Origin of the sequence: Butyrivibrio hungatei NK4A153 (genome assembly GCF_000424465.1) — a bacterium.
Classification (GTDB): Bacteria; Bacillota; Clostridia; order Lachnospirales; family Lachnospiraceae; genus Butyrivibrio; species Butyrivibrio hungatei_A.
This window is the reverse complement of record NZ_AUJY01000021.1, coordinates 1-45,747: the sequence shown is the minus strand read 5'-3', so window position 1 is coordinate 45,747 and position 45,747 is coordinate 1. Positions and strand designations below refer to the sequence as shown.

The following is a 45,747-nucleotide window of genomic DNA, read 5'->3' as shown; positions in this document are numbered from 1 at the left end:
CTACTTTACGGAAATATTTCTGACAGGGCTTTTTTTTATTACAAATTATGGAAGGAAGGTTATTACTATTGAAAAACGAATGGAACAACTTAGATGAAAATACAAAGAGAGCTCTGCTTGATGTTGCCAAACAATTTGAATTTACAAATGAAACTCCAAGCTGGTATGACAACAAAAATAATAAGATTGATGAAGTAGAATTTTGTACTTGGTTCATCAGCAAACATCCTCTTAAATATGTCGGAGGAATCTTTTATGACATTGACGGAATTATCAGCGAAGAAAAACTCAAAAAAGAAATCGTTGATGCCCTTAAGCCATATGTAAAAACAAATATTGTCAAAAGAGCCAAACAAATATTAGATGCGCTGAGATATGAATCCATGTGTGAGATTATTCCTAAGCATACAGACAGGATTCATTTTAAGAATGGAACATATTTTATTGACGGTGGTTTTGTTCCCGAAAAAGAATTTTGCTCTAACAGATTACCTGTTAATTATAATTCAGACGCTGTCCCTCCAACCAGATGGTTACGTTTTCTTGACGAACTACTCTATCCTGAAGACATATATACTCTACAAGAATTTATGGGATATATCCTTATACCAACGACAAAAGCCCAAGCCATGTTGCTCTTAATCGGAAACGGTGGAGAAGGCAAATCAAGAGTCGGATTCGTATGCAGAAACCTTCTTGGAAACAACATGACTATATGCAGCATTAGCACTCTGGCAAATAACAGATTCAGTTTGGCAGATCAGGAAGGGATGCTCCTTATGATTGATGATGATATGAAAATGGAAGCTCTTACTGACACCGGAGTTATAAAAGCTGTAGTAACCATGGAAGATAAAATGAATCTTGAGCGCAAAGGAAAGCAAAGTTATCAAGGTTATCTAAATGTTAGAATTATGGCTTTCGGAAATGGTTCGCTCAGTTCTCTGTATGATAAATCCGACGGGTTCTATCGCAGACAAATAACCATCAGGGTAAAAGAAAAATCGCAAAACAGAGTTGATGACAGAAATCTTTCTGCAAAATTATCCGAAGAAACTGAAGGAATAGCTTTATGGTGCCTTGAAGGTTTGAAAAGACTTATCAAAAATGAATTTCACTTCACTATAAGCGAACGAACTTTACAAAGCCAAGCCGAGTTGCGCAGAGAGGAAGACAGCATTCTTGATTTTTTTGAATCTGAAGGATATATCACATTTGATAAAAATGCCATTGCGACTACCAAAGAGCTATATGAAGCATATTGCCTATGGGGCAATGACAATCTTATCAAGATTCGTTCCGAAAGCTCTTTTTCGAAAGAACTACGACAACGTGCAGATAAACTTGGGCTTATATATTTAAAAAACGCGTCTGTTGATAATAAAACAGCCCGTGGCTATAAGGGAATATGTGCTATCCACACGTTAAAAGATATTCCCTTCAAAGGCTAAATGGCGGAAAGGCATACGTTTTTGATCAATTTCATTTTACTCATATAAAAATTTTAACTGACTTCATAAATCGTGCCTATGTGCCTAACACTAGATACAGTAGGGTTTTGCGCGATTTTCACCTGTCTTATAAATGCCCAAAATAATGAAGGAGGGACAAGCTCATATGAAAACTAAATATGATTTTGCTGGTACCTCCATCAGTATACCGGCGCTCACATCAGAAAACACCAATGATTCACAGCAAACTATCTTTGAACAAATAAGCATTCTCAATTCCAAGAAGCTCCGATTGGAAACAGATTCTGACTATGCTACTATAAACTCAGTCGGTGCTGTTATCAAAGACTTGGAAAAACAAATTTTACAACTCAAAATTCAAGCTATCGAAAAAGAACTTGGAAAAAAGATAACCACTGTAAAAAAGCCTAATAAAACTTTATATGTAGTGTCTATAACTACGGATGGTAAGAGAAAACAGATATCTGCTACTTCTGTTGAAGCGTTATATCAAAAAGTAATCGGGAGAATGCTTCCCGCATCTAATTCATATAATGCAACTGTATCTGTACAGGATGTGTTTAATCTCTTTTCAGAGCACAACCATACACCAATAGTAGATAATGATGGTTCTGTTACTTACCCTACAAGCACAGCAAAGCGCAAGGATCAATATTGGAATAAATATTGGGCAAATGACATTTTAACAACACTCCCAATACAAACTGTAATTTCCGGCGATATAATTGATGCCTTTAAAAGGCTTACCGCAAGCAGAAAATACAATGCAAGGCAGATCGACCAAGCAAAAAGCGTGCTTAAGCAAACTTTTGACTATGCTATATGGCAAAAGATAATAACCGTCAATCCTGTTATTTCTCTTCCAAACAACATGTGTCCGAAGAAAGCAAGAAACATAAGCAAAAAGAAAGCAACTTCAAAAGATTGGCGTTTAAAACTTGAAAAACACCTAAAAGCTCTTCCTGAGCAAACTGTATATTCGCTTGCAATCAGATTCTGGCTCACATCGATGCAGAGAGTCGGTGAATGGCTTGCAATTACTTGGGACGATGTCGATTTTGAAAAAGAGACACTTACAATAAAGCACTCATTATCAAAGAGAGAAGTTGATGGAAAACTCGTAGTCGTTGATGATGAGCATTTGAAGGCTGATGAAGTGGCTAGAGAAATCCCACTGACAGATAAGGCATTAAGCATATTGAAAGAGCTTTATCTCATCAATGGTCAAAAGAAGTACGTTTTTAACAGTAAAGGAAAACTTCCGATAAGTACAAACCGCGTTAATGGCCATATAAAGGCATATTGTGAAGATATTGGGATAGAGCCCATGTCAACTCATGCGCAAAGACGCGGGGCAATTCAGGAAGCCTATTCTATGCAAATGGTTGAAGACCAGATCAGAGTAACCGCAGGACATGCCGATAGCACAATGACAAGGTATTATAACAAGCAAAATAACAGAACATTGTCAAAATCAAGCCTTGAGGCGCTTCTCGGCTAGTAGGTCAAACATTTGGTCAAACAAATTTTAAAAATGAGCAACAAAAAACCGCTCAACTGAGCGGTTTTTATTAGTCGGAGTGACGTGATTCGAACACGCGGCCCCTACCTCCCTAAGATAGTGCTCTACCAACTGAGCCACACCCCGACGACGTTCTCCATTATATAACGCTGTTTTGAGAAAAGCAATAGGTTTTTTATTCTTTTTTATGTAAAAAGTCAATTCTCTTCCACAAAAGGATGAGTGCAATTATGCCAATCACGCATAAATACTGGGGTTGCTGCACATAACTATTGTCATAATTTACTTTTGCATTTGCTATAATCGGCATCTCTCTGTAAAGGAGCAAACTCGTACCTATTGCGTTTGTGTTTATGGATATTGTTTCAATTTCTTTATCTATATCTTCGAATAATTCGGTACTTCCCATGAAATCCGAGTATATAAAGTATTCACGATTTTCTTTTATGAGAGATAAAGGAATGTCGAGTTGAAAATCTATATTTTCGTAGAACATCTCAAGTTCTGACTGCTCCATATTCCCAAATGTTTTGTATACATCAAGATTCATGTATACACCTTCGGTAAGTCCTTCAAAGATTTTTCTGGGAAGTTCTGCAAAGTCAGATAACGGGCTGTCGGTAAGATCGCTGCTTAGCGGATCTTTCATTATCAGATTAAAAATGAGTTCGGCACTGCCACCTTCTGCTATCTGCTCTAATTCTTTTGGCGTAAAGCAGGAGTACAGTACTTGGTCGTAGTCTGTAAAACGAAAGTTTGGAGCATCCTGACCGATCCTACTTTCAGAATTAAGGATAATATTCACCGTGCCCAACTCATACGATATTTGAGTTGTTTCGTGCATAATACCTCCATTCACATCTTACGAAAAAGGGTATTAATATAATACTATACTCAGACAAAAACAAAGCTAAAAAAACTATTAAGCCTTTTGCTTATAAAGATTAGTTTGATACAATTGAAAAATAAAACTGAATTGGGGAGTCAAGGGGAAAAAACATGAATACAATATTTGACGGAACACAGAAAGAAATAGGCAAAGGTGCACAGGCAAAAGTGGTTCTCTACCACGGATATGCATATAAAATCTATGATAAATCTTATCCGACTGAATGGATTGATTTTGAAAAAAAACAGCAAAAAGAAGTAAACATATCCGGCCTAAGCCCGGTAAGATACTATGATACAGAAGATGATCACATTGTAAAAATGGATTTTGTTGAAGGAGAAACATTAGAAACCAGGGCAAGAAAAAGAGATATTACCTGTATGGAAATCCTTTCCGATGCCTTTAGTTTTGTACACAGCAAAGATATTTCCGGGATAAATATGCCTCGTTTATCAGATACTGCAGGAATGAGCATTCCAGATCACGATAAAGAAATTGTTTTGCCAATTATAGAAAGGCTTTCAGCAAAACATAAATCCTGTGTCTGTCATTTAGATATGCATTTTTTGAACATAATGACCTCTGATGCCGGCAACAGTTTTACAATCATTGACTGGATTAACTCAAGAATCGCTCCTGCTGTGTTTGATTATGCCAGAACATATATAATCTTTGACGAATTCTCAAAAGAAGCCTTGGAGGCATTTAAAGCAACAATTCTTCCAACGATGTTGGAATCCGGCGTATCAGAACAAGATTTTTCTGACGCTGTTAAAGCAAGCAAAATACTTAGAGCTGCTGAAAAATAAACTTCAGCACCCTTAATACTCTTCCTCCGTCTCATCACCCTCTCTGATTATCCCAAGTATAGTCTCAGCGTTCTCTTTCGTGACTTTAACATAATCACTGCCGTAAAAATGAGCTACGTTCTGCTTCTTCATGTATGAAAGTATCGTTCCTGTCGTAAGGCGGGCCTGCTCGACATAGTTGTTGAATACGGTTCCGACGATTTTTCCTTCAAGGATTTTCTCGAGTGCGACTTCAAAAGCATCTGCACCGATAATGTAAACATCATCCCCCGCTACAAGGCCGGATTTGCTTACAGCTTCAAGAGCACCGATAGCCATCATGTCATTGTTGCAGATAATTACTTCCGGAGAAGGATTTTCTTCCAGAGCCTCGGTGACAACATATTCCGCCACATTCTTATCCCAGTTGCCGTTGCCTTCAGCAAGCTTTTCAACATTCCATCCCGCTTTTTTTAGTGCGTCTATTGAATATCTTGTCCTAAAATAGGTATCCGCGTTGTTTTTTTCTCCTTTGACCATGATATATTGCAGAACACCGTCTCCATTCTTATCAATATTTTCAAAGCCGAGATCCATTATGATTTTTCCCTGAAAAGTTCCTGCCTGTCTTGCATCACAACCAATATAAGTAACTGGCATGCTTTCGCTTTCCCACCTTATCTCTTCGGCTGCATCGGGCTCACGATTAACATATACAAGCGGAACTTCGGCTTCCATCGCAAGATCCGTAACTTCAGCCGTCTTAGATGTATTAACCGGATTGACGACAAGAATATCAACACCCGAAGCAATAAGCTTTCTAAGCTGCAACATCTGATATCCCTGGCTCACCGCAGAATTGACTACAGTGATGTTTTCTTCCTTAAAGCCCGCTTTCACAAGGTCTTTTATAAGCTCATCCTTAAATAAAGACATATATGTGTCGGATAACTTGTAAATAAATACTCCAACCCTCATATCGGCGGGAGTCATCTCCTTTTCTTCTGCTGAAGACGCCACGCTCGCAGCCGCATCAGCTTCCGTCTCTTCGATATTTTTTTCAGAACATCCTGCAAGCAACGCAGTAATCAAAACAGAAACTGTCAATACTTCAAACAATTTCCTTCTCATTTCTTTTATTCCTCTCCATAAATATAAAGGTGCTGACTTAATTCAAGATCATGTCAGCACCTATCAAAAACTAAATTATGAATTATGATCATTCAACCGCAGTACTTCCGTCAGAATAGGTAATAACCCAGTAACCCTTTCCGGTTCCGCAATCTTCATGGTAAGCCTTATCTACAATTGTAAGCTCCGCACCGCCACCACACTCTTCATCGCATGATGAACTGCATGCCAAAGCGGAAATATCATATTTCTCCTTAAGTTCCTCAAGTGTCAACTTCTTTTCCGTCGGTTTTTCGTTCTTTTTGGTAACACTTACGGTTGATGCCTTTACAACAGGAGGCGTCGTTTCTTCCGCGACAGCCGTCGTCAAAAAGTCTTTGTATTCCGGTACTGCCACACACAAAATGATGTTGAATACAATGACGCAAGCCATCAATCCCATAAATACCAATGTTGTTGCTGCTACTTTTTTCATTACTTAAAAATCCCCTCAAAAAAATAATAATTTACGGGCTAACCCGCGCCCGCGCGGTATAAAAAAGCACTTAGCCTTTTTTTACTGATAAAATACAGTCCAGGACGATGATTTCTCAATAGGCCCCGCAGGATATTTGTCATAAGTCTGCTTGTAATATCCGCTTCCCTTTGCATCCTGCATCTCTGTGTCAAAAATATACCAGTTGTCGCCGATTTTTACTTCCGTCCATGCATGTGGCGTTCTTCCTCCACTTGCAGCCGCTACCGTTCCGCTGCACACCTTTGCCTCATACCCCAGCCCCCTGGCTATATAAGCAAACGCCGCCGCATATTTATAGCAGTTTCCCTTTCCGGTAAAAAGAATCCGGCACGCGTAATCACTCGTCCAATCTCCTACCGGAACTTTCATTTCCCTTTCATAGGAAACCTCGTTTATGAAGTAATTAAAACATCTTTCAAGCTGCCTGCTCTGCGTCATCGTGCCATCTGTACACGCTTCGACAACAGAAGCCGTAAGTCTCATTATCTCACTTTTGGGCTCGGTCAGATTTCCTTTTTTATCCTTCCACCTGATACCGTACTGCGTATGAACAAAATGTTCTCCCGGCACCTTGTCCTCAGTAAGGTTCTCGCCTTCCTGTCCGTTAACAGCATCTATTATCTGATTCTTCAGCTCCGTCCCCACTCCAAGAAGCGCATTTTCGCCTATCGAAGTAACGCTTGCCGGAATCCTTGCACTTGTAAGCGCCGGCGGAAAGCACAACAGAACCGTTTTATTCTTATTGTAAAGACAGTCACTAAATGACGAATAATAAGGGTTCTTCTCGCTGACAGTAACTGATTTTAGTTTAAAAAGCCCCTTAAACGCGTCCGATGTAATGGACTGTACATCACTTCCTATATGAACCGTTGTAATTTCCGGATTCTTGCTAAAAGTAAGCGCATTAATCTCAGTAGTTCCCGAAGCTCCCGAATTAATTGTCGCTGCGACCGCTACCGCAAAAGAAACTATAAATGCCGCGACTCTCTTAGCTCTCCGCATCGTGTTCTCATTCATTACTTTTCCTTCTTTGGCTTCTCTGTTGCCACTTCAAATTTATATCTTATCTTAGAATACGAAACAACATCTTTTTCATCGCCGCCCTCATTGGGATGCTTCCCGTAACCTGCTGTTGCTGCAATTCCGTCTCCGTAACCCTCTTTACCGTCGACAATAACCTGGCACCACTGATCTTCCCATGAATTTATATTCTTATGAACCCATGATATTCCAAGATAATCAAGGATAAGTCCAAGCGCTCTTGTCGCTCCCGCGCATGAATACTCGCCTCCGATAAAGACTCCGTATGCCGTGCGGTACATCTTACCCTTTGTGGTATATGTACCAAGGTCGCAGTATGCTTTGACTATTCCTGCAGCATATGCAACCTTCTCAACGTCTTTAATAGCCTTTTTCTTGGATGACTTAGACTTTGACGATCCCGAAGAACCGGATGATGACGATGTATTTCCTGCATCTGCGGCATTTTCAATAGCTTCGGCGATCTGCTTTGCAATATTTCTGGCCTGTATTTCCTGATCGTATGTCATTCCTCCGTTATCATGCTTTGTCTTTGGAATGACGATAACATCCTTTTCTCCCGTGGGAACAACAAACTCCGTGCTGTCTCCTATAAGTTTGTTGGCAACCCTGCCCTCTTTTTTACCAAAGATAACCCAGTGCTCAACAAGTTTATCCGGATTTGCGCCAAAAGCATTTCTCAGATCCGCATAGTTCAGATAATAATACAACGGATTATATTCCGCCTTATAATCAACTCCGTTATATACGGTAGTTGCCTTTGAAAATGCCGTATACGGATCATCAACGGCGAAAGTCTCTACAGTTGCCACTCCCGAAAAAGAAACTCCCATAAAAACAGCCGCCGAAAGAAGCGCTGAAACAGCCTTTATTCCTAAGTTTTTCATAATCTATCATCATCCTCCGGATAGTATATGTATTCAGTATATAAATTTTATCGACTTATTTTACAAAAAGTTTAGGATTATGTTATTATAATTCGTAATATTAAAATTTGGAATATTTATATTTGAAATACAGGAGTAATCATATATGCGCAAGAGAGGTATCTCTGCGGTAGTTCCCGCTGTGTTGATCGCAGTTATGACTATTGCGGAATGTTTCTGTTCCTCTGTTCCGACGCACGCAAAAGAAGACAATAACGACCTTCAGAGCAACATTGCAAGCACCGGAAGTACTTCTTTAGACAATACACAGAAAAAAGAAGTAATACTTGAACAGGATGACAAAAATAATGATGAACCGACCTACGTTGCTGAGACATCCATTGATAATTCATCAATAAATCCCCAAAAAGAACCATATAATAAACCGGCAGACCAGCCGATTAAAGAATCCAATCAAATAGATTTAGTTGAAGTGGATCCATTTCCGGTCGAAGAATATAAAGAAGTTGAAGAAGCTACTAAAGAACCGCCGAAATGCAGGGTAACCTTCCGTATTCTCGATAGTTCAGAAGGCGAAATTGACAGTTCAACCGCATATTCTACTATAGGCAACAGCTATATAGCCGAGATACAATTGGACGATGCCATCGAAGAGGGCACAAACACCCAATTTACCTCTTCCATTTCAGATAGCGGCAACAAAATAAATGGTATAACCCTGCAAAATAGTATAGCCGCTTCACTGCTCCGCTATCCTACTGCAGAAGAATTCGGCAAAGGCTTTGCTTTTGATCCCGCCACGCAGTATATTGCCTGGTATGTCATTGACGCAACCTACTCCAATGACATCTATGTAGACGGCGTAATAAGGAAACGAAGCATTCCAATAGATAAAGTGGATGAAAAAGTTGAAGAAAAAGATCAGCCTGTAAAAGCAGATCCTGAGATAATTCCAAACGGTCCCGTTCCGGATGTTACCATCAATATCGAGACCGCATGTAACACCCCGGCATTTGAATATGACGGCAAAGACCACTACATCGGCGGTTTCAACATAACGGTAAAAGACAACAATTCAGCCACAAATTATGTAACATCTTTTTTCGATGCACTCGGTAATTTATTAAAACAAGAAGTCCATGCAGGAGAAAACGGTTCAGGTACTTATTTCGAACACAACGGCATCCGTTATTGGGTAAATATTGATGCCGCTTATGTAGTTGCCAAGCAGATCGCGACTTATAAGATTCCTTTTATATTTGACAATAAGGAAATCGCACCTGAAGATATTGTTGTAAAAGTTGTTGATGACGCAGGAAATGTGATATCATCCATTCCATCATCCCGGATTACAAAAAAAGCTCCTTCATCAGATCAGTTAAAAGTCACATCCAGAAAGATCACCATCGAAGCGGGAACAACCGTGCAGAACTATTCAGGACAGACTATAACAAACAAAAATGTTGAGATCACATCAGGTTCACTTCTTAAAGGCCACAGTCTCGTAGATGTTGTCATCAACGGAAGTCAGAGCGGCATAGGCTCATCTGTAAACGAGATCACAAGCTACAGGATTGTCGACGAATACGGCAATGATGTGACCAAATACTACAACGTAGAATGTGTAAACGGTCGGCTAGTCCTTGTCGATGGTCATAACAGCAAAAAAAGTGGCAATTCAGGCGATGACAATGCTCCTGTCACAACAGGTATAAAAGAAAAGGATCTTCCTAAAAAAGCGGTTATAATAGGCGGAAAAGCAATGGAAAAGACAAGCTCCGAAAACAATAAGATTCTCGGAGTCAGCAGAATTGCAAGAATGTCAAAAACATTTGATGAATCAAACATAAATCTAAGATTATTGATCATCTTGTTAGCGACAGGAACAGCAATCTACCTGTCACAAATAAAGGTAAAAGAATAAGAGAAAAAACAAGGCTTAGTAGTGGCAGCAAATACCACGGCTAAGCCTTTTCTTTGTTTTTAAATATAGTTCATCGCATCTGCAACAGATGAAACGCCCACAATATTTATACTCTTTGCACTCTTTTTAAGCTTACTTTCAAGAGCCTTTGGAACTATGCATGTCTTAAATCCAAGTTTCTCCGCTTCCTGAACTCTTGAATCAGCCATATTTACCGATCTTACTTCACCCGAAAGTCCAACCTCTCCAAAAGCAATGACATCGTCACCTATAGGCTTGTTCTTAAAACTTGAGATAATCGCCATACAGATTCCAAGGTCAAGTGAAGGCTCCGCAAGCTTCATTCCGCCCGCAAGATTTACATATGCATCATATTCTCCCATCTGAAGCCCAACTCTCTTCTCCAAAACAGCCATAAGAAGATTAACCCTGTTATAATCTGTTCCGTTAGCCTGACGCCTCGGAAATCCAAAATTGCTCCTGCATACGAGCGCCTGAATCTCAATAAGTATAGGTCTCGTTCCTTCTACAGAACATGTAACGATAGAACCACTGGCATTTTCGGGCTTTCCCTCAAGCATAAACTCAGAAGGATTGGTAACTTCAGCAAGGCCTTTCTCCTGCATCTCAAAAACGCCTATCTCATTTGTTGAACCGAAACGGTTTTTGACTGCACGAAGGATCCTGTATGATGCATGCCTGTCACCCTCAAAATAAAGAACGGTATCAACCATATGCTCAAGTACTCTCGGTCCCGCAACCTGTCCTTCCTTGGTCACATGTCCGACTATGAATACGGTAATATTAAGACTCTTGGCAATCCTCAGAAGCACGGCTGTAGATTCTCTTACCTGTGAAACACTTCCGGGTGCCGATGTCACGGAATCGCTGAACATCGTCTGTATCGAATCGATTATCACAACTTCAGGCTTTGCCCTGTTTATTGTTTCTTCAATATTCTCAAGATTGGTCTCGCACATAAACTTCAACGTTTCGGAAAAATCTCCTATTCTGTTGGCGCGAAGCTTTATCTGCCTAAGCGATTCCTCGCCTGAAATATAAAGAACGTCCTTCTTATCTCCCGAAAGATTGCCCGCAACCTGAAGAAGAAGTGTTGACTTGCCTATTCCCGGATCTCCGCCCACAAGAATAAGTGAGCCCCTTACAAGGCCGCCTCCAAGCACTCTGTTAAGTTCGTTTATATGCGTATCAGCCCTCTCCTCATCTTTCATTTCTATCTCAGAAAGAGATTTTGGACTGCTGTATTCTCCTCTTATCTGCCCTGCCGATGTGATTCCCTGCTTTTTGGACGCCGGCTTCACAGTCTCTTCCACAAAGGTATTCCATTCTTTACATCCGGGACACTGTCCCATCCATTTGGACGATTCATAGCCGCAGTTCTGGCAGTAAAAAACAGTCTTTATCTTTGTTGCCATATTCTTTCGCACCTTTCTCCTCAAACAAACTCTACTCAAAAAGGGCTCTTCGAATATCATCGAAAAGCCCTTCTTATACTTTTTTACTTCTCAACTTTTACGCTTATAGCGCCATTTCCCGATAACTCAACACTCAGATTAAGTTTACCTCCGAGGTTAGTGCTCATCTTGCCGATGCTGTTACCGTTTACACAAACACTGTACTCTGTATTTTCAAGAAGTCCGAGTGTGATCTGTGCGTCGTTTTCGCCTTCCACACTAAACTCAACTCCTCCTTCTGTCTCTTTAAAGCCTAAAACTGCAGTGCCCGGAACGGATTCATATACGAAATTATCGTTACACTCAAGCTTTGTAATGTCCTTAAAGGTCTTTACTTTAAATACATCTCCGTTGTGTTCAAAGTTTTCTAGTTTTTTCTTTTCATTAAGCTCATAGTTACCGAAGCTGATGCTTCCATCACTCTCGGCACGTATCAACTGCTCTACGACAGCCATAATAACCCTCCTGAGATTTGGTGCTAATAATAGTTATAATTATTATAATTCATATCCATCTAATTATAAACTTAAAATTCACTTATTTTTTTGACGTCTTTTTGGCACTTTTTATACTTTTCTTGGAAGCAGGCTTCTTTGTAGTCACAGAAGTCTTTGTTTTAAGCGCCTTTCCGGGCTTGGTTGTCTTTACAGCGACCTTCTTTACTGAAGTTTTCTTACCATCTGCGGAAACAAATACGATTTTCTTGTCTTTTAAAGATACCGTAACATCGCTTCCGGCCTTGATATTGCCCTTTAGAAGCTCTTCTGCCATCGCATCCTCAATAGCTGACTGAATAGCCCTCTTAAGAGGTCTTGCACCCATTTTGGCGTCAGAATGCTTCTCAATAAGGAATTTCTTTACCGCAGGTGAAATAGTGAGATTGATATTCAACTGCTCCTTACATCTCTTGCTGAGATTGCGTGAAAGAAGCGAAACAATATCCATCATCTCTTTTTCCGTAAGGGTATGGAATACCTGTATTTCATCAATACGGTTGATAAACTCCGGCTTAAAGAGTCTCTTTACTTCCTCCATAACTCCGGACTTCATATCTTCATAGTCCTTCTTGGCATCATCTCCCGCACCAAATCCAAGCTTCTTGGGATCCACGATCTTCTGGGCTCCCACATTGGATGTCATAATAAGGATGGTATTCTTAAAGCTTACCTTGCGTCCCTTTGAATCAGTGATATGACCATCATCAAGTACCTGTAAAAGTACATTGAAAATATCGGGATGTGCCTTTTCAATCTCATCAAATAAGATTACAGAATACGGATGTCTTCTTACTTTCTCACTGAGCTGTCCACCCTCATCATATCCTACATATCCCGGAGGTGATCCGATCATCTTTGATACTGAATGACCTTCCATATACTCGGACATATCAACTCTGATAAGCGCATTTTCATCGCCAAACATAGCTTCCGCAAGAGCTTTCGAAAGCTCAGTCTTACCTACACCTGTAGGTCCAAGGAACAAGAATGAACCAATCGGTCTGTTGGGATCCTGAAGTCCTACTCTTCCTCTTCTGATTGCCTTTGAAATAGCCTTAACGGCTTCTTCCTGGCCTATAACTCTCTTATGAAGAACAGATTCAAGCTTAAGAAGCTTCTCCGATTCCTTCTCGGCTATCTTTTTAACCGGAATTCTTGTCCACTGGGCAACAACTTCCGCAATATCATTCTCATTTACAACAAGGCCCGTAGAAAGCTCTTTTTTCTTATCTGCATTCTTAGCCCTGTTATACTTGGCAATAAGCTTCTTCTGCTCATTGTTAAGCTGTCCGGCAAGATCGAAATCATCCTTTTTAAGTGCTTCCTCAATCTTAAGATCGTATTCCGCAATACCATTCTCAATCTCTTTGATCTTAGGCGATATTCCAACTGTATGAAGTCTTACCGCAGAAGCAGCCTCATCGATAAGATCGATAGCCTTATCGGGAAGATTTCTGTCATTTATATATCTCTCAGACAATTCAACGGCAGCCTTAAGCGCTTCGGGAGTAATGGTTACCCTGTGATGCTCCTCATACTTGCTTACTACACCTTTCAAGATTTCTTCCGTCTCTTCCTTGGTAGGTTCTTCTACATTGACGGGCTGGAAGCGCCTCTCAAGTGCTGCATCCTTCTCAACATATTTGCGATACTCAGTGATAGTTGTTGCGCCTATCATCTGAATCTCACCTCTTGCAAGAGACGGCTTAAGAATATTGGACGCGTCTATAGCCCCCTCTGCTCCGCCGGCTCCGATAAGTGTATGCATCTCATCAACAAAAAGAATTATGTTTCCGTCATCAATGACTTCTTTGATGACCTTCTTAATTCTTTCCTCAAATTCACCTCTGTACTTAGATCCTGCGATCATACCGGACAGATCCAGAGTCACCAATCTCTTATCCTGCACTGTAAAAGGCACATTTCCGGAAACTATTCGCTGTGCAAGAGCTTCAACTACAGCCGTCTTGCCGACACCGGGTTCACCTATGAGGCAGGGGTTATTCTTGGTCCTACGGCTTAATATCTGAATAACTCTTTGTATTTCCCTTTCTCTTCCGATTACGGGATCAAGTTTTTTCTCGCGTGCCAGCGCAGTCATATCCCTGCTGTACTGAGCAAGGATAGATCCCCTTCTTCCCCCTCTGGGATTAACCTTTCTTCCAAGGTCTTCTTTTACAAGATTTGGATCCTCTCCCATTGCAGCCAAAGTTTCTGCATATATCTTCTGCACAGGCACATTAAGTGTGCTGATAAGTCTTACAGCAACATTTTCTCCCTCTTTGATCAGGGCCAAAAGAATATGCTCTGTTCCGGTCTTATCTGCCTTAAAGCGCTCTGACATGATATGTGAATCCTCAAGAACCTTCTCGGCTCTAGGAGAAAAACCGTCTCTGTCAAGAGTCCTTACGCTGCTTCCGGGAACAATAAGATCCTTTATCATGTCCATCATTCTGGCTTCATCTATGCCGTTATCGATAAGGATTCTGGAAGCAACGCTTCCGTCCTCAAGGATAAGTCCCATAAGAATGTGCTCGGTTCCAACATAGTTAAGTTTAAGATTTCTTGCTGTTTTCTTGGCGAGTCTGAGTGCATCCTCGGCCATGACAGTGAACTGATCATTCATATCCCATCTATCCTTTCGTAATTATCATAAAGCTTATCTACAAGTTCATGTATTTCGTCTCGATCTATTCCCTTACAAATTGCTCTTGCAAGAACAACCGCCAGCTCTGACTGAGCCTCCTGAAGCGCCTGAAGCCTGTTGATATCAATGGCAATTATCGCACCGCGTCTTCTGTCTATCTTCACAAAGCCTTCTCTCTGCAAGATTGAATATGCTTTGTTGACGGTATGCATATTGATACCAATAGTTTCCGCAAGCTGCCTCACACTTGGAAGCTGTTCTCCCTCACGAAATTGAGACGTAGCTATGCCCAAAATGATCTGATTACAAAGCTGAATATAAATAGCTTCATCACTGTTAAAATCAATTTCTATGATCATCTCCGCCTCCTATTGCATACTTGTGATACATTTAGTATAACACGTGATACAGATTCGTCAAATTATTGAATGAAAAAAGCCGAAAAAAAGACGCATTCCTTCGGAAAAACCGCAGGTCTGCGTCTTATATAATCTTATTCTTTTAATACCTATTATCTGTCATCATCATCAAGGTCAAGGAATTCGAACTCGAAGTCATCGTCATCTCCAAGGAAATTCTTTGCTCTTCTTGATGAAGGCTCTTCCTTTTCAACTTCCTCAGATCTCATACGTCTTTCTGAAGGCTGTCTCTCTTCGTATCTTGAATCTCCGTACATCGAATCGTCATCTCTTCTTGAAGGTCTTACTGTTCTTTCTTCAACACTTCTTGAAGGACGCTCTTCAACCTGATCGTCAGCTCTTCTTCTCATAGGTCTCTCACCTCTTGAAGGTCTCGCAACTCTTTCATCGTCATCAGGAGTTACTGTTCTTCTTGAAGGTCTCTCTTGTGTCTCTTCGGCTGCCGCTCTTCTGGGAGATACTCTTCTGCTTTCACGAGGTTCATCCTCATCATCTTCTCTTGAACGTCTTCTCTTAGGTCTTACATCCTCTTCAGAGTCATCTCTCATCTTCTCTCTTGCAGCCCCGCGAGAACGTTTCTTGGAAGGAGCCGAATAACGATCATATTCGTCTTCCTCCTCGTCTACATCTTCGTCTTCTTCGTCCTCTTCTTCATCATAATAAGCTGCGTCTCTGAGTCTGATTCCGAGAATAATAGCTAAAACGAGCAATACAACGGCAAGTGAGCCGACTGCAATTATAACCTTTTTAAATACTGCCAGTTTATCATGGAATTCCTTAGCCTGTTTTGCAAGTTTAACAATCTGAGGAATCTGCATCTTCTGAGGCTTCTCTGCATCTGAGAAATCAGTAAGATACCATGTATCATCTTCATATGAAATAGTATACTGTCCGTCTCCGGCCTCTGTGGGAGCAGTAGGCTCTGAACCACTCTGCATATCAGAATCTTCTGACGAATCATCGCCTGTTTCATCTCCGGCGTCTTCAATACCCATAACATCATCCACAGCGGCAAGATCCGCTATTACATCCGGGCTTCCTTCATCTGACGGAGCATCCGTCTGCTCTGATTTAACAGATTTTGATGCTACAACCGGAGTCTCAGAAACAAGATCGCTTCTTACAAATCCTTTGGAGCCGTTTTCTCCGAAAGATATTTCATACCATTTCTTTCCGTCAGCTCCTTTTGTCTCACCGGTAATTGTTACTATATCACCTTTTTTTACTTTTCCTACGGCATCTTTATCAGTGCCCGCGCCCTGTCTGACAGTTCCGTTTTCAGCCAAAACTTCTACAGATTTCTGATCAACAGCCGTTGTGCCTGAACCGCCTGTGGAATTCCCTGATGATTCAGATCCGCCTGATTTGCTGACAAGATCGTTTCTTATATATCCGGTTTCATCGCCTTTAACTTTGATCTTGTACCATATTGTTCCGGATTCATCTGTCTCCTCACCGAGAATGTCGACCGTAGCACCTTTTTTTACACTTGATACCTGATCTGACGATGTGCTTGCCGACTTCCTCACCTTTACATTATCAGATGTTACAGTTCCGGTTGTCGTCGTAAATGCATGCGCACCAATCCCGAAGCCGATAAAAACTGCTAATGACAATGCTAGAGAAAGTATAGTGTTTCTTATTATCTTTTCCATCGTATTCTTCATACAGCCTCCTTTTCAACTTAGGATTTGTGCCATTATACTGCAGGCACTTTTGCAGATCGTATTACTTCTTTGCTTCATCTATCGCTTTACCTATATCGTGGCGCATATACTTGTTATCAAAGCTTACCCACTCTGTTGCTTCGTAAGCCTTCGCGCGAGCTTCTTCCAAGGTATCTCCCTTTGCAGTGATACCAAGAACTCTTCCTCCGTTGGTAACTATGCCCTCCGGAGTTTCTTTTGTTCCCGCATGGAAACAATAATATCCGTCTTTGCCCTTGAAGTTCTCAAGTCCTGTAATAAGTTTGCCCTTTTCATAGCTTACCGGATATCCTTCACTTGCAAGAACAACGCATACAGCTGCTTTATCCTCAAATTCAAGATCGATCTGATCAAGCTTACCATCGATACATGCATTAAATACGTCTATGATATCTGTCTTAAGTCTGGGGAGAACAACCTGCGCCTCGGGATCTCCAAATCTCGCATTGTACTCAAGAACTTTAGGACCATCCTGTGTGAGCATGAGTCCGAAGAATATTACTCCCTTGAACTCTCTTCCCTCACTTGCCATAGCCTCCACAGTTCTGCTGTATATATTTTCACGGCAGAATTTATCTACTTCTTCCGTGTAGAAAGGACTGGGTGAGAAATTGCCCATTCCTCCCGTATTGAGTCCGGTGTCTCCGTCTCCCGCTCTCTTATGATCCTGAGCTGAAGACATGAGCTTTATTGTCTTTCCGTCTACAAAAGACAATACGGATACTTCTCTACCTGTCATAAATTCTTCGATAACCATGTGATTTCCGGCATCTCCGAATTTCTTATCCTCCATGATCTCTTTTACGCCATCCTTAGCTTCGTCAAGACTGTTGCAGATAAGAACGCCCTTGCCGAGCGCAAGTCCGTCAGCCTTAAGAACAATGGGGAATTTAGCAGTTTCGAGATACTTAAGAGCATCTGCGGCATTATCAAATGTCTCATAAGCAGCTGTGGGAATATTGTATTTCTTCATAAGGTCTTTTGAAAAAGCCTTACTTCCTTCAAGTATTGCCGCATTCTTTCTGGGGCCGAAAACTCTGAGTCCCTCTGCTTCGAATGCATCTACGATTCCGCCAACAAGCGGATCGTCCATTCCGATAACCGTAAGATCTATCTCTTTCTCTTTTGCAAAAGAAACGAGCTTATCAAACTCCATAGGTGTAATCGGCACACACTCAGCAAGCTCGGCAATTCCGCCGTTTCCGGGAGCGCAATATATTTTTGATACCTGAGGGCTTCTGGAAACAGCCTCAGCAATGGCATGTTCTCTTCCGCCTCCGCCAACTATTAAAACCTTCATGAAAAAATCTTCTCCTCTTCGTATCCTTCAACAATAACTTTGTGATCTTCTACTCTGACTTTGCCATTGGCTATAAGGTCTATCGCCATAGGCATAATTTTCCACTCCGCCTGCTCCATAATACGTTTCTGAAGCACTTCCGGAGTATCATCCTGCCTGATCATAACAGGCTTCTGCAATATTATCGGGCCGGTATCCGTTCCCTCGTCAACAAAATGAACCGTTGCACCGGATACTCTTACGCCTCTCTTAAGCACCTGCTCATGTACCTTAAGTCCATAAAACCCGGTACCGCAAAATGCCGGTATAAGCGAAGGATGAATGTTTATTATCTTGTTGGGGAATGCCTTAACAACGCACTCCGGAATAACAACAAGACATCCTGCCAAAACAATAAGATCCGGATTCGCATCCTGTAAGATCTTAAGCAGGGCTTTATTAAACTCATCTCTGCTGTCAAATTCCTTTGGGCTCTTAACCGCATAGGGAATACCCGCTTTCTTGGCTCTCTCGATCGCATAAGCATTTGGATTGTTGCTGTATACAAGCGAGATCTCTGTATTTGTTATAGAGCCGTCAGCTATTCCGTCGATTATTGCCTGAAGATTTGTTCCGCCACCGGAAACCATAACCGCTATCTTCATACGAGTTCTACACCCTTCTCACCTGCAACTGCCTTACCTACTACCCAAGCCTTGTCTCCGGCTGAAGCAATAGCATTCATTGCAGCATCTACATCACTTGGATCAACGGCAAGAACCATTCCAAGTCCCATATTATATGTGTTGTACATCATCTGCTCTTCAATTCCGCCCTTTTCCTGCATAAGCTTGAAGATAGGAGGAATATCATAGCTGTTCTTCTCAATTACAGCCTTGATTCCGTCAGGAAGCATTCTGGGCACATTCTCATAGAATCCGCCGCCTGTGATATGGCTGCATCCCTTAACCTTAACACCGGCATTCTTGATTGCCTTCATCATCTTTACATAGATTCTTGTAGGTGTAAGAAGTGTCTCACCGAGAGTAGCACCGAGCTCATCATAATATGTCTCAAGACTCTCTTTTGTCATATCAAATACTTTTCTTACAAGTGAAAAACCGTTACTGTGAACGCCGCTTGAAGCAACACCGATAAGAACGTCTCCGTCCTTTATTGTGCTTCCGTCGATCATATCTTTTCTGTCAACAACGCCAACCGCAAATCCTGCAACGTCATACTCATCCTCAGGCATAAGTCCGGGATGTTCTGCCGTCTCACCACCGATAAGTGCGGCATCAGACTGCTTACAGCCTTCAGCAACGCCCTTAACTATTGCTGCGATCTTCTCGGGAATATTCTTTCCGCATGCGATGTAATCAAGGAAGAATAAAGGCTCTCCGCCTGCACATGCAACGTCGTTTACACACATTGCAACCGCATCGATACCGATCGTATCATGCTTGTCAAGAAGAAACGCAAGCTTTATCTTTGTTCCGACTCCGTCTGTTCCGGACAAAAGAACCGGATCTTCCATATCTTTTATCTTGCTAAGTGAAAAAGCTCCCGAAAAGCCACCGAGACCACCAAGTACTTCAGGTCTGAATGTATCTTTTACATAACCTTTTATAAGTTCAACAGACTTATAGCCTGCTTCAATGTCAACGCCTGCCTTTTTGTAATCCAATGCCATAATATTTAACTCCTCGCATTTTGCCTGTTTATATTCCAATCAATAGTTCTTGTATCCGACTTCCTGAAGTCTTGCGTCCTTGGCAACAACTCCGTCCTTAAGTGATGCAGTGTACTTCTTAAGTTTTTCAAGAAGCTCCGCATCTCCCGTTGCCAGAATCTTTGCAGCAAGAATACCTGCATTTGCTCCACCGTTGATAGCTACTGTAGCAACAGGAATACCTGTAGGCATCTGAACTATACTGTATAATGAATCACGGCCTCCCAAAGAAGTTGTGTGCATAGGGATTCCTATTACGGGCATGGGAAAGATTGCAGCGCACATTCCGGGAAGATGTGCTGCCATTCCTGCTCCGGCGATAATTACTTTAAATCCCTTTTCCTCTGCAGTCTTCGCATATTCAAAAAATTCATCCGGTTCTCTATGAGCGGATATTATCCTCATATCGTATTCGATTCCGAGCTCCTCCAGAATATCTGCAGCTTTTGCCATAACGGGCATATCTGAATCACTACCCATTACTATTCCAACTTTTGCCATGTTTTCCTCCATTTTTCTGCTTCAACATTTAGCCACTTGTATCATAGCACAACACAATATATTGTGCCACTTTTTTATTCAACCAATGGTTTTTTTTCTTACATCCAATGGTTTATTTTATTCATCCAAAGGCTTATTTAATTCCTCCGTGCCGGGAAGCACGAATCTGCCGTTTTCTATGATAGTTATGCCGGTTCCGTCCTCTCTTACAGCTCTGATCTCACCGAGTTCATCGTACGGAATCGTTATATCTGTATGGCAGCTGAAATATGCCTTATCAGAATCTGTTTTTCTCTTTGAGGAAATCTCATTTTCCTTGGCTATATGCCTCTTTCCGTCAAAGTTAAATGTGTCATTGTCCTCTTCATAGGAATAACACGTATCACCTACCGCAAAATGCGGTCCCGTCTTCTCTGCAATCAATATATCGAGTTTGTCCGCAATATTAAATTTCCTTGCAAACGTGTATGCCGTCGTATTTGTTCCGATGGCAAACTCTCCGATCGGCAGAGTATCGTGATTATACAGGATATTTTGCTTTATATAGTTTTTGTTGTCTTCCTCAGTTATAAAATTTGCACAATTGTAATCTTCGATGCATCCGTCCTTAAATTTAATCTCGAGGTCTTTAAAGTAAAGTCCCATGAGATAAACGCCCGAAACGTGCAGTATTCCTGATGTTCCGGCAAGTACGGGGGATGTAAACACTTCTCCGACAGGAATATTTACATCGGCAACACAGTTCTCAAAATTTGTTTCCTTCTCTTTGTCTTTTATCTCATGAAGCATAACCTTGATATCTGTGCGATTATCGCCCATTCCCTTGACTGTCACGTACTTCGCTTCATCAAGAGCATCTATGATCTTCTTCTGAATATTCTGATAAAGATTGTAATCAAGCGTGTTTATCTTGACCGTCTCGTCAAAGATGGCCTCGTACTGCTCTCCTATATCGGGAACAGGGAAAGAAATGATCGTAAAGCTTCTCTCTTTTCCTATAATATATTCATTCTGGATAAGTGACGCCTGAATCTTATAACCGCTAAGGAGCTTACTCTGCTCGTCGCTAAGATGAATTGCTTCCTTCTTCTGTTCGGGTGAAAAAGGTACTTCGCCGAATCCTTCAAGTACAGCGGGACCTCCGTAAAGTTTTGCTTCCTTCTTGTACTTTTCACCTGCTGCCCTTACAGCCTCAAGTCGTCTGTTTACAAGAGCCGCATCAAGGAACAATCCGTCATCATCCTTGTGGTCATAATCAAACTGCTTGTTTGGAATTGCGCCGTGACAAGCATTTCTTCTGGCACTTCCGCCCATATAGAAATTACTTGGAATAAAACGATAGATTCCGGATTTAAGACCGATCTTCTCAAAATTCAAAACAGCTTTTTTGATAATTCTCTCAAATCCCAAAATATAAATTACAGAAGCGGTGCTTTTAATGCTGATATCCTTGCCTGTTGCAGCAAAGCCAATGCGATATCCTTCCGTAAAAGTGGTTGCTATCTTATCGATCTCTTCCTCGGACATCTCGATAAGATGCTGTGCGGTCTTTATCTCGTTGTCTGAAATATACTCTCCGAATTTATAGAGGTATCTTATATCAGTCAAGTCGCTGTTCATTATGATATCCCTGAAATAGTCTTTTTCGGGGTTAACTATCTGAGCGAATCTGACCATTCTCTCTTCCTCGGCATAATCACTGTAGAACCAGTACATTATCTGTCTGACGTCCTCATACTCAGGAAGTTTGCCATCAGCGGAAGCCTGCACGAATGCTCCGTATACTTCAAGAAAGAGCTCCGTTCTGATCACAATCTCATACTTCTGAAGTTCAAAAGCATTAGCAATCATGGATCTGAGCTCAAAATAAAGAGATGACAAGATCTTTCCGAATGTTTCTCCGAGTCTGTCACATGCATATACCGGATTGCCGTAGCTCTTATCATAGTTTTCGGGAAGAATGTCGCTGTAGAGCTTTTTGTTTCTTGCCTTAAGCTCTTCCAGAGAATCATTGTCTTTTCCGCCGTTTTCAGACCATTTATAGGTCTCGTCTATCATGAGAATAAAGTCTTTTACCGCATGAAAATAATCATCAAATTCTTTATTCTCCAAATGCTCATCGGAAATGCCCGATACCCTCTCCATTGCAAGGGCATATCTCTCATCGGTGACATCATTTCCGACGCTAAATTCAAATACTGCTTCGTTTTCAGTCATTGTCCTATTCCTTTCGTTCCTCGAATCACATAAATCCCAATACCAGAATAAAAATGATAAAGAGAACCGCGATCAGGTTAAGAATAATCCCAAGATTAGGGAACAATTTAAATATATCTTTTTCCATTCGGGACATGATTCCGAGAGCGAGTCCCAAACATGAAAATATCGCCGCAACAAATGCCGCTGCGGCGTATCGCATAAAAGCCTGCCCTCCGTTCCTGTATGAAAAGAGTACCACTGCCACCAATGATACATCTGACAGGAGTCCGAGTATGGTAGACATTATTCCTTTTTCCGGATGCCTGTTATCGGTGAAAACGTATTTTTCCCTGAAATGGCTAAGTTTATTAAGAATCTTTATCTTTTTTAAATTGAGTTTCTTCATATCTACCGGTTGTCTGTTATGTCTTTAAATAATCACATTTTTGCGACTGCCAAGAAGTTTTGCTCCGCATATAATAAGCAATATTCCGGCAGTTATTCCAACTACAAGTGAAACCACTCCCAATGCTATATTCATGGCTCCTGTGCCACCAAGCACTTTGTATGTATGTTCTTCCATAAATGTACCTCCGTAGCGGTTTCACCGCAGTAAACTGTTATCAGTCTTTCTTAGCGCCGTACTCAGCGTAATACTCATCGATTGCCTTCTTGATATCCTTTGTAAGGATTACCTCTCCGTCAATCTGTCTGTTATAAAGATAGCTTACAACGTCTTCCATTGTAACGATCGCGTGCGCACTAAAGCCATATCTTTCCTTGATTTCGTCAAGAGCGCTCATCTCGCTCTCCAAGCCCTTTTCCTGTCTGTTCAAAGATACCATAAGGCCTACGATATCACAATCAGCCTGTGCCTGGATGATAGGAACAGTCTCTTCGATTGACTTTCCAGATGTTGTAACATCTTCAATTATAAGGACTCTGTCTCCGTCACGAAGCTTTGTTCCAAGAAGGATTCCCTTATCTCCGTGATCCTTGACTTCTTTTCTGTTTGAACAATATCTTATTTCTCTTCCGTAGAGCTCACTGATTGCCATACATGTTGCAACAGTAAGCGGAATTCCCTTATATGCAGGTCCGAAGAGAACGTCAAATTCAAGTCCGAATGTATCGTGAATTGCTCTTGCATAGTAGTTACCGAGCTTCTTAAGCTGTGAACCTGTTACATATGCTCCCGCATTCATAAAAAAAGGAGATTTACGACCACTCTTAAGAGTAAACTCTCCAAACTTAAGGACATTGCTGTCTACCATAAATTCAATAAACTCTTCCTTATATCTTTCCATAACTCATAAACTCCTTTTTATTTCGTATTTACTCAGAAAAAATCCAAGCCCAATCCTCTGACAAAGTATTATATCATCATAAATGCATATTCACAATTAATATATTATTGCTCATTTCTCTTCATCCACCTGACAACCGAAACACCTATTATTATGGCATATCCGATGATACTGAGAAGCACCGGTGTTTCAGAGAATGCCACGATTCCGATGAGTGCTGCGAATATAACCTGAGTGTAGTCAAAAACAGATAACTCTTTTGCAGGTGCGTAGCGATATGCCGAAGTAATTGCAAACTGTCCGAGAGATGCGGATACTCCAGCCATGATAAGGCTTAGAAACTGCCTCATGCTCATTGGCGAATAATCAAATATCAGAAACGGCAAAGTTACGAGACACGAAAACGCCGAAAACGCGAATACAATTGTCGGCGTATTTGCACCTTTTTTGCTCGCCCTTCTGACAAACACGTAAGCGGTTCCGGCTCCGAAGCCTCCGTACACCGCAATAATGGCAGGGATTGTCTCAGCGACGACACCTGTCGGTCTTATGATAAAAAGAGCTCCGATAAATGCGATCAAAGTTGATATGGCATCCACCTTTGACGGAACTTCTTTTAACAGCGGTATTGAGAGCACTATGGCAAAAAACGGCGCTAGCTTGTTTAGCATGTTTGCGTCCGCTATCCCAAGTTTTCCTATTGCATAAAAATTTGCGATAACACCTGACGTGCCAAATAGGCACCTAAAGAAAATATCAAGTCTGTAGCTTTTCTCAATTTTAAAGCCAATGCCCGATCTTACCAGAGCGATAGACGCGATGAACATTGCCACCAAATTTCTGAAAAAACTCTTTTGCATTACGGGCACGTCTCCGGCTGCACGTATAAACGCCGTCATAAGTGCGAAGCCGAAAGCCGCTGCCAATATGCAAATTATTCCTTTTGTTCTGTTACTGAGCGAGCGCACCTGCGATGTCCGCCTTCATATCAAGGACTGCCGCCCTTGCAGCTTCTCCGACCTTTCCGTCACCAAACTGCTTGTAATTGTCGCTCTTCCATGCTGCTATGATTCCTCTCGAAGAATTTACGATTGCTCCGAGTCCGTCTTTATTAAAGAAGTTAACAAGGTCTTTTCCCTTACCGCCCTGTGCTCCGTATCCGGGAACAAGGATGTAATTGTGAGGCATGATCTCTCTGAGCACCTTGCCCATCTCGGGATATGTTGCTCCGACTACGGCACCCACATTGCTGTATGAACCGTCTGTCGACTCTTCGCCCCACTCTCTTATCTTAGCGCCTACTATCTCATAGAGAGGCTTTCCGTCGATAAGTCTGTCCTGGAACTCTCCGCTTGAAGGATTTGATGTCTTTGCAAGAACGAAGATTCCCTTGTCTTCCTTATTACAAATATCTATGAAAGGCTTAACTCCGTCAGATCCAAGATAAGGATTTACTGTTACGAAGTCTTCGTCAAAGCCCTTAAATACTTTATCGCCAACCTTAACGCCGCCAAGGTGACCAACTGCATAAGACTGGGCTGTTGAACCTATATCGCCTCTCTTTATATCGCCGATAACGATAAGGCCCTTTTCTTTACAATAATCTACAGTTTTCTTAAATGCGATAAGACCGGGAATTCCAATCTCCTCGTACATTGCTATCTGTGGCTTTACAGCAGGAACAACATCATATACGTTATCAATGATTTCTTTGTTGAACTGCCAGAACGCCTCCGCAACTCCCTCAAGGTTCTCACCCTTTTCCTCAAAGCATCTTTTCTTTATTGCTTCGGGTACAAAATCAAGCTTGGGATCGAGTCCCACAACAATAGGCGCACCTGTGTTTACAATCTTGTCAATAAGTTTTGAAATCATATAACTGTTCCTTCCTCACTTTTTTCTTGATCTTATGATAAAAAACTCATCAATGGCATTGGTAAGTTTTTCTTTCGGCATGGATTTAAGGAGGTACTTCTCGGGCTTTAACCCTACTACTTTCATAACGCTCTCCTTGTCATCCTTAGCGGTAAGGAAGATAACCGGAATATCTTTATACGCAGGAGTACTTCTCATCTCCTTGAGTACGGCCGCACCGTCCATTCCGGGCATTTCGTAATCAAGCAGTACCAGATCGATAGGATTTTTTGCCAAAAAAGATAACGCGATCTTACCCGAGCTTGCCATGTACACGTGATACTTTACCGACAGCCAGGTTCTCATCATTCTGAGCATAGTTCCGTCATCGTCAATTATGAGGATCTTCTTTTTAAGCTCATCGTCAAGCTCACTGTATTCAACTACAGAATTAAGCTGTTCCGTAAGGTGCTTGACATCAAGAGGTCTAAGATACGTCTCCTGAACTTTCTCTTTTGCAATATACTCAAGCGCCAGATCAAGTTCCTCTTTGTTTCCTATGATATAGAGCAAAAATCGCTCGCTGTCTATCGCATCATTCAAATACTCAAACAACTCATAGTCGGATTTTGACAGATCCCCCATATACAGAAGGTAGATCATAGGCCTGTCTTCCATAACCTCGATCTGCTCTTTGTCGGGTTCCATCATTAAAACTCCGTATCCTTCTTTCTCGAGCCCCTTTTCTATAGCGTTAACCATAAAGCTTTTCTCGTGGCCAATTAAGAGTACACGTTTTTCCATATCCTGTCCTTCCGCTTTGCGCTATTACTACAATATATTCAACAGTCCGTCTCTGTCAACTGCTGCCATAAGTCTTTTTACCTTTTCATATTTTTCAACATATTCATCGGGAATCTTATATTCACCAAGCATGTTCATAATGTCATCCGCGCTGTCAAAATACGATCCCGATACAAATTCTTTTATCGCCGAAAAAGCATCTGTAAGCTCCGATTCAGGTATTACAGGCTTATCCGAATCTCCTTCATTTTCTTCGCCCACAACAACAGACAATTTGTTGATATAACTTCTGTAAAGCTCAAGAAGTTCCGGTGTCTTCTCCTCAATTTCCGACTTATTCTTCTCTTCCGCACACTTTTCAAGATGCCCCGCCATTTCTGAAAGTTCCAATGCGCCTATTGCCTTTGCGGAGCTCTTAAGCCCATGCACATAGATCATATAATTCTTAATATCATCTTTTGCATACTTTTCTATAAGATCTGCTCTCTCCTTGATGGAAAGCCAGAAGTCCTGCATGACATCAACCACAACTTTTGAAGATCCGCAACGCTCTATGGCACTCTTAACATCAATACCCTGTACCTTCATAAGTTTAAGCGCTGTCTCGTCTTCTTTTTTCGCATCTCCTTTTTCTGCCTCAACAAAATCATCGTCTCCCGGTATGGAAACTTTATACGAAGGAAGATAACTAAGTATCATCTCTTCAAGCTTTGGCGGCGAAACAGGCTTTGAGAGGTAATTGGTAAAGCCTTCCCTAAAGTACATCTCTCTGGATCCCGAAACCGCATTTGCCGTAAGCGCCACAACAGGCGTCTTCTTATTTAGATTATTTGCCATTCCCTTCATCATATGAAGCGTCTGGATGCCGTCCAGCTCAGGCATCCTGTGATCGAGGAAAATGATATCGTAGTTATTTTCAGTCACAAGTTCAAGAGCTTTCCTTCCGCTAAGCGCCGTATCCACAGTAATAAGCGTCTTTTTCAAAAGACCTTGTATCACCGCAAGATTTGTGCTTATATCATCAACAACAAGAATCTTTGCCTTGGGCGCATGAAAGCTTTCCTTATACTCTTTCTTGTTTACTTTGCTCTGCCTGTAATCCTTGGCAAATTCGCCAAGCGGCTCCCTGTCCACAACAGTCTGTACTATTTCAAAAGAAAACTCGGAGCCCTTTCCGTATTCACTCTTTACGTTAAGCTTTGAACCCATAAGTCCCAAAAGATTTGTAACGATGCTGATTCCAAGCCCCGTTCCCTCAATGGTTTTGTTTCTCTTTTCATCCACTCTCTCAAAAGCAAGTGTGAGCTTATCGATGTCCTCATCCTTTATTCCGATTCCGGTATCGGTTATGCGGACTCCCAGGATAATCTTTTCATCAAACATATCCTCGTAAGCCAGAGAATCGTAATCTTTCTTATAGATCTCCATGGCAACGGAACCGACATCCGTATATTTCACCGCATTCGTAAGCAGATTCATGATACACTGCTTTATCCTTGTCTCGTCGCCGTACAGAACATGCGGTATATCATCGGAAATGTTCGTGATAAACTCAAGTCCTTTTTCATAGATCTTAGCATCTATCATATTTATGAGGTCGTTTATCATCGATCCAAGCTCATACTCACCGGGGATGATCTCCATCTTTCCCGCTTCTATCTTGGAGAAATCAAGAATATCATTGATAAGAGCCAAAAGAGTTTTTCCCGAGCTCTGAATATCCATCGCATAGCTTAAGATATCCTCATCCTTACATTCTCTGAGTATCATTTCATCAAAGCCAAGAACAGCATTTATAGGCGTTCTGATCTCATGTGACATATTGGAAAGAAATCTCGACTTGGCTTCGTTCGAGCTCTTTTCCACCCTGAGCTGGTCTTCTATAAGCTGCCTGCTCTTTACAAGTTCAATGTATTCCATAAATCTGTAAAAAGTAAGATCTATGGCATGATACAGGTCTTCTATCTCATCGTTGGTATCTATCCTAAGTCTGTGAACCTCCTCCACACTGGCATTTATGTCCGTTTCCTGCGAATTGTAAATATCGGTCACGGCATTCGACAAAATCCTTATGGGCTCGGCAATCCTATACTGTGCATAGTTGTTGACAAAAATAGCCATCGGCGTAATTATGATCGATATAAGCATCGCCATCTCAATTCCGCCCCGAAACGTCATATCCGCATACAGCTCTCTCGATGCGATCTCCGCTATAATCCCAAGTAAAATTGCCTCAAAGACAATTACCCTCATTACGACATTTCCGATCCTGGACTTGCCTTCGACCATGTATCTGTCATCTTCATCAAGTCTTGTGGTGTCCACATAGTACATTCCGCTTCCAAACATCAATTTGATATCATCCGGCAATTTTTTAAAAACAAAATATATGAAAAAACATGTAAACAGACATCCCGGTGCTTCTCTTAAGAGCAGCGGAATAAGCCTGCCCGGATCAAAACCTGGCAAACCGGCACCATTAAGCACGAGCTTACAAAAGCCCCACAGGTCACCCAGGATAAACTGTAAGATCATAGAAGAAAGTATTACTTTAAAAAAATTTTTGAAAAAACCGATTCTTGTAAGAACATTAACGGCACAAGCGATCAGCAGATATGCAAAAGCATGATACATGATTGATCCTTGCAAAAAAGAACCAAAGAAAAAAATAAGAACCAGACTCAGCATCCCGGGAATGATGCCACAAAACGCCGTAACAATCATTATCGGAATATACTTAACAGTCCTCAATACAGAATCCGGCTCTACGCGTCTCAATAAATCAGCGAAGATCAGAGTGAGGACAGATGCTACAAGTACAAGCGTCAGATCTACCCGGTTTCTTTTGGTGGAAAAAACAAAATACTTACTTCTTCTCATAAGATCACCTGTAAACTACTGTTACGTGCAAGTACTTCTCATTCATGTATGATTCACATACGTTAATACGTATATATTTTATCATATACTTATAGTCGAAAGACATACTAAAATAGATAATTCCATCAAAAAAGAGTTGCTTATCTTGCAACTCTCTTCCTAAATTGACTCTGAAATCACTCCACAATGTGCAGTGCCCAATAATTGTTTTTATGATTTATGAGGACGGGTGCGGATACAAAGGCCTCATCACCGACGTAGCACCTGTCTTTTTCTATATCAAATGTATATTTTCTTCCCTCGGAGTCGTGCTCGTTGATGTAATCTAGCGCCTGCTCAAGGGTCTCATCATTTTTACAAAGATGTATATTCATTTTGTCACACTTTTCCTCTCAATACGGATTGTCTGTATCAGATCCGCGATCGTCCAACCAGCATATTTGCTGCGAATCTCTCGATAAATGCATTGCACGAAGGATAGTAAAGATGCGGGAATCCTGCAAAAAGATTTCCTTTTATCTGAATTCCTTCCCAAGAGCGGTTCTGCGTACCCTTTGTGATCACGCAGGTATCTCCGTTGTCTGTTGTGTCGTAATAGTGGAACTCATGACCGTTTATACATTCAAACGGCTTTAAATATGTATTTTCTTTTGCGGCAGCTATAGTCACATAGCCAAATCTCGTTAGTTTCCCCGTCATGAAAGACTTACCGGGAATTGCGCCAACCATCTTATAGGTATTGCCATCCTTGTCCTCAAGTTCTTCCTGAAGATACATAAATCCGCCGCACTCCGCAATAATAGGAACATTATTGTCTGCCGCATTTTTAATATCCTCAAGCATCGAAGTGTTCTCGGACAGCTCTTTTGCATGGAGTTCCGGATAACCTCCTCCGAAGATATAACCGTCTGCCTCAGGAAGTCTTTCATCATGAAGCGGTGAAAAGAACTCCAGCTCTATTCCCATATCTCTCATGAGATCAAAGTTATCTTCATAGTAGAAGCAAAATGCTTCATCCTTTGCGATCGCAACCTTCAAAGGTCCGCCCTCTGCAGGCTCTGCGCAAAGCGGAAGTGCAAAACTGTTTTGCAAAGTCCTGAAACTCTCTGCTTTCTCTGCAATATCAAGAAGCTTTTCGAAATCAAGAGTCTCCTCAAGCTTATCGGCTACCGCATCAATTTTTTCCAAAATATCAGGAATTTCATCGGGAAGCACAAGTCCAAGGTGCCTGCTGTCTATACCGGCTTCTTTTATAAAAGGAATATATCCGACGACCGGAATATGCACCTCTTCCTCAATGCGCGATGATATATCTTTTGCGACCATCGGAGAGATATTATTCAATATAATTCCCTTAATTGGATTGTTAATTCTTCCGACATAATCGAAGAATCCCTGTACTACGGGAATTATCGACATGCTCATGCCTTTTGCGTTTACAACAAGTATGGCAGGTGTCTCCGTTTCTTTGCTTATATCATAGCTGGAGCCGTCTGTTCCGGACATACTTATCCCGTCATAAAATCCCATTACACCTTCTATAACGCCAAAATCTTTCCCCTCACTGCCTCTGTCGAGTGTACGACGAATACCGTCTTTTCCTGCCATGAAAATATCAAGATTTCGTGAAGGAACATCTAAAACTGTTTTGTGAAAAATCGGATCGATATAATCGGGTCCGCATTTGAATACAGCGGGATTATAGCCTCTTCTTTTGAGAATCCTAAGAAGCGCACAAGTCACTATAGTCTTGCCACTGCCGCTTCCGGTTCCGCAGATCATTACTCTAGGAAAATTATTAGTCATAGTTACCCCTTGTTGTAATAGTAAAGCATTTTCTCTTAATTCTATAATACAACATATCCTTGCTTTTGTAAGCGTTTTTTAAATTATTTTTTAACTCTGTTCATTAATACACAACAAAACAGTCAATAAATCAGATATTTGTTAATTATCACTAATTTTTATCATGATATAAAAGTATGAATTCTCTGATATAAAATTCAGAAATGCTTTTTATACGAAACTGCATACCTTATCCAAATTATATGTTACTATGGTGTAAGTATGAATCTTACGACAATACCGATGATATCGGCATAAAAAGAGAGGTACATTCAATGAATACACTCACTGACAGAATCAGGCTAAATAACGGAACATCTATACCTTGTCTTGCCTTTGGCACATACAAGATAAAAGATCCCGCAGAAGCTTATAACTCTGTAAAATCCGCACTTGAGATCGGCTACCGTCACATCGATACAGCCGCTTTTTACGAGAATGAAAAGCAGGTCGGACAGGCGATAAACGACTTTATCGCAACAGGTGCCGCAAAAAGAGAAAACATCTTTGTTACCAGCAAAGTCTGGAAGTCAGAACTTGGCTATGAAAAGACTCTTGCTGCTTTTGAAAAGACTATGAGCGAGATCGGTCTTGATTATCTTGACCTCTATCTCATTCACTGGCCCGCATCATATGCATTTGACGATGACTGGGAGAACACAAACCGTGAGACATGGAAGGCGATGATAGAGATATACAAGTCAGGAAGAGTAAAAGCAATCGGCGTTTCAAACTTCCTTACTCATCACCTCAAGGCGCTCATGGAATTTGACATCATCCCCGCAGTCGACCAGATTGAGATAAATCCCGGCTTCCTCCAGAAAGATACAGTAGATTTCTGTCAGGAACATGGCATCCTCGTAGAGGCCTGGAGCCCGCTCGGAAGAGGCAAATCCCTTGAACATCCGCTTCTTAAGGACCTTGCGGAAAAATATGACCGCACCGTTGCTCAGATCATCCTTCGCTGGGAAATGCAGCACGACGTTGTTCCTCTCCCCAAGTCCGTCAATCCCGAAAGAATCCGCTCCAACTCTGAGCTGTTTGACTTCGAACTTTCAGAAGACGACATGGAGATGATCGACGAGATCGAGCCTTACGGCAATTCCGGCCACTCACCGGATCAGGCGTGATTAACGCGGAATCCAGTGCAAGATGCCGCAACTATCCTACTTCTTAACCATCCTATGATTTGACTATTAAGAATTCTTTGTTATAATAGAACTAGGCAAAGAAACGAGATAATTTATCTTAACAAGCTAACACAAAAAAGCTAGGAGCTGCAACTCCTAGCTTTTTCTATGCCATTTCGTGCAAGGCGGCTTATACCTCAGGCTCATTGCCATCGTCCTCTCTATCGAGCCATTTGCAAATATATATTTTTCTTTATCTCTTATAACACATTATCTTGATTATATTGTCACTATATACACCGGATTGATTGCATCGGCCATGTGATATTCGCCAACTTTCCTATATCTGCTTGCGCTGACTTGAACAATGTCAGGCTCTGCAAATTCTCCCTCTTTAATAACGGTAAGAACTTCCGTAAGTGTCTCGAGTGTGACACAGTTTATCACAATTCGAATATTCTCATTCATCTTCTTCAGAATCTCAATGATAACCCGCATATTTCCGCCGCTTCCGCCGATGAACGCATGTGTAGGGACAAGCAGCTCTCCTTCAACCACACTGCCGGAACATTCATATGTAAAAGCTGAAATACAGGTATTCTCTGCCATTTTTTCAAGCACCTCTGAAGCTTCGCCCTTTATCACAGTAATATTATCCGCACAGAACTTCTCTTTGTTCTTCTTGATAAGTTCAACCGCCTCGTCGTTTCGCTCTATCGCACAGACTTTGATATCAGGGTGCAAAAGAGCTGCTTCGACAGATACGGAACCTGTCCCCGCGCCGATATCATAGAGCACGGAATCCGCAGAAAGTCCCAGCTTTCTGATAGATATCGCCCTTATCTCCTCTTTGGTCATCGGAGTCTTGCCTCTGATGAACTCATCGTCTGGTATTCCTCTTATTACAGGCGTTTCGCCCGCGCGCTCATTCTCTATATACAAAAGGCATTTTCCTTTCTCTTCACGTGAAAAAAGATTATCTCCAAGCTCATTTTCCGATACTTCTAAAATCCGCTCCAGAGCTGTTCCCAGTTCATATCCGATCACAATTCTAAGATCTCCGCATCCGCCGAAATCTTCAGCTTTTACGCTATCGTTCCTGCCATAATCATTTATTTTCGCTATCGCAAACGCAGTTCTCGCAATCTCGCCCGCATGCGCACAGCTTGAAGGTAGGATGATAAGTCTCTTATTTTCCGCAATATATCCCGCAGCATTGCACTCTCTTCCATGAGCGCTCACTATACTGCAGTCTTCCAGCCCAAGTCCCAATCTGTTTGCAAAAAGAGCCACCGAAGAAATCCCTGATATCTTATGAACTCCATATCCTGCGCCTTCAAAAACCATCGCCGCATTCTTTGCACCGCTGCAAAGGCTTATATCTCCCGAGAAAAGAGCCAGCGGATTCTTGTAGTTTGGAGATTCATTCAAAAACTCAAGGATATCTTTTCCCATATAAAGAGGAACAAATTCAGCTTTAATCCTGCTCTTATCAACTCTTTCAAGGATGCTCTTCGCTCCAAAAATCACATCCGCGTTCTCAAGTGCAGTTTCAAGCTCTCTCGTGTAATATCTCGCATCACCCGGGCCGATTCCCGCAAGTATGATGTTCTTTCCTATATCATCCTTAACTTCATTTAAGCTGTTACTCTCTTTGACGATCTCGCCGGATTTAACACGCTTCTTGTCAACTCCAAGCTTTTCCAGTACTTCCGGCAGACTGTACCCTTTTACAGATGCACCCACATCGCATCCGGAGCCATCAAGTCTGCTCTCGGGACTCTCTATCATAACAACCTTAATCCCGCACTCACTCGCCGCAAGAAGCTTCTCATCAAGCCCGCCCGTAGCGCCGCTCTCCTTCGTAAGAATTACAGAAGCGCAAATCTCATTTATAAGTGCAACATTCATATCTTTGGAAAAAGGCCCCTGCATAGCGATTATCTGCTTTCCGCGAAGCCCCGCTTCTTCGCACTTTGTGATACTCTCGATATTCGGAAGGACTCTTGCGTACACTCTTGTTTTATCGGAAATCTCAGCCATGATTGTCTTAAGATCTTTACTTCCCGTTAAAAGAAGAATGTTGCCGCTTATCTTTTCAAGTTCCTTTGCCGCACTCATGACCGAATCACAAGTCACAATCTGAATACTCTCATTAACCACATCCGCATTGCATAACATTATGCGCTTTCGACAATTACTCTCAATTTCTTTATCAAAACCACATTCGTTGGAAGCAGTCATAAGCTCAATCTTCGCTCCTGTATCTCTAAGGAGCCTTAAATACATAATCCCGGTCTTTTCACATGCTTTCTTAATCTCAGCAGAAACAAGCGTCGCAAAAGGATGCGTAGCATCAACGCACACAGTAAAGCCCTCGGTAGCCATAAGTTCCGCCATTTCATCCGCGTTCTTTCTTCCGACAATGACATTTTTCTCTCCAAAAGAATCCTCAATTTCCTTGCCATAATCAGTCGCAACACTCACCAAGTGCTGTACACCCGCCGCAGAAAGCGCAGCCGCAAGCTCTCTTCCTTCAGTTGTTCCTCCGAAAATAAGAACCTTATCTCTCACTTCTGTATCCTCTTAAAGTAACCATGTGCTCGGCAATATCCCTTGTTGAAGAATTCCCGATAAAAATCGTCGAGAACATATCCACCTCAGCACCTTTTAATTCACCCAAAGTCATAACCTTACAATATTCGCCGTCTCTTCCGATGTTTCCCGCAATTCCGCAAACCCGCTCGGGTGGCAGATTCTCCATCAGTATCTCGCAGGCATGGGCTAGATATCCCTTCCTTCCCTTACTCTCGGGATTGTAGATGACAACGACCATATCTGCCCACGCCGCAGCACGAAGCCTCTTTTCGATCAGCTCCATCGGTGTAAGCCTGTCGCTCATGCTTATCAGGCAAAAATCATGTATAAGCGGTGCACCAAGAAGCGCCGCACCACTGATTGCAGCCGTAACTCCCGGAACCACTTCCGTATCAACATTATCAAAATTCACCGCCTCTTCATAGCAAAGCCCTGCCATTCCGTAAACTCCGGCATCTCCGCTGCACACAAGCGCAACCTTCTTGCCTTCTGCTGCCTTCTCATAAGCAAGTTTAACTCTCTTTTCCTCACCCATCATTGGCGTTGAGATATATTCTTTATCAGGAAAAAAAGGTCTGACAAGATCGCAGTAAACGGTATATCCGGCGATCACATCGCACGCCTTAAGCGTCTGTACCGCCCTAATCGTCATATTCTCATAATTTCCGGGACCGATACCGACAACCGAGACTTTTCCGCCTCTTCTATCACTTGCAGTCTCTTCGCCACCGCATGCAAAATCCATATCAACACTCTCTGCACTTCTGTCACACTCCGTGCCATGAGACATTACCTTGCTATTTTCCATCACACCTGCCGCAAAAGTCATCCCGGCAAAGCTTTCTTTCGTAACGAGAATCTTCTTGCAACCACAGGCCGCTACTGCTCTCTCACAGACATTATCCGCTCCCGTTATACTCTTTACAAACTCAGAAGCCGTAAACTCGCCCTCCTGCGCCATCAATACATCCGAAGAAAAAACCTTAAACTCAGCCTCAAGTTCTTTAGCCACACGAATCAGTCCTTCTTCCTCTTTCTTGATATCCACGGAAGCAAGCACACCGACAGCTCTCTTATCAATATTGTGCTCCGAAAGCTTATCCTCAACAAAAGCCAGCAACTTCTCATAAGGCGTCCCCTTCTTGCAGCCGACGCCGATCACAATGCACTTAGGAATCAAATTGAGCACACCGCTTTCAGACTTATCCTTGCGAAAAGAAATTGTAAAAAAAGCTTTGTTTCTTACAAAATCATTCTCTTTCTCAAAGCTCTTACCCACTGCATTTTCAGCATCTATGCAATCTTCATTTGCCTCATTATCAGCATATTTAGCACAACTACCACAGCTATATCCATCCGCCAATTGACTGACTACATTCGCATATCCCGAATCAACATCATAAAAAGGCATACCCGCAATTTCAGCATCCACCTCATACACAGCCTCTTTCTCCTCAAGAAGCCTTGCCGTAAACTCTTTAGCCTTCTTCATATCAGAAATGGCAAATCCGTTCTCGGACGCAAAAACATCCACCGCAAATTCTCCGGAAACGTCAGATGCCGTAGTCACAACGAAATTCGCACCAAGAAGCTCCGCAATCCGCTTTGCCTCTCTCACACCGCCTCCAATATGTCCGGACAAAAGAGGTATCACATTCTTTCCCGCTTCATCTATAACAATCACAGCAGGATCCTTCGTTTTATCTTCAATATAAGGCGCTATCGCCCTTACCGCGATTCCGGCAGCGCCTATGAATATGAGAACATTTCCCCGATGAAAGTTTTCTTTGACAAAGCCATCTAATGTAAAGCCATCATCTATGCCTTTTACGACAGCGTTTTCTCTGCCAAAACTTTTCTTATATCGTTCTCCTTTGCCAAGTCCACTGTCATCACAGCCTCGTTCAAACTCTCCACCCGAAACAAGGAAAAGCACTCTTTCCGCAAGCTCTTTTCCCTTTGAAGTAAAACTTATAACCTTATAATTCTTATATTCTGCCTTTGCCATAAATCTTTTCATACATTTCATCCGTAAGTGAAAACAAATCCCTGATAAGCCCCTCTTCCATAACTTCGGAAGGCGTCTTGCACAGCGTCTTTCCATCGTCATAGACAAGAAGAAGCCTGTCCGAAACAGAAACCGCAAGTTCGAGTTCATGAATCGACATAACTATCGTAACGCCCTTTTTCGCAAGCACTTCCAGCACTTCCATAAGTTCCATCCTGTATCTGATGTCCAGATAAGATGTAGGCTCATCCATGACAAGATACTCGGGAGACTGCGCTATCGCCCTTGCAATAAGCGTCCGCTGCTTCTGCCCGTCGCTTAAGTTACTAAACTGCTTGTCCGCAAAACCTTCTATTTTCATAAGAGCTATCGCATCTTCCGCGGCCTGTCTGTCCTCTTTTCCAAGAACGCCGAACCCGTCCGTATAAGGAAGACGCCCCGCCATCACAACTTCTCTGCAAGTCATGTGCTCAGGCTTTATCCTGTCCGTCGTAACTATGGACATTTTCCTTGCAAGCTCTTTAAGCGGCATCTTAGATACATCACCGCCGTCAACAAATACCGCTCCCGCAACAGGCGAAAGATCCCTGTAAAGAGTCTTTAAAAGAGTGGACTTCCCCGCACCGTTCGGTCCTATAAAGGAGATGATCTCTCCTTTTTTTATATCAAGGCTAACCTCGGGAACAACTGCTTTCCCGCGATACCCCGCTGATAAATGCTCTATCTTCACTTGGCTTTACCTCTTTTTATTATCATGAAAATAACGATTGGCGCTCCAAAAAGTGAAGTCACCGCGGAAATATTTATCTCAGTCGGAGCAAAGAGCATCCTCGCAAGAAGGTCGCTTATCATGCAAAAAACCGCTCCCGACAGGAAAGACGCCGGAATCAGAATTATCGGCTTCGACGACTTCAGAACCTCTCTCATAAGGAAAGGCACAGCAATTCCGATAAACGAAACAGGCCCCACAAATGCCGTAACACACGCCGACAGAACACTTGAAAGCACGATAAGGAGCACTCTGCACAGCTTCACATTTATTCCAACGCTCGCAGCGTAAACTTCTCCAAGTCTGAACGCATCAAGCACTTTGCTCATAAGCATGACCGCCACAAGAACAATTGCCACAATCACCGCAGAAAACCAAGCCGCACTCATCGATGCTCCTGAAAAGCTTCCCTGCGACCAGCTGTGAAGATTGACAATATCCGAATCTTCCGCAAAAGTGACAAGAAAATCCGTCACAGCGCTGCATATGTAGCCTATCATTATTCCAGCCGCAAGAAGCGCCGCCATGTTCCGTACTCTCTTGGAAATAAGAATGATAAATCCCGTAGCCGCCATCGCTCCGATAAAAGCAGTCATCACAAGCATCAGATTCGATGTATAACCCGTTCCCGATGTTATGAATATCAGGCTCATCGCAACCGCCATCTTTGCTCCCGACGAAATCCCCAGAATGTACGGGCCTGCGATCGGGTTGGCGAAATATGTCTGCAAAAGAAATCCGGATACCGCAAGAGCACCTCCAAGAACAAGCGTCATTACAGTCCTGGGAAGCCTGATACTTGCTATTATATTCCTGTTCTTAATGCCTCCTCCGCCCGCAAACAATATCCTCATCACTTCATCAAGACTTATCCTGACATTTCCGATAATAATATTTGCAAAAAAAGCTGAGACCAAAAGAACAATCAGCAGCGCAAAAACCACTGCCACTCTTTTATTTCCGTTCTTAGTCATTTATATTTCTGCCTTTTCTAAAGCCCGTAGTAAAATCAGGCGAATACAGCTTTGATTTCTCATAATCCGCCTGTTTAACGCTGTTTCCGACTATGATAAGCGCCGTTTTATTTATACCGTTTTCCGCCGCAACCTTCGGAAGATTCTCAACATCCGTAATGAACTTCTTCTCATCATCCCAGGTTGCCTTATATACAATCGCCGCAGGAGTATCTTTTGCCACTCCCGCCTCCGTAAGTCTCCTGCTCAGAGCCTCGGTATCTCCCGCTGATAAAAAGAAAACCATCGTTGCCCCGTGTTTTGAAAGTTCCTCTACGGACTCTCTCTCCGGCACGGGAGTTCTCTTTTCCATCCTGGTGATGATGACACTCTGCGTTACGCCGGGCAAAGTGTACTCCATATTAAGAGCTGCCGCAGCCCCGCAAAAAGAGCTGACCCCCGGCGTCACATCATACTCAAAACCAAGCTTATCAAGCTCATCCATCTGTTCTCTGATAGCGCCATAGATGCTGGGATCCCCCGTATGAAGTCTCACCGTCATCTTTCCCTCTTCTTCAGCTTTCTTTACTATTTCTATGACCTGTTCAAGATCAAGCTTTGCGCTGTCATGTATCTCACAGCCGTCTTTTGCATACTTAAGAAGCTCAGGATTTACAAGTGATCCCGCATATATTATGACGTCCGCTTTTTCCAAAAGTTCTTTTCCCCTGACCGTTATAAGGTCGACAGCTCCGGGTCCCGCTCCGACAAAATGTACCATTAAGTTGTCCTTTCCAAGTATTCATGGGCATTTACGGTACTTACAAGTTCCGTGTATTCGTTAGAAAAAACTATCACCTCAACTTTAAGCGTTCCCTCTGCCCATTTTTCCATATTTTCTTTTATAAGTTCCGCCATTTTGGGGAATACCTTGTCCGCAAGCCCCGCCTCTGTTATGATCCTGACAGCTTCATCCGTCATAACACATTCTGAGAGCTTTTCTTTTAACCCTTCAAATTCTTTATCCCGTGCAAAAGAACTCACGATATCCGTAAGTATCTCCATCCTGTGGTCACCGTACTTAGAATGGGTATTTTTTATGCCACCTGCAACCTTAACAAGTTTTCCGATATGTCCCGCAAATATCATCTCGGAAAAGCCCTCTTCCTTCGCTATCATTACGGCGTCATGGACAAAGTTTGAAGTCATTACGGCGATGTCTTTATCTATCCCGCACTTCTCGCTAAGGAAAGTTATTCCGTAATTACCGGGCGCAGCCAAAAGAACCTGTCGTCCTTCGGCTTTTCTTACTTTAACTTCGGTTCTTATCGTATCCACTATGGCCTTTTCGCTCATGGGCTCAACTATGCCGGTTGTCCCAAGAATCGATATTCCTCCGACTATCCCAAGCTTTGGATTGAAGGTCTTTTCAGCAATTATCTCGCCGCCGGGGACGCTTACTATAACTTCAAGACCGGTATTCTCTGCATTTCTTTCCTTAAGAACTTCATTAAGATTTTCTGCTATCATCTTCCTCGGAACAGAATTTATCGCAGCTTCGCCGATTGCCCTGTCAAGCCCCGGCTTAGTAACACGCCCGACGCCTTTTCCGCCATCAATCACAATTCCGGGTTCGTCTACAATTCTAACGCTGACTTCAATATAAGCTCCCGTAGTGACATCCGGATCGTCTCCGCCGTCCTTTATCACGGAGCAGGTCACTTTTTTGCCGCTATCATCGCGAATGACATTAACTATCTCCGCATAGAACGGTATACCCTTCGGAGTCATTATGTTCACATATTCGATATCTTTGACTTTGTTGTCTCCAACCTGTCCGACATTCGAATCTGCCTCTACTTCCACCTTCGAAACCTCAACCGAGTCCAGCAGCATCATGAGCGCAGCCTTTGCCGCTGCCGCCGCACAGCTCCCCGTCGTAAAGCCGCTCCTTAGTTCCATATGCCTATTTTCCTCCGATGCTCTGTCACAGTTGTAAATAAACAGAATTTACCCCCGTATACTGCACAATCTGATTATAGATGATCAAAACAACACACTCGTCCATATGACAAAAACAGCGTCAACGATACAATTTATACAAAAGCGAATTGCATATCGCCGCCGCAACACCGCTTCCGCCCTTACGTCCTCTGTTAACTATATAAGGAACGTCTTTGTCATTATTTATTATAAGTTCTTTTGCCTCAACAACGTTTACAAAACCGACCGGAACGCCTATTATAAGTTCCGGCCTGTAGCCCTCATCCATGAGTTCTTTTAGCTTGATAAGTGCCGTCGGAGCATTTCCAATCGCGTAAATTATAGGAACTGCGAGCTTTGCCGCCTTTTCCATGCTGATATAAGCTCTTGTGACATTTCGCTCTTTGGCTTCCTTTGCAACTTCCTCATCAGCCATAAAGCAATGAACTTCTCCGCCGAATCTTGCGAGAGTCTTTTTGCTGATTCCCGAAAGTGCCATATTTGTATCGGTCACAATGTGTGCGCCATTCTTAATGGCCTCAAGCCCCTTTTCCACCGCGCCGTCCGAGAACATCATGGTATCCGCGTACTCAAAATCTGCCGTGGTATGAATCACGCGAACGACCGTCGCTTCAGTATCCTCGGGAAGTGTTTTTCCCATCTCGGCAAGTTCTTTTCTGATTATGCCAAGACTTGTTTTTTCTATATCGGAAGGAAGAATGTGCTTAATTTCCATCTGTTTTCCTCATTTTAATACTGCTGTAATTTCATTTAAGATGTCATGACATCTTGAATCAAAGATTCAAGATGCTTGCAAACAGGCCATTCAAAGCGACTTCGTCGCAGGGCCTATTTGCCACCTGAATCATATTCTCACGAAATCCGCAGCAGGTGCGGATTTCTGTAATTTCATTTAAGATGTCATGACTATTTAAGCTTATGAAAAAATCCCGTATCATCGCTTTTACCTGAGAGCACCCCTCCGAGGTCACTTATTATATCACCGGTTTTATTTGCAAACTGATACAGTGATTTGTCTGTATACCAGACATCGCCGTTATTTACTGCTTTCATATCATTAAAGATCACATCGGTTTGCTTAAGTTCGGCAAGATCTGCGGGCGCATCCTCTATCGCCGCATTATATATGAGAATATCAACATCTCTTGCATAGTCATAATATGCCTCAGTACTTACGCTAAGATATGACGAATTACCTTCTTTGCCGGTTTGTGGCGGAGCAACATAGACGCCACCTGCCTTTTCAACCATCTTTGCAAAATAGTCGTCTTTCCCTCTCGTAAATATCAGATGTTCAGAATTCACGGAGAAAAAAGATACTGTTTTGCCCGAAAAATCAATATCATCAAGCGATGTAACTTTTACAATCTGCTCTGCAAAAGCCTGCTCCGCCTCTTTTTCTTTTCCCGTCAAAAGACCGTATATCTTTATCCACTCGCATCTTCCGAGCGGGTCCTGCTCATAACTCGATTTATCAATAAAAACAGGTATTTCGAGCTGTTCAAGTTTCTCAATGACTTTAGGAGAATGAAGTATCATAGTCGATTCAATCGCAAGCTCGATGTCATCGGACACCATCATCTCATAATTTGGCGCGCTGTACTTCCCGCCGTATTTAAGTTTTCCTTCATCCATCATCTTTACGGCAGAATCTATGTACCAGTCGTCACGCTCAATACCTGAAAGGGCGATATTCTCTGTAGCTCCTATCGTATCAAACTGACACATTGCTCCCGATGCGGCAAGATAAATCTTATCAAGCGGCTGCTGTAAGATTTTCATATCTTTTTCTTCTACTTTCGGGATTTCTTTTCCGTCAGGTACTATAAGATAATTTCTTCCGTCATCTATACTTATAACCGCGTAGCCGCCTGAATATCTGTGTATCCTGTAGCACTTTGCGAAGTTGTTATCATCGGTTGATTCATATGTAAGACCTGCTATCACAGGTGGTTTTTCAAGTTCAGATTCTGTTTTAAGCTTTACTTTCGTTTCTTTTGCAGATTCTTCTTCGATATTTGAATCATCTTTGGAATCAGAAACTGAAAAAATAAACGTATAATCAATAAGATAAGGCTTACTCATAGCTGTGGTATCAGCCTGCACGTCCATTGCCTTATCAAGAATCACAGGAATCTCAAATTCAGAATTCCCTTCAGTATTTACTTTATCATATCTTTGCCCGTCTACGATCATGTAGTCGTAATTTGGACTGCTCCAAACAATCCTTGCCGTAAGTTTGCCTTTTTGGGCAGTTACAGTGCAAGGGCTTTCTACAGTTGCTCTTCCGCTTCCTCCCGTAAGAGTAACAGATGCGGCATATTCCCCATCTGAAATACTGCCGCATCCGATTACACTCATGGCAAAAAACAAAAGAATCAAAATGCTCTTTATGTAATTTACCGGTTTATTTTTATTTCTGTTCATTGTGGTTTTTATTTATTTGATAACCGCACCTGTGTGCTCAACATAGAGTTTCTGTACATCTGCAATTCTTCCGAGACCGCTGATCTGGCAATCAATCTTTTCAAATGCACCCGATGCCTCGAATCCGCTCTTCCAAGAATCTGCATCATCGCCTGCCATATCGTTGTTTGCGTGATCTCCCGCAACAACCATAAGGGGACGAAGAACTACTTTCTTATATCCAGCTGCCTTAACCTTCTCAATAACCTTGCTAAGCTCAGTCTCTTCAGGCTCGCCTTCTACCGTTCCGATGAATACATTCTTGTATCCAAGCTTATCCATCTGTGTCTGCATCTGGCTGTAAGTTACATTTGCTGTGTGTGATGTCCCATGTCCCATAAGAACAAATGCTGTGCCGTCCTTATCAGCAGCTTCGATGCTGTCAAACTTTGCTGTCTTAACCGCTTCTGCAACAACTGCCTTTGCTACGGTTTCTTTATCCTTATTGATAACCGAAGCATCTTTTCCAACTTCACCGAGAAGAGGCTCTGCCACTGCTACCTTAGTAAATTTGCTCTCATATTTCTTAAGCGCATCCATAAGCTCGTCATACTCTGCACCGTGCATAAGGTGTGTGGGCTGAACAATAAGCTCTTTTACGCCGTTATTTACTGCTCTCTCAAGCGCCTGATCAACGTTATCGATTGCTTCATTATCTCTTGCAAGAACGTGGTTGATAATGATCTGTGCAGTGAAAGCTCTTCTTACAGCATAGTCCTTATAAGCTGTAGCGAGTGCCTTCTCGATTCCGCCGATATCCTCAGCTCTGCTGTCGTTAAAAGATGTTCCGAAGCTGACTACAAGGATTTCCTTGTCACCGATCTTATCAGCGTTGAGTGCATCGTCCTTAGACGCATCACCTGTATCTCTTCCAAAGTAATCAGGATCTGCATCCTCTCCTTCTACTAGATCTTTCTGAGTATCTGTAAGTGCATCCCAAGCCTTCTTTGCTTCAGCGCACTGTTCATCAGTCTTATCCGTACGCTCCTGAACATAGATAGCATCGATCAGCTTTGCAACATTTTCAGCAGCTGCCTGATCTTCCTCTGATGCCTCAGGCTTAACGTCAGAAACAGATACCTTATGGTCATACCATTTTTCTTTTGTTCCTATAAGAGCCACGTCAAATTCCTCATCAAGTGCGGGAACAGGAATATCAAATCCATTGACTTCTTCTGTTGTTCCGTCTTCGTAAGTTACAGTATCGTTAGTTGGCTGAAGAAGCTCTGCTCCGTCCTTCTGTGCATCCTCTGCAGTTCCGCAGAAAAGATTTACAATATTCTTTGATGCAAGCGATACATGGATTGTCATCTTACCGTCTTTAACGGTAAGTGTTCCTTTTCCGTCATTTGCTTCATTTACATGGAACATTGAGCTGTCTGTGTTAAAAGAAGCTGTGTAGACTCCGTCTGCAAGTTCTCCGTCTGCCGCTTCTGCATCTGAAGCTTCTGAAGATGCCGCATCCGCCGCTTCAGATGACACTTCTGCAGACGCTCCGTCAGCAGGTGCCTCAGTCTGTGCCTTGCCGCATCCTGCAAACATTGATACACACAATGCTGTTGCAAGTAATAATGCAAGTGTTTTCTTTTTCATAATAGTCCTCCGTGAAAATATATGATTACGAAAGCCTGTGAAGAAAGGTGAAAAAGCGCCATGTAGTAGTTATCACGGCAAGATGTACAAGCTTTTACATCCTTGCCTTTGCAACTACTGTACAATCTTTTTACATCCTAATCTTTTATGTGAAACTTCCACACTAATTCTCCCAAGAAAAAAGCCCGTGCCGAAGCACGAGCTGATAGTTCATACGATGTAAAAATGCGCAAAAGAATCCAATTTGCTGCGTTCTACAGCAAACCACATCTTCGTACAACCAGTTCCTCGTGGCTTGGGTATCCCATGTACAGCGACAGGCAGGTCTCCCGGCTGATCGAAACTTGTAAAAAAATCTCGAATCACGGTGACGAGTTCGTGCAGGACTTACACCTGCTTCCCTTTTCACCCACAGTCCTCTTCCTAAATATGAAATAATAACAGTAAATCTTCTCACCCCATACATAAAGGAACTGCGGACACCTTCCGCTTTTATGAAATTTTCATCACATATAATAGCACATCTTTAAGAATAATCAAAACCTTGCAAGATATAAAGTACACCGTACAGCTTATAAACTTGCCGCTCGTACGGTGTCTCTTTCGCTTTTCACACCGTACGTATCATAAACATACCGCCTGTACGGTGACTTTTTCACTTTTTGTACCGTACAATTCATAAACTTGCCTTCCGTACGGTAACTTTTTCGCATTTCGCACCGTACATATCATAAGCATGCCATCCGTACGGTACTTTTTACTTTTTTCGCACCGCACACATTCTACGCGACCTCTCTGTACGGTGCACTCCTTCATAAAATGAACCCCAAGAAGTGGACACAGCCAAAAAGCATTTTGGCAGGATTTCAAACAACAAATCCGACATGTGGACATAACATTGGCTGTATAT

38 protein-coding genes, 1 tRNA gene, 1 pseudogene and 1 riboswitch are annotated in these 45,747 nt (G+C 42.3%); of the genes and pseudogenes, 5 read left to right on the top strand and 35 right to left on the bottom strand.

What is annotated here, in order from left to right:
- The first annotated feature begins 68 nt into the window (after positions 1-68).
- The gene (locus G628_RS0109205; RefSeq protein ID WP_027208988.1) at positions 69-1,451 is read left to right on the top strand and encodes a DNA primase family protein; all 1,383 of its coding nucleotides are present in this window, start codon (positions 69-71) and stop codon (positions 1,449-1,451) included.
- A 133-nt stretch (positions 1,452-1,584) separates the two neighbouring features.
- On the top strand, positions 1,585-2,973 hold the full coding sequence (locus tag G628_RS0109200; protein WP_026655369.1) for a tyrosine-type recombinase/integrase: 1,389 nt from the start codon (positions 1,585-1,587) through the stop codon (positions 2,971-2,973).
- Positions 2,974-3,047: 74 nt separating this feature from the next.
- Here the strand turns inward: G628_RS0109200 and G628_RS0109195 are convergent.
- Positions 3,048-3,120 (bottom strand) — tRNA-Pro (locus G628_RS0109195).
- A gap of 49 nt (positions 3,121-3,169) precedes the next feature.
- Complete coding sequence (locus G628_RS0109190; RefSeq protein ID WP_027208986.1) at positions 3,170-3,838, bottom strand: hypothetical protein; 669 nt, start codon at positions 3,836-3,838, stop codon at positions 3,170-3,172.
- Between the two features lie 155 nt (positions 3,839-3,993).
- On the opposite strand from G628_RS0109190, the gene G628_RS0109185 reads away from it, so the two are divergent.
- On the top strand, positions 3,994-4,692 hold the full coding sequence (locus tag G628_RS0109185; protein ID WP_026667543.1) for a phosphotransferase: 699 nt from the start codon (positions 3,994-3,996) through the stop codon (positions 4,690-4,692).
- 12 nt (positions 4,693-4,704) lie between these two features.
- On the opposite strand, the gene G628_RS0109180 is transcribed toward G628_RS0109185, so the two are convergent.
- The 4 genes from G628_RS0109180 to G628_RS18150 form a co-directional block, all read right to left on the bottom strand.
- Positions 4,705-5,802, bottom strand: a complete 1,098-nt coding sequence (locus tag G628_RS0109180) for a substrate-binding domain-containing protein (protein WP_027208985.1) — start codon at positions 5,800-5,802, stop codon at positions 4,705-4,707.
- 88 nt (positions 5,803-5,890) lie between these two features.
- Positions 5,891-6,277 (bottom strand): hypothetical protein, encoded by a 387-nt coding sequence (locus G628_RS0109175; RefSeq protein WP_026655375.1) that lies wholly within the window; start codon positions 6,275-6,277, stop codon positions 5,891-5,893.
- Positions 6,278-6,358: 81 nt separating this feature from the next.
- Positions 6,359-7,336 carry a transglutaminase domain-containing protein gene (locus G628_RS0109170; protein WP_026655376.1) on the bottom strand — a complete coding sequence of 326 codons (978 nt, stop codon included), beginning with the start codon at positions 7,334-7,336 and terminating at the stop codon, positions 6,359-6,361.
- Positions 7,336-8,247 carry a hypothetical protein gene (locus tag G628_RS18150; protein WP_026655377.1) on the bottom strand — a complete coding sequence of 304 codons (912 nt, stop codon included), beginning with the start codon at positions 8,245-8,247 and terminating at the stop codon, positions 7,336-7,338. The genes G628_RS0109170 and G628_RS18150 overlap by 1 nt, the downstream gene beginning before the upstream one ends.
- A 145-nt stretch (positions 8,248-8,392) precedes the next feature.
- Between G628_RS18150 and G628_RS0109160 the strand changes: the two genes are divergently transcribed.
- A complete protein-coding gene (locus G628_RS0109160) occupies positions 8,393-10,171 on the top strand; it encodes a hypothetical protein (RefSeq protein WP_027208984.1) in 1,779 nt (592 codons plus the stop codon).
- 59 nt (positions 10,172-10,230) lie between these two features.
- On the opposite strand, the gene radA is transcribed toward G628_RS0109160, so the two are convergent.
- The 19 genes from radA to G628_RS16955 form a co-directional block, all read right to left on the bottom strand.
- Positions 10,231-11,607: a DNA repair protein RadA gene (radA, locus tag G628_RS0109155; RefSeq protein ID WP_026667548.1), complete on the bottom strand. Its 1,377-nt coding sequence runs from the start codon at positions 11,605-11,607 to the stop codon at positions 10,231-10,233.
- 83 nt (positions 11,608-11,690) lie between these two features.
- Positions 11,691-12,101 (bottom strand): hypothetical protein, encoded by a 411-nt coding sequence (locus G628_RS0109150; RefSeq protein WP_026655380.1) that lies wholly within the window; start codon positions 12,099-12,101, stop codon positions 11,691-11,693.
- Between the two features lie 82 nt (positions 12,102-12,183).
- The gene (locus tag G628_RS0109145; RefSeq protein WP_026655382.1) at positions 12,184-14,769 is read right to left on the bottom strand and encodes an ATP-dependent Clp protease ATP-binding subunit; all 2,586 of its coding nucleotides are present in this window, start codon (positions 14,767-14,769) and stop codon (positions 12,184-12,186) included.
- Positions 14,766-15,149, bottom strand: coding sequence for a GntR family transcriptional regulator (locus G628_RS0109140; RefSeq protein ID WP_026655383.1), 384 nt, complete (start codon positions 15,147-15,149; stop codon positions 14,766-14,768). Before G628_RS0109140 ends, G628_RS0109145 begins: the two co-directional genes overlap by 4 nt.
- A gap of 152 nt (positions 15,150-15,301) precedes the next feature.
- Positions 15,302-16,876 (bottom strand): SH3 domain-containing protein, encoded by a 1,575-nt coding sequence (locus tag G628_RS18145; RefSeq protein WP_026655384.1) that lies wholly within the window; start codon positions 16,874-16,876, stop codon positions 15,302-15,304.
- 61 nt (positions 16,877-16,937) lie between these two features.
- Positions 16,938-18,215 carry a phosphoribosylamine--glycine ligase gene (purD, locus tag G628_RS0109130; protein WP_026655385.1) on the bottom strand — a complete coding sequence of 426 codons (1,278 nt, stop codon included), beginning with the start codon at positions 18,213-18,215 and terminating at the stop codon, positions 16,938-16,940.
- The gene (gene purN, locus G628_RS0109125; protein WP_026655386.1) at positions 18,212-18,859 is read right to left on the bottom strand and encodes a phosphoribosylglycinamide formyltransferase; all 648 of its coding nucleotides are present in this window, start codon (positions 18,857-18,859) and stop codon (positions 18,212-18,214) included. Before purN ends, purD begins: the two co-directional genes overlap by 4 nt.
- Positions 18,856-19,881: a phosphoribosylformylglycinamidine cyclo-ligase gene (gene purM, locus G628_RS0109120; RefSeq protein WP_027208983.1), complete on the bottom strand. Its 1,026-nt coding sequence runs from the start codon at positions 19,879-19,881 to the stop codon at positions 18,856-18,858. Before purM ends, purN begins: the two co-directional genes overlap by 4 nt.
- A 45-nt stretch (positions 19,882-19,926) precedes the next feature.
- Entirely contained in the window at positions 19,927-20,427 is a 501-nt protein-coding gene (gene purE / locus G628_RS0109115; RefSeq protein WP_026655389.1) for a 5-(carboxyamino)imidazole ribonucleotide mutase, read from the bottom strand.
- Between the two features lie 117 nt (positions 20,428-20,544).
- Positions 20,545-22,644, bottom strand: a complete 2,100-nt coding sequence (locus G628_RS0109110; protein ID WP_051199125.1) for an aminopeptidase — start codon at positions 22,642-22,644, stop codon at positions 20,545-20,547.
- Between the two features lie 25 nt (positions 22,645-22,669).
- Positions 22,670-23,032 carry a DUF6142 family protein gene (locus tag G628_RS0109105; RefSeq protein WP_051199124.1) on the bottom strand — a complete coding sequence of 121 codons (363 nt, stop codon included), beginning with the start codon at positions 23,030-23,032 and terminating at the stop codon, positions 22,670-22,672.
- A gap of 24 nt (positions 23,033-23,056) precedes the next feature.
- Positions 23,057-23,209 (bottom strand): hypothetical protein, encoded by a 153-nt coding sequence (locus tag G628_RS18920; RefSeq protein ID WP_026655392.1) that lies wholly within the window; start codon positions 23,207-23,209, stop codon positions 23,057-23,059.
- A gap of 40 nt (positions 23,210-23,249) precedes the next feature.
- Positions 23,250-23,933 carry an orotate phosphoribosyltransferase gene (pyrE, locus tag G628_RS0109095; protein ID WP_026667552.1) on the bottom strand — a complete coding sequence of 228 codons (684 nt, stop codon included), beginning with the start codon at positions 23,931-23,933 and terminating at the stop codon, positions 23,250-23,252.
- A gap of 104 nt (positions 23,934-24,037) precedes the next feature.
- Positions 24,038-24,901 (bottom strand): DMT family transporter, encoded by an 864-nt coding sequence (locus tag G628_RS0109090; protein ID WP_027208981.1) that lies wholly within the window; start codon positions 24,899-24,901, stop codon positions 24,038-24,040.
- Entirely contained in the window at positions 24,885-25,808 is a 924-nt protein-coding gene (gene pyrF, locus G628_RS0109085) for an orotidine-5'-phosphate decarboxylase (RefSeq protein ID WP_026655396.1), read from the bottom strand. The genes G628_RS0109090 and pyrF overlap by 17 nt, the downstream gene beginning before the upstream one ends.
- Before the next feature lie 15 nt (positions 25,809-25,823).
- The gene (locus tag G628_RS0109080) at positions 25,824-26,591 is read right to left on the bottom strand and encodes a response regulator (protein ID WP_026667554.1); all 768 of its coding nucleotides are present in this window, start codon (positions 26,589-26,591) and stop codon (positions 25,824-25,826) included.
- Between the two features lie 27 nt (positions 26,592-26,618).
- Positions 26,619-29,471 (bottom strand): response regulator, encoded by a 2,853-nt coding sequence (locus G628_RS16960; RefSeq protein ID WP_051199123.1) that lies wholly within the window; start codon positions 29,469-29,471, stop codon positions 26,619-26,621.
- Between the two features lie 176 nt (positions 29,472-29,647).
- Positions 29,648-29,845: a hypothetical protein gene (locus G628_RS0109070; protein WP_026667555.1), complete on the bottom strand. Its 198-nt coding sequence runs from the start codon at positions 29,843-29,845 to the stop codon at positions 29,648-29,650.
- Between the two features lie 37 nt (positions 29,846-29,882).
- The gene (locus G628_RS16955) at positions 29,883-31,277 is read right to left on the bottom strand and encodes a cobyrinate a,c-diamide synthase (protein WP_034500762.1); all 1,395 of its coding nucleotides are present in this window, start codon (positions 31,275-31,277) and stop codon (positions 29,883-29,885) included.
- A gap of 314 nt (positions 31,278-31,591) precedes the next feature.
- Between G628_RS16955 and G628_RS0109060 the strand changes: the two genes are divergently transcribed.
- Positions 31,592-32,446 (top strand): aldo/keto reductase, encoded by an 855-nt coding sequence (locus G628_RS0109060; RefSeq protein ID WP_027208980.1) that lies wholly within the window; start codon positions 31,592-31,594, stop codon positions 32,444-32,446.
- Positions 32,447-32,725: 279 nt separating this feature from the next.
- Here G628_RS0109060 and cbiT read toward each other — a convergent pair whose 3' ends face one another.
- From cbiT to G628_RS16935, 10 genes and pseudogenes are all read right to left on the bottom strand, one after another.
- Entirely contained in the window at positions 32,726-35,020 is a 2,295-nt protein-coding gene (cbiT, locus tag G628_RS0109055) for a precorrin-6Y C5,15-methyltransferase (decarboxylating) subunit CbiT (RefSeq protein WP_027208979.1), read from the bottom strand.
- A complete protein-coding gene (cobJ, locus tag G628_RS19345) occupies positions 35,010-35,789 on the bottom strand; it encodes a precorrin-3B C(17)-methyltransferase (protein ID WP_051199127.1) in 780 nt (259 codons plus the stop codon). The genes cbiT and cobJ overlap by 11 nt, the downstream gene beginning before the upstream one ends.
- A gap of 81 nt (positions 35,790-35,870) precedes the next feature.
- Positions 35,871-37,052, bottom strand: a pseudogene (locus G628_RS19340) (cobalt-precorrin 5A hydrolase); the annotation flags it as partial.
- Positions 37,033-37,782 carry an ABC transporter ATP-binding protein gene (locus G628_RS16950; RefSeq protein WP_051199122.1) on the bottom strand — a complete coding sequence of 250 codons (750 nt, stop codon included), beginning with the start codon at positions 37,780-37,782 and terminating at the stop codon, positions 37,033-37,035. The pseudogene G628_RS19340 and the gene G628_RS16950, both read right to left, overlap by 20 nt.
- Positions 37,779-38,795, bottom strand: coding sequence for a FecCD family ABC transporter permease (locus G628_RS0109040; RefSeq protein ID WP_027208977.1), 1,017 nt, complete (start codon positions 38,793-38,795; stop codon positions 37,779-37,781). The genes G628_RS16950 and G628_RS0109040 overlap by 4 nt, the downstream gene beginning before the upstream one ends.
- Entirely contained in the window at positions 38,788-39,555 is a 768-nt protein-coding gene (gene cobM / locus G628_RS0109035) for a precorrin-4 C(11)-methyltransferase (RefSeq protein ID WP_026655406.1), read from the bottom strand. Before cobM ends, G628_RS0109040 begins: the two co-directional genes overlap by 8 nt.
- Positions 39,555-40,736 (bottom strand): cobalt-precorrin-5B (C(1))-methyltransferase CbiD, encoded by a 1,182-nt coding sequence (cbiD, locus tag G628_RS16945; RefSeq protein WP_034500761.1) that lies wholly within the window; start codon positions 40,734-40,736, stop codon positions 39,555-39,557. The genes cobM and cbiD overlap by 1 nt, the downstream gene beginning before the upstream one ends.
- Positions 40,737-40,857: 121 nt before the next feature.
- Positions 40,858-41,493, bottom strand: a complete 636-nt coding sequence (locus G628_RS0109025) for a precorrin-8X methylmutase (RefSeq protein ID WP_027208976.1) — start codon at positions 41,491-41,493, stop codon at positions 40,858-40,860.
- A gap of 191 nt (positions 41,494-41,684) precedes the next feature.
- Positions 41,685-43,205, bottom strand: a complete 1,521-nt coding sequence (locus tag G628_RS16940; RefSeq protein WP_051199121.1) for an ABC transporter substrate-binding protein — start codon at positions 43,203-43,205, stop codon at positions 41,685-41,687.
- Between the two features lie 12 nt (positions 43,206-43,217).
- A complete protein-coding gene (locus tag G628_RS16935) occupies positions 43,218-44,357 on the bottom strand; it encodes a sirohydrochlorin cobaltochelatase (RefSeq protein ID WP_420354239.1) in 1,140 nt (379 codons plus the stop codon).
- Positions 44,358-45,138: 781 nt separating this feature from the next.
- Positions 45,139-45,273, bottom strand: a riboswitch (cobalamin riboswitch).
- Between the last annotated feature and the right edge of the window lie 474 nt (positions 45,274-45,747).

Excerpts from the sequence above, each read along its gene's own strand:
- G628_RS0109145 (WP_026655382.1), bottom strand. The coding sequence starts at position 14,769 with ATGAATGATCAGTTCACTGTCATGGCCGAGGATGCACTCAGACTCGCC.
- G628_RS0109185 (WP_026667543.1), top strand. The coding sequence starts at position 3,994 with ATGAATACAATATTTGACGGAACACAGAAAGAAATAGGCAAAGGTGCA.
- G628_RS0109060 (WP_027208980.1), top strand. The coding sequence starts at position 31,592 with ATGAATACACTCACTGACAGAATCAGGCTAAATAACGGAACATCTATA.
- G628_RS18150 (WP_026655377.1), bottom strand. The coding sequence starts at position 8,247 with ATGAAAAACTTAGGAATAAAGGCTGTTTCAGCGCTTCTTTCGGCGGCT.
- G628_RS0109105 (WP_051199124.1), bottom strand. The coding sequence starts at position 23,032 with ATGAAGAAACTCAATTTAAAAAAGATAAAGATTCTTAATAAACTTAGC.
- G628_RS16940 (WP_051199121.1), bottom strand. The coding sequence starts at position 43,205 with ATGAACAGAAATAAAAATAAACCGGTAAATTACATAAAGAGCATTTTG.
- G628_RS18920 (WP_026655392.1), bottom strand. The coding sequence starts at position 23,209 with ATGGAAGAACATACATACAAAGTGCTTGGTGGCACAGGAGCCATGAAT.
- G628_RS0109110 (WP_051199125.1), bottom strand. The coding sequence starts at position 22,644 with ATGACTGAAAACGAAGCAGTATTTGAATTTAGCGTCGGAAATGATGTC.
- G628_RS0109080 (WP_026667554.1), bottom strand. The coding sequence starts at position 26,591 with ATGGAAAAACGTGTACTCTTAATTGGCCACGAGAAAAGCTTTATGGTT.
- G628_RS18145 (WP_026655384.1), bottom strand. The coding sequence starts at position 16,876 with ATGAAGAATACGATGGAAAAGATAATAAGAAACACTATACTTTCTCTA.
- purE (WP_026655389.1), bottom strand. The coding sequence starts at position 20,427 with ATGGCAAAAGTTGGAATAGTAATGGGTAGTGATTCAGATATGCCCGTT.
- G628_RS0109180 (WP_027208985.1), bottom strand. The coding sequence starts at position 5,802 with ATGAGAAGGAAATTGTTTGAAGTATTGACAGTTTCTGTTTTGATTACT.
- G628_RS0109175 (WP_026655375.1), bottom strand. The coding sequence starts at position 6,277 with ATGAAAAAAGTAGCAGCAACAACATTGGTATTTATGGGATTGATGGCT.
- G628_RS0109040 (WP_027208977.1), bottom strand. The coding sequence starts at position 38,795 with ATGACTAAGAACGGAAATAAAAGAGTGGCAGTGGTTTTTGCGCTGCTG.
- G628_RS0109150 (WP_026655380.1), bottom strand. The coding sequence starts at position 12,101 with ATGGCTGTCGTAGAGCAGTTGATACGTGCCGAGAGTGATGGAAGCATC.
- G628_RS0109160 (WP_027208984.1), top strand. The coding sequence starts at position 8,393 with ATGCGCAAGAGAGGTATCTCTGCGGTAGTTCCCGCTGTGTTGATCGCA.
- cobM (WP_026655406.1), bottom strand. The coding sequence starts at position 39,555 with ATGGTACATTTTGTCGGAGCGGGACCCGGAGCTGTCGACCTTATAACG.
- G628_RS0109140 (WP_026655383.1), bottom strand. The coding sequence starts at position 15,149 with ATGATCATAGAAATTGATTTTAACAGTGATGAAGCTATTTATATTCAG.
- purD (WP_026655385.1), bottom strand. The coding sequence starts at position 18,215 with ATGAAGGTTTTAATAGTTGGCGGAGGCGGAAGAGAACATGCCATTGCT.
- G628_RS0109070 (WP_026667555.1), bottom strand. The coding sequence starts at position 29,845 with ATGAATATACATCTTTGTAAAAATGATGAGACCCTTGAGCAGGCGCTA.
- G628_RS16960 (WP_051199123.1), bottom strand. The coding sequence starts at position 29,471 with ATGAGAAGAAGTAAGTATTTTGTTTTTTCCACCAAAAGAAACCGGGTA.
- G628_RS0109025 (WP_027208976.1), bottom strand. The coding sequence starts at position 41,493 with ATGGAAATTAAGCACATTCTTCCTTCCGATATAGAAAAAACAAGTCTT.
- pyrE (WP_026667552.1), bottom strand. The coding sequence starts at position 23,933 with ATGGAAAGATATAAGGAAGAGTTTATTGAATTTATGGTAGACAGCAAT.
- cobJ (WP_051199127.1), bottom strand. The coding sequence starts at position 35,789 with ATGGATTTTGCATGCGGTGGCGAAGAGACTGCAAGTGATAGAAGAGGC.
- pyrF (WP_026655396.1), bottom strand. The coding sequence starts at position 25,808 with ATGATTTCAAAACTTATTGACAAGATTGTAAACACAGGTGCGCCTATT.
- radA (WP_026667548.1), bottom strand. The coding sequence starts at position 11,607 with ATGGCAACAAAGATAAAGACTGTTTTTTACTGCCAGAACTGCGGCTAT.
- cbiD (WP_034500761.1), bottom strand. The coding sequence starts at position 40,736 with ATGGAACTAAGGAGCGGCTTTACGACGGGGAGCTGTGCGGCGGCAGCG.
- G628_RS0109170 (WP_026655376.1), bottom strand. The coding sequence starts at position 7,336 with ATGAATGAGAACACGATGCGGAGAGCTAAGAGAGTCGCGGCATTTATA.
- purN (WP_026655386.1), bottom strand. The coding sequence starts at position 18,859 with ATGAAGATAGCGGTTATGGTTTCCGGTGGCGGAACAAATCTTCAGGCA.
- G628_RS0109190 (WP_027208986.1), bottom strand. The coding sequence starts at position 3,838 with ATGCACGAAACAACTCAAATATCGTATGAGTTGGGCACGGTGAATATT.
- G628_RS0109200 (WP_026655369.1), top strand. The coding sequence starts at position 1,585 with ATGCCCAAAATAATGAAGGAGGGACAAGCTCATATGAAAACTAAATAT.
- G628_RS16955 (WP_034500762.1), bottom strand. The coding sequence starts at position 31,277 with ATGACTAATAATTTTCCTAGAGTAATGATCTGCGGAACCGGAAGCGGC.